We start from the raw sequence: 56201 nt of genomic DNA on the forward strand, positions 1-56201 counted from the left end.
TCACCTGCAGGAGGTACCGATGACCACCGACGGCTTCACCACGTGCCTGTGGTTCGACGGGCAGGCCGAAGAGGCGGCGAACTACTACACCTCGATCTTCAAGAACTCCAAGCTCGGAAGGGTCGGCCGCTACACCGAAGCCGGACCGGGGCCCGCCGGCTCGGTTCTGGCCGTCGACTTCGAGCTCAACGGCCAGAAGTTCGTCGCCCTGAACGGCGGGCCGGAGTTCACGTTCAACGAGGCCATCTCGTTCCAGATCTTCTGCGGCGACCAGGAAGAGCTGGACTACTACTGGAACAAGCTGACCGAAGGTGGCCATGGAGTCGCCTGCGGCTGGCTGAAGGACAAGTACGGCGTGTCCTGGCAGGTCATCCCCTCCGGGCTCATCGACATGATCAGCGACCCGGACCCGGTGAAGGCGACGCGAACCACCAAGGCGATGCTCTCGATGGTCAAGTTCGACATCGCCGCACTCCAGAAGGCCCACGCCGGCGAGTAAGCGCGCTCGGCACCGCCTGCAGGTGCCCCCGGATGCCAGGTGGCGCGGGCGCCGAACGAATCCCCGGTGACCGCGCCGCCCTGCGTCGCGGCCGCGGTCGGCGGTGCGACTCGCACTCTGCCCGGATTCTTCACGCTGGATGAGCGGACGGGCCTAGCCTTCATCCAAGCCGTGCTCGATGGCGTACCGGACCAGCTCCATGCGGCTGTCCAGCTGCAGCTTGCTCATGATGCGGTGCACAACGTTCTGTACGGTGCGGATCGAGACGTACAAGTGCTCCGCGACCTGCTTATAGGTCAGGCCATTGGCGACCAGGCGCAGGATCTCGGTCTCGCGATAGGAGAGTTGTGGCGGGTCGCCCGGGTTCGCCGGGCCGTCCGCGCCGGGTTGCGGTGCGGCGGGCGGGCGGCCGTGCTCGCCGGGCACCAGGCCCGCCAGCCCTGGGGTGAACACCGGCTCACCCGCGGCCGTCCTGCGTACGGCTTCCACCAGCTCGTCGACCGTTGCCGACTTCAGCAGATAGCCGGAGGCGCCGGACGTCACGGCTTCCTGCACATCCGTCGGTTCGCCGCTGGCCGAGAAGATCAGGACGTGCGGCGCGAGCTGACCGGCCGTCAGTTCATGGCACAGCCGGGCACCTGGCATATCCGGCAGCAGGAGCCCCATGACGACCACGTCAGGCTCCGCCGTGCGCGCCTGGCGCAAGGCCTCGGCTCCGTCGCCGACCGTGGCGACGACGTCGTAACCCGCGCCTGCCAGTTCGGCGGTGACCTCTCGGCGCCACAGCGGATGGCTGTCAACGACCATCACGCGCACAGCGCCCGGCGCACCGGTGGCGGGCGACGGAGCGGCGTCCTGCACCGGCACCGCCGCCGGGCCGTGGCCATCGGTACGAGTCGGGGGCAGAGGGGCGACGCGTCCGGCGTGACCGGGTGCGGAGGCAGGGGACGGGGGCTCTGCCCCGCGGGGCGCGCTGCGCACGTCCTCCTCGGCGAGGCGGGCCGCCACCCAGAGGTCGCGGAATCGCTCGACGTCCCCGCCGAGTGCCGTCACCACCGGCTCCAGGGAGTTCCATCGCGGCACCTCGGGACGGGTGAGCACGCGATGGACCGTGTCATGGCTCAGCAGACGCGTCCTGTTGGCGATCTCCCTCATGCTGGGCTCGCCGCCGCGCAGATGCAGGGAGCGCAGAGCCGCCAGGAGGTCGGCCAGGGGCCCGGGTGTCACGTCGGGTCTGCGTATGCGGGCCATCCGAATCTCCAGAACGACCGAGGACCTGCCGCCCTCGAGGCACTGCCTGACAGCACCGTCTGACACTTTCTGACAGTGCTCGAAAAACCTACGGCCAAGTCCCCCTGCACGCCGTGAAGTTGAGGACTGGCGTCCTATGTTGTCAGATTTCGTCGAACGCCGTGTACAAGATACTCAGACATCGGTAAGCATTCATGGAAGGCGAGGAAGACAGGGAAGACGGTTCCGAGGAGCATCGGTGGATCAACGTCAGACCGGGTCGGGGCCGGAGCCGCTGCTGTCCCTGCGAGCCGCCGTGATCCTGCTCTCCGGGGTCGTCGGCGCGGGAGCGGCCGGCGCCCTGGCCGTGCTGGCCGGGGCTCCGTGGGCTCAGGCCGTACTCACCGGTGCCGGCGCCTTCCTCGCCCTGGTCGTCTTCCTCAACACCATCATCGGTTAGCGCCCGCCGGCGCCCGGGCACGGGCGCCGGGCGGCTCTCGGGCGCCTCTTCTGGATCATCTGCGGGCCGGATGGAGATGCATGCGATGTGGAGTCCGCGAGGTAGATGGTGACGGTCTTGCATCAGGCCGGCATCGGCGGACGGGTCAGCCGGGGACGGAGCCGTTGGTGCCCCGTGTTCTCTTCGGCCGGCGACCGAAGTCTCATCCGCGCTCGCGGAGGTATGCCTCCAGCTCGGCGGCCCCGGTCAGCATCGCCCTCCCGCGGGCGGACAGCCGGCGGCGCCAGTCGCCCAGTGCGGCCTCCAGCGGCTCCAGTCCGCCCGCTGCCCGCACTTGGGCGATCAGCGGGGCGATCTGCCGCAGCAGGTAGCCGCCCCGCCTGAGCTGGTGGGCCAGCCGGGCGTCTCGTACGTCGGCCTCGTCGTAGACGCGGTACCCGGTTCGTGGGTCGCGGCGCGGGCGCACCAGCCCGGCGCGCTCCCATTTGCGCAGCGTCGCGGGCCGGATCCCGAGCTGCCCCGCCAGCGTCCCGATGAACGTGCCGCTGGGCCCGGACACCGCCGCGTCGGGTTCGGACGCGGTGGTGGGCGCCAGGTCCCGGAGGGCGCTCTCCACGGCCTGGAGGGTCCGGCGGTCGTCGAGGAGCTGGAAATGGCTCTCGTCGATGAGGCGGAACGCCTCCTCGGCCACGCCCTGGTTCACCGCCCGCATGATCGCCGTCGCCGTCTGGTGGCCGTGGCCGGGCACCAGGGCAAGGAACGCGCGCAGGGCCCGTGCGTGGAGCGGGGTGTAGGTGCGGTAGCCGTGGGGTGTGCGATCGGCGGCCGGAAGGATGCCGGCTTCCTCGTAGTTCCTGATCGCCTGCGTGGACAGGCCATGCCCGCGCGCCAGGTCAATCGGCCTGAGCCGCTCCCCGCTTTGAAGGTTTCGTCCCATGGTCCTGCCGATATCCCGCCGGAAGTTTCAATCGTGAGTTCAACGATACCGTTGAAGGCATGGCTACTGACATCCAGGAAACCGCCCATGCCGTTGAGGCCGCCACCGTCATGAAGCTGCTCCCGGCCCGGCCGCGGCTGCTCGCCCTGGGCGAGCCCACCCACGGCGAGGACACTCTGCTCGAGGTGCGCAACGAGCTCTTCCGGCAGTTCGTCGAGCAGGAGGGCTACCGGACGATCGCGATCGAGAGCGACTGCATGATGGGCCTGGTCGTGGACGACTACGTCACCTCGGGCACGGGCACTCTCGACGAGGTCATGGACCGCGGATTCAGCCACGGGTTCGGCGCGTCCGCGGCCAACCGCGAACTCGTGCGCTGGATAAGGGCGTACAACGACGGCCGGCCAACATCCGAGCAGGTTCGCTTCGCCGGTTTCGACGGCCCGCTGGAGATCGCCGGAGCCGCGAGCCCCCGGCAGGCCCTCACCGCACTCCACGGCTACCTCGCGGCCCGGGTGGACGCCGATCTGCTTCCCTGTACCGCGGACACGCTCGACCGCCTGCTCGGTGCCGACGACCAGTGGACCAATCCCGCCTCGATGATGGACCCGGCCCAGTCCGCGGGGCAGTCGGCCGAAGCCAGGGAGCTGCGGCTGCTCGCCGACGATCTGGTGGCGCTGCTCGACGCTCAGACGCCGCACCTGATCACTGCGACCTCGCGGGACGACTGGGACCGGGCGCGCCTGTACGGGCGCACCGCCACCGGCCTGCTGCGCTACCACTTCTGGATGGCCGACACCTCACCGGCCCGCATGACGCGGCTGATCGGGCTGCGGGACTCGATGATGGCCGACAACCTCCTCGCCGTCGCCGAACGGAACCCGACCCTGGTCCACGCCCACAACAGCCATCTCCAGCGCGACAAGAGCACGATGCGCATGTGGGACCAGCCACTGCTGGAGTGGTGGAGCGCCGGCGCACTCGTGAACGCCCGCGTGGGGAAGGAGTACGCCTTCCTGGCCACGGCCCTCGGCACAATTCGGCACCAGGGAGTCGACACCCCGCCACCGGACACCGTCGAAGGACTCCTGTACGCGCTCCCGGAGGACCGCTACGTCGTCGACGCCCCCCGGCTGGCCGCCGCCCTCGGCGCCGCGCGACCCGCCGCCCGCGTGTCGCCCTGGTTCGGCTACTCCGCGCTGGACCCGGCCCACTTGGCAGGAAACGACGTGATCGTGTTCGTCAAGGACGTCCCGCAGAGCTAGGGCGTTTCCGCCTACTCCTCCCGCGCCATCCGCGATCACCTGCATTCTCTCGACCGCACGATGATCCGAAGGAAACGCCCTAACTCCCCGCGCCGGTCGGCCGTACCACCATCGCCGAACCGCCGCCACGCCGGACCTTCTCCGCCGCCGCGAGCCAGCGGCCGTCCGGGAGGCGCTGGATGCCGGTCGCCGCGCCGATCTCCGGGTTCTGCTTGAAGACGTGGCCGAGCGCTTCGAGTTCGGCGCGCAGCGGGCTGTTCCAGAGGCCGGGCTCCAGCTCCGTCGTCGCCGCGTTGCGCTGGCTGGCGCGTGGGGCGGCGATGGCCTCCACGAGGGGCAGGCCGCGGTCCAGGTGGCCCGTCAGGGTCTGGAGCACGGTCGTGATGATCGTCGAGCCGCCCGGGGAGCCCAGGGCCACCACCGGGCGGCCGTGCTCCAGAACGATCGTCGGTGACATCGACGAGCGCGGGCGCTTGCCCGGGCCCGGCAGGTTCGGGTCGTGGACTTCAGGACTCGCGGGGGCGAAGGAGAAGTCGGTCAGCTCGTTGTTGAGCAGGAAGCCGCGCCCCGGCACGGTGATGCCGCTGCCGCCCGTCTGCTCGATGGTGAGGGTGTACGCGACGACGTTGCCCCACTTGTCGGCGGCGGTCAGATGCGTGGTGTTCTCGCCCTCGTACGTCGTGGGCGCGGCTCCACCGCCCGCGTCGCAGGCGGTGGGGTTGCGCGGGTCGCCGGGGGCGACGGGGCTGGTCAGGACCGCGTCGTCGCGGATCAGGCACTCCCGCGAGTCGGCGAAGCGCTGCGACAACAGGCCCTTCACCGGCACGTCCTCGAACGCCGGGTCCCCGACCCACCGCCCCCGGTCCGCGAAGGCGATCCGGCTCGCCTCGATATAGCGGTGGAGGTAGTCGCGGTCGCTGAGCTTCGAAAGGTCCGTCTTCTCCAGGATGTTGAGCGCTTCGGCCACCGTCGTGCCGCCCGACGACGAGGGCGCCATGCCGTACACGTCGAGGCCGCGGTAGGAGGTCCGCGTCGGCGCCTGGCGCTTCACCGCGTACGACCGCAGGTCATCGGCCCGCACATCGCCCGGCCGTACAACCCGCTCCGCACCCGGGTCCACCGGCGGCTTGCGGACCGTGTCGACGATGTCCCGGCCCAGCTGGCCCTCGTAAACCGCGTCGGAGCCGTGCTCGCGCAGCTGCGCGTACGTCCGGGCCAGATCCGGGTTCTTGAAGGTCGAGCCGACCACCGGCAGCCGCCCACCCGGAAGGAAGAGTTCCGAGGAGGCCGGGAAGTCCCGGAAGCGGGCCTCGTTGTCCGCGGTCTGCTTCCGGAAGGTCTCGTCGACCGTGAAGCCGTCGCGGGCGAGCCGCTCCGCCGGGCCGAGCACCTGGCCGAGGGACTTGCTGCCCCACGCGTCGAGCGCCGCGTCCCAGGTGGCGGGCGTGCCGGGGGTGCCGACGCCCAGGCCGCTGGTGACCGCCTCCGCAAAGGGGATCGGCTTGCCATCCTCGACGAAGAGGTCCTTGTCCGCGCTGAGCGGCGCCGTCTCGCGCCCGTCGATCGTACGGACGGTGCGCTGCTTCGCGTCGTAGTAGACGAAGTAGCCTCCGCCGCCGACACCCGCCGAGTACGGCTCGGTGACGCCGAGCGCCGCCGCGGTGGCGACGGCCGCGTCCACCGCGTTGCCGCCGCGCCGCAGCACCTCTATGCCCGCGGCCGAGGCGTCCGGGTCCACGCTCGCCACCGCACCGCCGTAGCCCACCGCCACGGGCGACTTGGCGGGCGTACGGGCCTCCGCCGCGGCATCGCCGGGCCGCGTCGGCGGCGCGGCAGCGGCGGCCATGGAGACCACGGCCGCGCCCGCGGCCAGCAGTGACAGACTCCGGACGGCGGAACGGCGCATACGTGACCTCCACTGGGCGGCTGTGGCCCGCAGCCTAACCGCGGCGCGGGTCCACCGTCAGCAGCATGGTCGCTCACCTCGAACACGGGTGCGCGCACCGCTACGATCGCGGCCCATGAACGACGACGTGCGCAACATCCTCCTCGGCGTGATAGCCGCCGGTATCAGCGCCGCCATCGGCTGGTTCGCCCGCACCTACCTGTGGCGGCGCAGACTCCGGCGCAAGCAGCGCTTCTTCGGGCTGCCCGCGAACTCCGAATGCCTGCTGGTGGTCCACCGGGCTGCCGGCGGCACCGGCTGGACCGTCGCCCGGCGCGATGTCTTCGCCCTCCTGGAGCTGTCCGCCATCATCAAGGACTGCGGCGCGAACGCCCAGATCGTCGCGCACGATGCGGCGGAGCAGGGCTTCGGTGAGCGTACGGAGTTCTGCATCGGCGGCCCGGTGTCGAACCAGCGGATGGCGGCGCATCTGCGCTCGCTGCTCCCCGGCATCGAGGTCAACACGGACAGCGAACCGGGGCCTGACCGCGGTGCCTTCAGGGTCGGCAGCGAGCGCTACCGGATGCAGCAGGGCACGGTCGAGCACGTGCTGCTCGCCCGGCTGACCGCCAGGCAGGAGGGGCGCCCGGTCTTCCTCGCCTCCGGGCAGCACTCCAACGCCAATCACGCCGCGGTGCGCTATCTGGCCCGCCACCACACCAGGCTGGCGCGCAAGTACGGCAACAACTCCTTCTGCCTGCTGCTCAAGGTCGTCAACTCCGACGCGTACGGGCCGGATGTCGTCGAGCTGGTCGCGGACGTCACCCGCGCCGCCACGTCACCGGCGCCCGCACCCAAGAACCCCCACAGGGCGGCGAGTTGACAGAGTCAGGATTGTTACTGACGCGTAACTCGCTTTTTTGTTACCAGCAGTAGCCCCTAGAGGTTACCGTCGGGTCACTTTGCAGCGTGTGTGCTGACACCCCCACGTCAGCACCGACGTCAGGAGCCGACCCATGGGACACCCTCACCCGCGCACGGCTTTCCGCACCTCCGCCGTAGGTGCCGTCTCGGCCGCCGTACTCGCCGGGACCACCTTCGGTCTCGCACCGGCGGCCGGAGCCACCGCACCTGCCCGAACGCCGACGATCGCGACCGCGACCGGGACGGCGACGACCACCGCGACCGCGACGTCCACCGCGACGGCGACCACCACCACCAAGGCCCCGAACGTACGGTTCGTCGACATCCCGGGCGACGGCGGAACCGTCCTCAAGGCCAATGTGGTCATGCCGAGCGGCGAGGACGGCGGCCGGGGCGGCGCCACCACGCGCCGCCACCCCCTCGTCGTACTGCCCACCAGCTGGGCCATCCCGCAGGTGCAGTACCTCGCCCAGGCCCAGAAGCTCGCCGACTCCGGCTACATCGTGCTCAGTTACAACGTGCGCGGCTTCTGGCAGTCCGGCGGCTACATAGAGGTCGCGGGGCCGCCGGACATCGCCGACGTCTCCAAGGTCATCGACTGGGCGCTGGCCAACACGCCGGCCGACCCCGAGCGGATCGGCATGGCCGGCATGTCGTACGCCGCGGGAATCAGCCTGCTCGCCGCCGGATTCGACAAGCGCATCAAGGCCGTCGTCGCGATGAGCGGCTGGGCCGACCTGGTCGACTCCATCTACAGCGGCCGCACGCAGCACGTCCAGGCCGCCGGGTTCCTCGCCGGCACGGGTTATCTCACCGGCCGGCCGAGTCCGGAGTTCCAGCGCCTGCTGCGCCAGTTCCTCGACTCCGACATCGACGACGAGGCCGAGCTGATCGCGTGGGGACGCAAGCGCTCCCCCGCCACCTACATCGACCGGATCAACGCCAACGGCGCCGCGATCATGCTGGGCAACGCGTGGGGCGACACCATCTTCCCGCCCAACCAGTACGCGGACTTCTACGAGAAGCTGACCGTTCCCAAGCGCCTGGAGTTCCGGCCCGGCGACCACGCGACCCCCGAGATCGGCGGCCTGCTCGGCCTGCCGAACGACACCTGGAACAACGCCCGCCGCTGGCTCGACCACCACCTCAAGGGCACGGCCAACGGCGTCGACGACGAGCCCCCGGTACAGCTCAAGTCCCGCTCCAACGGCGGCTACGAGGGCTACGAGAGCTGGGCGGCCGTACCGTCGCGGACCCGGCGGATACCCCTCGACGGCACGAAGCAGATCTTCGCGAACGTCGACTCCGGTGCCAACGGCGGCGTCGTCATCCTCTCCAGCGCGCTCGACCAGTTCCTCAAGCTGCCGCCCGTCGCCGCCGTCCCGCTGCTCCCCCGCGCCTTCGCCGCCGTCTGGCAGTCCGAGCGGTACGACTCCGAGCAGCGCGTCCGCGGCACCGTGAAGCTGCACACCAACATCACGACCACGCACGCGAGCGGCACCGCCGTCGCGTACCTCTACGACGTGGGCCCGCTCGGTTTCGGCAAACTGGTCACCACCGCCCCGATCACCTTCCACGGCCGGACACCGGGCCGGCCGTTCCCCGTCGACCTGGAGCTGTTCTCGACGGCGTACGACGTCCCGGCCGGGCACCGCCTCGCGCTCGTCGTCGACACCGTCGACCCGCTCTACTCCGAACACAACCCCGACTGGTCGCGGCTCACGTTCTCGTCGCCCGCCGACGACCCGTCGTACGTGTCAGTGCCACTGGGCGCTGAGCAGCCGACCCCCTAGGGCTCCCCCAGCGGAGATCTTTCCTTGACCCGCCCTCCCCAGCGGCCGCTGGGGAGGGCGGATGCGGTCAGCCCTCGGACGCCTCCGCGTAGACCTGCGACAGCTCGGGGGCGCCGCTGATGGCCCAGTCGAGGCCCGCCTCGACGACGTTGATCTCGCGGCCCGTGGCGAGTTTCACCACCGGCTGACCGTTCGGCCACACCTGCCACACCGCCCCCGGGACCGTCCGGACGATCACGGTCCCCAGGTAGAGACCCGCGTCGTTGCCGAGCCACGGCAGCTCCTCCGGGTCGTCGCGCCAGCGCGGCAGCAACTGGTCCAGGGCCTCCAACGAGCGAGCGGAGTCGTCGAGTTCGAGCCCTGCACTCGCCGCCTGGCTGCGCAGCAGCTCGCACTCGGAGAGGAGCTCGGCCACCCCTTCGGGGTCCACCTCGGGCGGGACCGTCACGGACGCGCCCCGCTCCGCGTCATCGTGCCGCCTGCGCCAGCCGGCCAGGAAAGGGATGTTCATACCACTCAGGTTCGCATCCAGCCCCCGGTGTGCACCACAGGCGCGCCTGTCCACCACCCGGGCCGCGCACGAGGGCGGCCGACGGCGGGAATTCAACCGTAGTTCAGACCGGGATCATTGACGGTCTCCAGCTGCCTCCCTACGTTCATCCCGCACCTGTCGGATCACTGCGGATGCGGGAGGGGACGGCCATGCTGCTCGTGGCAAGACGATGGACCATCGGGATCGTCGCGGGAGGTGCGGCCGTCGCCATCGCCGCAGCGGGTACCCCCGCACTCGCGCAGACCCCGCTCGCACAGGCATCTGCACCAGCCACCCGCACGGAGCCGCTCCCCTTGGAGCGGCTCTTCGACAACACGGCGGTCAGCGACGACGCCCGCCCCTCGGAGGCCGACTTCGACGGCTCCGGCCAGTCCCTGTCCGCCCAGGACCTGTCCGCCGCAGGCTGGACCCCGGGCCGTACGCTCGCCCTCGACGGAGCCCGGCTGACCTGGCCCCGCTCCGCCGCCGGGAAGCCCGACAACGTACGGGCGGACGGCCAGGCGGTACGGCTGGGCGGCCGGGGCGACGCGCTGTCGTTCCTCGTCGCGGGCACCGGGGCGGGCGGGGATGTGACCGGCACCGGCACCGTGCGCTACCGGGACGGCGGCAGCACCTCGTACACCCTCACCGCCCCGGACTGGCGCAGCGGGCCGCTGAGCACCAAGGCCGTCGCACTCCCCCACATCAACGCCCCGGGCGGGCAGCGCACCGAGAAGGTCCGGCTGTACGCGGTGACCGTGCCGGTCGAGCGCGGCCGCGAGATCGCGTCCGTGGTGCTGCCGCGGGACCCGTGGCCCGCCGCGGATCTGCACGTCTTCGCGGCCGCGGTGCGCACTCCGGCGCACGGCTGGACCGGGACATGGTCGGCGAGCACCTCCGGATACCCGGCGGTCGGGCCGTGGACCGACCAGACGCTGCGGCTCGTCGTCCACACCAGCGCGGGCGGCCGCGGCATCCGCATCCGGCTCGCCAACACCTTCGCGGCCGCGCCGGTACGGATCGGGCACGCCTCGGTCGCCGTCCAGGCCTCCGGGGCCGCGGCCGACGGGGCACCGCGGCGGCTGGCGTTCGGCGGACGGCCGGGGACCCGGATCCCCGCGGGGGCCGAGGCGTTCACGGACCCGCTGGACCTGCCCGTGCCCGCGGATACGAACCTGCTGGTCAGCCTGCACCTGCCGGAGAGGATCACGGCCGCTCCCGTGCACAGCAGGACCAACCAGGTCTCGTACCTGAGCGCGGCGGGCAGCGGGGACCGTACCGGCGACAGCGGGGCGGAGGCGTTCACCGGATCGCTGGCGAGCTGGCCGTTCCTCACCGGGGTCGACACCGGTGGCGGCCCGGGGTCCGTGGTGGCGCTCGGCGACTCGATCACCGACGGGGACAAGTCGACGGTCGACGCGAACCGGCGGTGGCCGGACGTGCTGGCGCGGCGGCTCCAGGGGCAGAGCGAGGTGCCGCGCTACGGCGTGCTCAACCACGGGATCTCCGCGAACCGGATCGTCACCGACCGCTACCCGGGCGACGGCGTGAGCACGGACACGGGAGGCGTGAGCGCCCAGCACCGGCTGGACCGCGACGTGCTGGCCCAGACGGGTGCCCGTACGGTCGTGGTCTTCGAGGGCGTCAACGACGTGCGCTGGGGCGCCTCGCCGGACCAGGTGATCGCGGGGCTGCGGGCCATCGCGGAGCGGTCACGGGCGCGGGGGCTGAGGGTGGTCGGGGCGACCATCGCGCCCTGCGAGGGCTTCCCGGACTGCACGCCGGAAGTCGACGCACGGCGGACCGCCGTCAACGCGTTCATCCGGGAGAACGGCGGGGCGTTCGACGCCGTGCTGGACTTCGACGTGGTCATCCGGGATCCGGAGCGGCCGCAGCGGATGCTGCCGGAGTACGACAGCGGCGACCACCTGCACCCCGGCGACGCGGGGCTGCGGGCGCTCGCGGAGTCGATCGACCTGCGGAAGCTGATGCCGTAACGGCGTTGGGGGCATTCGTTCCGCTGGGCGATGGGGGGTCCCCCCATCGCCCAGCGGAACAAATGCCCCCAAAACCGGATATGAGACGTCCAGATCCACCACGACCGGGGCGTGGTCGGAGGCGCCCTTGCCCTTGCGCTCCTCGCGGTCCACGTAACTGTCCTTGACCGCGCCCGCGAAGGCCTTGTTGCCGTAGACGAGATCGATCCGCATGCCCCGGTTCTTCGGGAAGCAGAGCTGGCGGTAGTCCCAGTACGTGTACGGGTGGTCGTACTTGAGCGGGCGCGGGACCACATCGGAGAGTCCGAGCCCGCGCAGCCCCTCCAGGGCGGCGCGTTCGACCGGCGTGACGTGGGTCAGGCCCTCGAATGCCGATCGGTCGTATACGTCCTCGTCCGTCGGCGCGATATTGAAATCGCCGAGCACCGCGAAGGGGCGCTCGGCGGCCACGTCGCCCGCCACGGCGCCGCTCAGCGCGTCGAGCCACTGCAGCTTGTAGGCGAAGTGGGCGTGGTCCACCTCACGGCCGTTCGGCACGTACACCGACCAGACCCGGACGCCGTCGCAGGTCGCCGCGATGGCGCGCGGCTCCTGCGCACCGTCGTACTCAGGGCCGCCGGGCAGGCCGCGCGCCACGTCGTCGAGGCCGACCCTGGAGACCACCGCAACGCCGTTCCACCGGCCGTCCGCGTTGACCGCCGAGTCGTACCCGAGCTCCCGCAGCTGCTCGCGCGGGAACTGCTCGTCGGTGCACTTGGTCTCCTGGATGCACAGCACGTCGGTGCCGCTGCTCTCCAGCCAGGCCAGCAGCCGCGGCAGCCGCGCGGTGATCGAATTGACGTTCCAGGTGGCGATGCGCATGGAGACGAATGTACCGCCCGCCTCCGACAGTCAGAGGGCGAGCGACTCCCCCGGAGCCATGCGGCCGTGGTGCGCCCCGCCCACGCCCGGGCCGTCTGGGCCCAGCAACCGGTCGTACACCGTCCGCGCGATGTCGGTCAGCAGCGCATCGTGGATGTCGATGGCGCGCTGCGGCTTGACTTCCCTGAGGTAGTCGATGACTTCGGCGACCTTGTTCCAGGGGGCGTGCACCGGCAGCATCAGGGTCTCGATCGGGCGGCCGGGGACGGTGAGCGCGTCGCCCGGGTGGAAGACCGAACCGTCCACCAGGTAGCCGACGTTGGTGATGCGCGGGATGTCGGGGTGGATCACGGCGTGCAGCTCGCCGTGCACCTCGACCTCGAAGCCGGCGGCGGTGAAGGTGTCACCGTGGCCGACGGTGTGCACCCGCCCGGGGAAGGCCGCGGCGATCTGGTCCGCGACGCTGCGCAGGGTCCAGATCTCCGCGGCCGGGTTGGCGTCCAGAGCGGTCCGCAGCCGGTCCTCGTTGAAGTGGTCCAGGTGCTCGTGGGTCACCAGCACCGCGTCCGCGCCGACCGCCGCGTCCTCCTCGCTGAAGGCGCCCGGGTCGATGACCAGCACCCGCCCGTCCTTCTCCAGCCGGATGCAGGCGTGGCCCTTCTTCGTCAGCTGCACGGGGTGTCCTTCCGACGGGTCCTGTGGCGTGGCGTGTCCCGCCAGGGAATCTACTCCTGGGGCGTCGTCTCCTGACGTATGACCTCCTGCGCCACCCGGAACGCCGAGTTCGCCGCCGGTACGCCGCAGTAGACGGCCGTGTGCAGCAGCACCTCCCGGATCTCGGCGGGGGTCAGGCCGTTGCGCAGCGCGGCGCGGGTGTGGAAAGCCAGCTCGTCGAGGTGACCGCCGGACACGAGGGCAGTGAGGGTGATGACGCTGCGGGTGCGGCGGTCGATCCCGGGTCTGGTCCACACCTCGCCCCAGGCGTAGCGGGTGATGAACTCCTGGAACTCGGCCGCGAAATCGTCCGCGGCCGCGGAGGCCCGGTCGACATGGGCGTCGCCGAGCACCTCGCGGCGTACCTTCATGCCCTGCTCGTACGGGTCCTGGCGGCCGGTCACGACCTCCGCGGGCGCTTCGGCGGAGCCGATCTCGGCAAGCGGGCGGCCGGCGGACCGGACCGCGGCGCCGGTCCGGGTCCCAGTGCGGAGACCGGTCAGGGTTCCGGTCTGGTGACTGGTCTGGTGAGCAGGCTGGTGAGCGGCCTCGGTCCCGGTCTGCGGCCCGCTGTGCGGGGCGACGGGGGCCAGGACCGGCTTGAGCGGTGGGGCGGCGATCGCCGCCGTGCCCTCCTGCCAGGCCATGCCGAAGTGACGGACGAGCAGGTCGGTGACGGCTGCGGGCTGCTCGACGGGCGCCAGGTGAGAGGTGCCGGGGACGAGCGCGAGGCGGGCGTCCGGTATCCCGGCGACCAGCACGCGCGCGTCCGCGGGTGTGGTGACCTGGTCCTCGGATCCGGCGAGGACGAGCGTCGGCACGCCGATCCGCTCCAGCGCGGTGCGGATGTCGAGGGAGGCGAGGGCCTCGCAGGCCGCGATGTAACAGCCGGGGTCGGTGGTGCGCACCATCTGCACGGACCACTCGGCGATGGCCTGCTGAGCGGCCGTGAAGCCGGGCGTGAACCAGCGCTCGGGGACGGAGCGGGCGATCGGCTCCAGCCCGTTCGTACGGACGATCACGCCGCGCTGGCGGTACTCGTCGGCGGTGCCGAAGCGGGCGGAGGCCGAGACCAGGGCGAGAGAGGCGACCTGCTGCGGCTCTCGCAGGGCCAGGTCGGCGCCGACCGCGCCGCCGATGCCGCAGCCCGCGTAGCCGAAGCGCTCGATGCCGAGTTCCTCGAGCGTGGCGAGGAGGCGGTCGGCGAGTTCGGTGACCGAGGTGGCGGGGTGGGCGGGCGCGCCGCCGTGGCCCGGCAGGTCGTAGCGCAGCACCCGCCAGCGGCGGGCCAGTTCGGGTACCTGCCGGTCCCACATGTGCCAGGTCGTGCCCAGGGCTGGGCCGAGGACGAGGACGGGGGCGTCGTCCGGGCCGTCGATCCGGTGCTGAAGGGTCTTCGTCTCGCTCACGCCTGTCACGCTATCCGCCGGTCCCGGCGGAACGGGTCAGGGGGTCACGGTGGAGACGACGTAGACCTTGGGGTGGGCCTTGTTGCTGAGATCGACGGTGATGTCCTGCAGGGGCTGGGGCTCGGGGTGCTTGTGGACCGTGCCGGCCCAGTCGGCCGCGCCGCTCGGGCCGAGGTTCCAGCCCACGGCCGCCGCCTCCCTGGCGCTGATGGTGACCCTGCCCGGATCGAGCGCGGCCCGGCTCGTGCCGATCCGGCCGAGGAACCTGTCGAGACCCTCATCGGATGTGACGAACTGCACGTACAGCTTGCTGATCTTCCAGGAGTTGGTCTCGTAGTACGCGACCTCGGCGGAGTACGGCGGGATGGGCACGTCGTAGATGCGGCGCGTCACCTTGGACGGCCAGCCCTCGGTGAGGCCGGTGGCGGCGGCCTTGCCCTCCTTGTCCCGGCCGCTGTCCCGGCTCTGCTCCGCGGAGATCGCCAGATAGCCCGCCGGGATGCCGATCAGCAGGACGACGATGAGCAGGGTGAGAATGCGGCGGCGGGTGCTGGGGCGGTTCGGCGGCTGCCCGCCCTCTCCAGCGTCTCCGGGGTCGGACGGGGTCTGGCGGGGGACGGCCGGGCGGTCGTCCATGGTCATCGTCGGCTCCCTCGGAGGCCTTGCGCGTAACGCTCGTAGCGTTCGTACCGCTCGACGCGCCGCCGGGTGGCGCGGCGGAAGCGGCGGGCGACGAGCCTGGCGAGGTCCGCGGCGCCGACGAGTCCTGCTTCGTTGCCGAGCTGAGCCTTGATGATACGGGCCTCGGGCCGGTAGCCGCGGCCGGTGAGGTGGCGGCGGAAGGAGTCCCTGGCCGGGCCGATGAGCAGGTCGTCGGCCGCGCTGACGCCGCCGCCGATGACGAAGCAGGAAGGGTCGAGAGCTGCGGCGAGGTTGGCGATGCCCACGCCGAGCCACTGGCCGATGTCCTGGAGCAGCTCGACGCACATGGCGTCGCCCTCGCGCGCCAGCTCGGTGATGAGGGGCCCGGTGATGTCGGGGATGTGGCCGCCGACACGGTCGATGATGTTGTACGCGACCGGCGAGTCGGCGGCGGCGAGCTCGCGGGCCTCGCGGACCAGGGCGTTGCCGGAGCTGTACTGCTCCCAGCAGCCGCGGTTGCCGCACGGGCAGCGGTGGCCGCCGGGCACGACCTGCATATGGCCGAACTCGCCGGCGACGCCGTACCGGCCGCGCTTGACCTGGCCGTCCTCGAGGATCGCACCGCCGATGCCGGTGCCGAGCGTGATCATGACGAGGTGGTCCTCGCCGCGGCCCGCGCCGAACCGCCACTCCGCCCAGGCGGCCGTGTTGGCGTCGTTGTCGACCATGACGGGAACGGCGAGGCGGGCGGCGAGCGCGTCGCGCAGCGGCTCGTCGCGCCAGGACAGGTGGGGCGCGAAGAGCACCCGGGAGCGGTCGGCGTCGACCCAGCCCGCCGCACCGATGCCGACCGCGTGTACGTCGTGCCGGTCGGAGAGGTCCAGGACCAGCTCGACGATGGTGTCCTCGACGACCTTCGGGCTCTTGGACTTGTCCGGGGTCTCGGTGCGCGCCTTCTCGAGAATGTTGCCGTCCGCGTCGACGACTCCGGCCATGACCTTGGTGCCGCCGATGTCGATGCCGACCGTGGGGACGCGAGGGGCGGAGAGGTGCGAGCGGCGCTCGCGGGTGCCGACGGTGCGGAGGACGGTCGCCCTGGCCGAGCCGCGGTGCGCGAGCTCGCGGTACGTGCTCATCTCGTCCCTAGGTGGTTGCGGGCATTCGGTGCTTTCCGTGCTGGTGGCGATTGTGCCAAATGGGCAGGGGAGCGGCTTCCTCACTCCCCTTCGGCGGCTTCGCCCGCGGCCCTGAGATGGTCGGGGACCGGGGCGCGCTTCAGCTCGTGGCTGAGCTCTTCCAGCTCCGAGCCGCCCGCCATCTGGCGCGTCAGCTCGTCGAGGGCGATCTCCTCCTTGGGGTAGCTGCCGGACATGGTGCCGCGCTTGAGGAGGACGAAGTGGTCGCCCACGAGGTACGCGTGGTGGGGGTTGTGCGTGATCAGCACCACGCCGAGACCGGCGTCCCGGGCCGCGGCCACGTACTTCAGGACCACCCCGGACTGCTTGACGCCCAGGGCCGCGGTCGGCTCGTCGAGGACGAGGACCTTGGCGCCGAAGTAGACGGCGCGGGCGATGGCCACGCACTGGCGCTCGCCGCCGGACAGGGTCCCGATGGGCTGGTCGACGTCGCGCAGGTCGATGCCCATACGGAGCAGCTCGCTGCGCGTCGTCTCGCGCATCCGCTGCACATCGAGGCGGCGGAACGGGCCCTTGCCGCGGGTGGGCTCGGAGCCGAGGAAGAAGTTCCGCCAGACCGGCATGAGCGGGACGACGGCGAGGTCCTGGTAGACGGTGGCGATGCCGCGGTCGAGGGCCTCGCGCGGGGAGCCGAGGGCCGTCTCCTCGCCCTCGACGGTGAAGGAGCCGGCGTCATGCCGGTGCAGCCCTGCGATGATCTTGATGAGGGTGGACTTGCCCGCGCCGTTGTCGCCGAGGACACAGGTGATCTCGCCCGCGTGGACCTCGAGGGAGACGCCCTGGAGGGCCTTGATGCTGCCGTAGAACTTGCTCACGCCCGCGAGCCGGACCAGGGGGGCGGGGGTCGTTGCCGCTGCCGTCTTCGGTGTCGTCACCGTGTCTCCTTGTTCTCCCCCAGAGCTGCCGCCTGGGAGGTACCCCCATCTCCGCCCGCTCGGCGCAGAGGTGCGGGCGTCGCTGTCGGGTGCGGCCCGGCGGCCTCGCGTGCGTCGCTCACGAACGCGCCTCCGCCCGCTTGCGGACCCATGCGTTGAGCAGGGTGGCCAGGAGCAGCATCGCTCCGAGGAAGAACTTGAACCAGTCGGGGTTCCACTGCGCGTAGACGATGCCCTTGCTGGTCATGCCGAAGATGAAGGCGCCGACGGCCGAGCCGATCGCGGAGCCGTAGCCGCCGGTCATCAGACAGCCGCCGATGACGGCCGCGATGATGTAGAGGAACTCGTTGCCGACGCCCTCGCCGGACTGGACGACGTCGTACGAGAAAAGCAGGTGTTGTCCGGAGATCCAGGCGCAGAAGGCGACGGCCATGTAGAGGCCGATCTTCGTCCTGGACACCGGGACGCCGACGGCGCGGGCGGCGTGCGGGCCGCCGCCCGCCGCGAAGATCCAGTTGCCGGCGCGGGTGCGCAGCAGGACCCAGGTGGCCACCGCCACCAGACCGGCCCACCAGAGGATGGTGACCTGGAGGTCGACGTCGCCGACGCTGAGGCGGGAGGCGAAGAGGGCCTTCGCCGACTCGAAGCCCTCCATGTCGCCGATCGACTTCGTCGAGACCGTGCCGCTGATCAGCTTGGTGAAGCCGAGGTTGAGGCCGGTCAGCATGAGGAACGTGCCGAGCGTGATGATGAAGCTCGGCAGCTTCGTGCGGACCAGCATGATGCCGTTGAAGAAGCCGATGGCGAGGGTGACGAGGAGCGAGACCCCGACGCCGACCCAGACGTTCGCCGTCATCTGGTAGCTGAATATCGAGGAGACCAGCGCCGAGGACGTCACCATGACGCCCGTCGAGAGGTCGAACTCGCCGCCGATCATCAGCAGGGCGACCGGTACGGCCATGATGCCGATCGTCGACGAGGCGTACAGGACCGTACTGAGGCTCTGCGCGCGCAGGAAGCTGTCGGCGACGAGCGCGAAGAAGACGAAGACGGCCGCGGCGCCGACGACAGCGCCCAGTTCGGGCCGGCCCATGAGGCGGCGCAGCAGCGAGGTCTCCAGCAGCCTGTCGTCGGTGGTCGGTGCGGGTGCCGGTGTCTTGGCCGGGGCCGTCATCGCGTCCCCCGCTTCGTGTACTCCTGCAGGGCGGCCGCGTCCTTCTCGGTGATGATCTGCGGTCCGGTGAGCACGGGGCGGCCGCCGCCGAGGACGTCGGCGTTGTAGCGGTGGAGCCAGAGGAGGTCCACGGCCTCGTAGCCCTGGAGGTAGGGCTGCTGATCGACGGCGAAGCCGAGGGCGCCGTCCTTCAGGGACCGGGCGACCTCGGCGTTGAGGTCGAAGGTGTCGATCTCGGCCTCGCTGCCCGCCTGTTCCTTCGCCTTGACGGCGGTGGCCGCGAAGGGTGCGCCGAGCGTGATCACGGAGTCGATGCTTGGGTCGGCCTGCAGCTTGGCCTCGATGGAGGACTGGACCTCGGGCATGTTGGTGCCCTCGACGTAGAGGTTCGCCAGCTCGCCGTCGAAGGTCTTACGGGCACCGTCGCAGCGCTGCTCGTGGCCGACATTGCCCTGCTCGTGCAGTACGCACAGGGCCTTCTTCCTGCCGCGCTTGTTCAGCTCCTCGCCGACCGCCTCGCCCGCGACGGCCTCGTCCTGGCCGATATGGGCGAGGGCGCCGAAGTCCTCGGACTGCTCGGAGCCGGAGTTCACGGTGACCACGGGGATGCCGGCCTTGACGGCCTTGGCGACGACGTCCTTCATCGCGTCCGGCTTGGCGAGCGTGACGATCAGGCCGTCGACGCGTCGGTCGATCGCGGTCTGCACGAGCTGGGCCTGCTGCTGGGCCTCGTCGTGGTGCGAGTAGAGGAACGTGATGTTGTCCTTGGCGGCCGCCTGCTCGGCGCCGCTCTGGACGATGTCCCAGAAGGTGTCCCCGTCACCGGAGTGGGTGACCATCGCGAAGGTCCAGCGGGGGGTGTTCACCGCGGCCCGGCCCCCGGCGGCCTGCGCCGCCGCCCGCTCCTCGGCGCGCTTGCCACCCGTACTGCTGCACCCCGCAAGGGACGCACCGAGTACGACCGCCAGCACGGCACCCATCGCGCGTACGCCTGTCCGAACCCTTGCCACGAAGACGTGCCCCTCTCCCTGTGCTGCCTGCTGCTTCTCCTGGTGCGGCGGGTGCCGGAAGGACCGGCCCCGGCCGGCGCCCAAGTATCCGTTACGGGTGCTCGCCGATCGGGCTCCCCCCCATGCCGTTCAGGCCATGGGGGATCATCGGGTGCCGCGCGCGGTGTACTTCTCCAGCCGCGGGACGTCCTTCTCCGTGACGATCGCGGGCCCGGTGAGCACCGGCTCCCCGCCGCCGAGGACGTTGGCGTTGGTCGTGTAGAGCCACAGCTCGTCGACGGCGAGGTAGCCCTGGAGGTACGGCTGCTGGTCGACGGCGAAGCCGATCTCCTTGGCCTTGAGCGACTTCACGACCTGCGCGTTGAGGTCGAAGGTGTCGATCTCCGCCTCGCTGCCCGCCTGTTCCCTGGCCTTGACGGAGGCCGCGGCGAAGGGCGCGCCGAGGGTGACGATCGTGTCGATGTCCTTGTCGGACTGCAGCTTCGCCTCGATGGAGGACTGGGTGGCGGGCATGTTGGTGCCCTCGACGTTGAGGGTCTCCAGCGACCCCTCGAACACCTTCTTCGCACCCGCGCAGCGCTCCTCGAGCGAGACGTTGCCCTGCTCGTGGATGACGCAGAGGGCCTTCTTCCTGCCCCGCTTGTTCAGCTCCTCTCCGACCGCCTCGCCCGCGACGGCCTCGTCCTGGCCGATGTGCGAGAGGGCGCCGAGGCCTTCCGAGAACTGGGCGCCGGAGTTGATGGTGACCACGGGGATCCCGGCCTCGACGGCCTTCTCGACCTCGGCCTTGAGGGCGTCGGGCTTGGCGAGGGTGACGATGAGGCCGTCGACGCGTCGGTCGATCGCGGTCCTGACGAGCTGGGCCTGCTCGTCGCCCTCCTTGTTCGCGGAATAGAGGAACTCCACGTTGTCCTTGGCCGCCGCCTGCTTGGCGCCGCTCTGGACGATGTCCCAGAAGGTGTCGCCCTCGCCCGAGTGCGTCACCATCGCGATCTTCAGTCGCGGGGTGTGCACGCCCTTGCCGGTGCCGCCGCCCGCGGACTCGTCCTCGGCCTGCTTGCCGCCGGAGCTGCTGCACCCGGTGACCGCGAGCGCGAGCGTGATCGCCGCGGTGAGTACCGCAGCCGTACGACGTCGGGGTGTGCCCGCCATGGTGGGTCCGCCTTCCTCCTGGGCCGCGTCATTGCGGCTGGAGGAGTTCTAGCTGCGGGCGACGCGCTCCGTCCATATGGCGAGCGGGAAAAGCGCAGGGCGGGGTCGGGGGCGGGCGCGGTGCGGGCGCCGGGGCGGCGGGGAGGCGGGCCGGGCTCAGGGCCGTACGAGCAGCGCGGGGCGAGCGGGGCCGGGCTCAGGGCCGTACGAGCAGCACGGGGCGAGCGGGGCCCGGCTCAGGGCCGTACGAGCAGCTGGAACTCGAAGGCGTAACGGGAGGCGCGGTAGATGTGGGACCCGAACTCGACCGCGCGGCCGGTGTCGTCGAAGGTCGTCCGCTCCATCGTCAGCAGCGGCGCCCCTTCCGGCTCGCCCAGCTGCTCCCCCTCGTCCGCGGTCGCGGCACGCGCGCCGACCGCCTGGCGGGCGCTGTGCAGGGTGATGCCCGCCTCGCGCATGAGGCGGTAGAGGCCGGTGGCCTCGAGGCGCGCAGTGTTCAGGTCGAGGAGGCCGACGGGCAGGTGGTTGCGCAGATGCGCCATGGGCTCGCCGTGCGCGAGCCGCAGCCGCTCGACCATGACCACGTCGGTCCCCTCGGGGACCCCGAGCGCCGCCGCGACCTCGGCGGACGCGGGCTCCGTGGTATTCCGCAGCACCTGGGTGGCAGGCCGCTGACCTGCGGCTTCGAGGTCGTCGTAGAGGCTGCTCAGCTCCAGCGGCCGCTTGACCTGGCTGTGCACGACCTGGGTTCCAACCCCCCGGCGCCGCACCAGGAGCCCCTTGTCGACCAGCGACTGGATGGCCTGCCGCACGGTGGGCCTGGACAGGCCGAGCCGGCCGGCGAGCTCGATCTCGTTGCCGAGCAGACTGCCCGGCGCGAGCTTGCCGTTCTCGATCGCCGCTTCGAGCTGCTGGGACAGCTGGAAGTAGAGCGGGACCGGGCTGCTGCGATCCACGCTGAGCTGGAGAGACCCGGTGGGGCCTGCCGCTTGCTGCTTCACCACGCAGGCGAGACTAGCCGCAAGGACAGATGACGGGAAGTCGTGAAGTTCGGTTGTCCGGACAAAAGGTGCAGCGTGCGATCCCGGCGGCATCTGCGGCGGTGTCGGCCGTGCGGTGTGGCCCCCGCCGTTGGTCAGCTGTTCGTGGCGGCCGGGGCCGCGTCCGCGAGGCGGGCGAGGAGATCCGCGACCCGCTTGGCCACCGCGTCGCGGTCACCCTCCGCAAGCGCAGCACCCATCCCGCACGCGACCGCCCCCGCCGCGATCCAGTCCGGGGCGTCCTCGACCGTCACACCACCGGTGGGCAGCAGCGGCGCCTGCGGCAGCGCGGCCCGTATGTCCTTGATCCAGCGCGGGCTGTGGTCGGAGGCCGGGAAGACCTTGAGCGCGTCCGCGCCGAGCTCCATGGCCCGCACGATCTCGGTGGGGGAGGCGACGCCCGGGAAGACGGGGACGCCGTAGCGGTGGCCCGTGCGTATCACCTCGGCGTCCAGGGCGGGCGAGACGAGGAAGCGCGCGCCGGCGTCGATCGCCATCCGCGCGGACGGGACGTCCAGCACCGTTCCGGCGCCGATCAGCGCTTCCTGGCCGACCTCGCGGGTGAGGGTCGTGACGGCCTCCAGCGCGAAGGGGGTCGTCAGCGAGATCTCGAGGCTCCTGATCCCCGCGGAAATCAGGGTGTCGGCCGTGGCGGCGGCCTGGTCGTAGCTCTCGGTGCGGATGATGGCGAAGACCCGCTGTGCCAGCGCGGCACGGGTGATCTCCCAGCGGTACACGGCAGTCGGCCGCCTTTCTCGGTCGGGCGCGGGTGGGGGTCGTACGGGGTGCGGGGTACGGGGCGTGGGGTGCGGGCGTGGGGTGCATTGCGCGTGATGCGTGTGCGTGGTGCGTCGTACGGGGCCGGGCCTGGCCGGGGCCTGGGTCTGCGGGCTGGTTGCCGCGCCGACCGCTGGGCCCTCGGGTCAGCGGTGGACGGAATCGCCGCCGCCGGTGAAGGCGGCGAGCGCGCGGTCCCGGGCGGCGGCGGTCGGCAGACCGTCGGTGTCCGCCGGGGCCTGGACGACGAGCGCCGCGACGCAGGCCGCCTCGGCCAGCGCCCGCGGCTCCGGCAGCCCGCGCAACCGGCCGGACAGGTAGCCCGCGGCGAAGGCGTCGCCCGCGCCGACCGGATCGGCGAGCGGCACGTCGAAGGGCTGCCGTGTCCACTGCGCGCCGTCGGTGACAGCGGTCGCGCTGCGGTCAGCGCGCTTGATCACGATCGTACGGGCGCGGCCGCCGTGCAGCAGCTCGGCCGCGGCCTTGTCGGCGGTCATGGCGGTGAGCAGCTCCAGCTCGTCCTCCCCCGCCAGGACGAGATCGGCTTCGCGGAGCAGCGGGCCGACGGTCTGCGCCCACTGCGCGGCGCCGCCCAGCTTGCGCCGCACGTTCGGATCGAACGAGACGGCGGCACCGGCCTCCCGGGCCAGCTCGACCAGCCGGGTGGTCGCCTCCGCGGCGGTCGGCGACAGCATGGGCGTGATCCCGGAGACATGGAGCAGCCGGGCGCCCTCCAGCGCCTCGGGGCGTATGTGCTCGGGCGCGAGGTGGGAGGCGGCGGAGCCTGCTCGGTAGTACTGGACGTCGATGGCGCGCCGGGGGTGGCTGTCACGCAGCAACAGGCCGGTGGGGGCGTCCTGGTCCACGTCCGCGTACGACACGTCGACGCCGTCGGCCCGCAGCTCGCGCAGCACGGCCTCGCCCGCCGGGTCCGCGCCCACCCGGCCGATCCAGCGCGTGCGGTGGCCGAGCCGGGCGAGTCCGGCGGCGACGTTGGACTCGGCGCCGGCGACGGAGCGGCGGAAGTGCACGGCGCGGTCGAGCGGGACGCCTGGCTCGGCGAGCATGAGCAGCATCGCCTCACCGCAGGTGACCACCTCGGGTCCGTTTCCCACCGTTGCCTCCGCCGCTCTCCCGTACGCCTCGTACGACGTCTACGCCCCGAACGCTCGCATCTGCCGGAAACCGTACCGGCCGCCACTGACAACGGGCGCGCCGGGGCACGGGGTTCCCGGCCCAGCGCGCGGTATGCCATACGGGGCGGGCGGGGCGCGCGCCGCACCGTTCGCGCCCGCCATGCCTGCTACCCGCCACGCCCGCGTACGAACGGACGACGACGCCCCGGCAGCCCACAACACGCCGAACGCCGGCGCTCCTGCTGGCGGCGCTTCACGCCGCGTTTCCCACCCACCCGCCCTTGAAAGGGCGGGTGGGTGAAACTCCGCACCGCAAACGCAGCCACCGCGGCCCTCACCCGCCTCGCCGCGCAGCGTCCCCCAGCAACCCATCAGCCGCGACCGCGGCGGGCCACCCACCCGCCCTCATAGGGGACGGCGGGTGGGAACCCCCCGCGCCGGAGGCGCGGGACTGCGCATCCCGCCCCTCAAGGGCGGGGCGGCGGGCGGGGTCAGGGGGTGAGGTTGGCGGAGGCCACCGGGATGCGTTCGGGGGCCGGGGTGCCGCCCGTGTCCAGGAAGCGGCCCACCGGCAGGGTCGCCGCGCCGACCGTCACCGCGTCCGGGCCGAGCCGCCCCAGCTCGATGGAGGTCTGCGCGTACGGGTGGCGCAGCGCGTACGCCGCGGCCGCCGTCCGTACCGCGGGAAGCAGCCGCGGCCCCAGCAGCAGCCCCGCCCACCCGCCGAGCACTATCCGCTCCGGGTTGAAGAGATTGACGAGGTCGGCGATGCCGGCGCCGAGGAATTCCGCGGTCTCGTCGAGGATTGCGACCGCCGTACGGTCGCCCCCGTCGGCCGTGTCGAGCAGCTCGGCGAGCGCGGACTCCTCGTCGCGCCCGCGCGGGTCGCCGCCCGCCTCGCGCCAGCGGTCCAGTACGCCCGCCGCGCCGACGTACGCCTCGAGGCAGCCGCGGGCCCCGCAGCGGCAGCGGCGGCCGCCGACCCGGAGGGTGGTGTGGCCCCACTCGCCGGCGCTGCTGCACGCGCCCTGGTACGGCCTGCCGTCGGCGACCACGCAGGCGCCGACGCCCGAGCCGAGCAGGGCGATGACGGCGTTGCGCGCGCCACGCCCGGCGCCGAACCAGGTCTCCGCGCGCCCAAGGGTCTTGGCGCCGTTGTCGATGTGCAGCTGCAGGTCGGTGGAGCGGCGCAGCAGCGCTTCGAGGGGTACGGCGTCCCAGCCGATCGTCTGCCCGTGCACGACCGCCCCGTCCGGCCCGGCGGCGTCGACGATGCCGGGCACCCCGACGCCGACGCCGAGAATGGCCCCGGCCGGGAGGCAGGCTTCGCGGAGGACCGTGGCGAGGCCGTCGAGGATGAGGTGGACGACGAGGTCCACGTCGTGGCCCTGCCCGGCCAGCGGGAGGTCGGCGCCGGAGATCTCGGAGAACGCGAGGTCGAACAACTCGACGCGGACCCGGGTCTCGCCGACGTCGACACCGATGAGATGGCCGCTGGACGGCGCGACGCGCAGCAGCGTGCGGGGGCGGCCGCCGTCGGAGGCGGTGGAGCCGACCGCCTCAACCAGGCCGTCGGCGACGAGCTCACCGACGACGTTGCTCACCGAGCCGGAGCTGAGCCCGGTGGCCGGGCCCAACTCCTGTCTGCTGAGCGGTCCTTCGAAGTACAGATGCCGCAGCAGGGCGGCTCGGTTGGTGCGCCGCAGATCGCGTACCGTCCGTCGGTTCCCTTCGCCCATGGTGTTCTCCCTCCCGCAGAGAACCTAGCCTGCGGGAGAGGTGGGGGGACTTTGGACCGACCGCTTAACTCAGGTTGCGCATTAAGCCGTGACCCGTACGTAGTCCACGATCAGCTGCTGCGGGAAGACCGTGCTCCCGTCCGGGTCGCCCGGCCAGTAGCCGCCCACCGCGAAGTTCATGATCAGGAAGAACGGGTGGTCGAACACCCACTTCTTGCCGTTCAGGTCCGCCGGGGTACGGGTCTGGTAGACGTTGCCGTCCACGGACCAGGTGATGGAGTCGGGGGACCAGTCGACGGCGAAGGTGTGGAAGTCGTCCGAGAACTTCTGCCCGTTCGGCAGGGTGTACCCGGCGCCGATGCCGCCCTCGCCCGAGTAGCCGGGACCGTGCAGGGTGCCGTGGACGGTGCCGGGCTCCTTGCCGATGTTCTCCATGATGTCCAGCTCGCCGCAGGCGGGCCAGCCGGCACTGCCGATGTCCTCGCCCAGCGCCCAGAAGGCGGGCCACACGCCCTGCCCGCTCGGCAGCTTCATCCGGGCCTCGAAGTGCCCGTACGTCTGCGTGAACTTCTGGGCCGTGTTGAGCCGGGCCGAGGTGTACTCACACCGGCCGTACCAGCACTGGTAGTTGCCCGGGTTCTCCTTCTTCGCCGTGATGACCAGGTGGCCCTGGCCGTCGAGCGCGGCGTTGTCCGTCCCGCTCGTGTAGTACTGCCGCTCGTGGTTGTTGACGTTGTCGCCCGTCTCCAGCTGCCACTTGCTGCCGTCCACCGCGCTCCCGGCCGGGCCGTCGAAGTCGTCGCTGAAGGTGACGGCTGCGGGGGACGCGGCGGGGCCCGCCTGCGCGGACGGCGCGAGGAGGGACGCGGTCAGAGCGGTCGCACCCGCCGCGCAGGCGGCGGCCAGCGCCAGCCGCGTACGCCTGCGCGTACGGCCGAGTCGGTGCTGCGGCGGACTCGCGGTCGTGGTCGTGGCCGGGCTCGTGGATGGCGTTGTGGTCATGGGGGGTTGCTCCTTCTTCACCGGCCCGTCACTTCAGTCGTCCGGCGTCACTGGTCGCCGGTCCAGGTGAACGTGGCGGAGGTGTGTGGGGGGATGCTGTACGTGAAGTGCCGGCCGCCCCAGTTGACGGCGAGCGACCGGGCGCTGTCCGCGTCGTTGTATGCGATCAGCGCCTTGGAGCCGTCCGGGTTCCGCCAGGCGACATTGGGCAGCCGGTCGCCGGCGGTGGACGAGATGCGATGGGCTCCCGGCCGTACGAACTTCGTGAGATGGCCCATCGTGTAGTACTCGATCGTGTAGTCGACCCGGCCGTGCCGCCCGTCGCCGTTGTGCACGGTGAGCAGGCCGGTGCAGGTCCCGCAGCCGCCGTTGTGCGGGCCGTGGTTCTGGTCGACGGCGAGGCTCCACTTGACCCAGCTGCGGCCCCAGTTGCGCGTGTAGTCGATGAGGTTCCGCATGTCCTCGCGGTGCTGGTCGGCGATCCAGGTGCCGCCGGAGTGCTCGGTGTCGAAGGCGTCGACGGACGGGTACGTGTCGTGCAGACGCGTCCGGGCGGTGACGTCGCCGGCGCCGTAGCCGTGCCAGGCCAAGCCGCCGAAGAGTGGGTCGTCGCGGATGGCGGCGTCGCGAACGACAGGGGCGCCGTAGCCGTCGTACTGGTCCCAGTTCCAGTCCAGGGCCAGCACTTTGGTCGAAAGACCTGCCCTGTGCAGCGCCGGCAGCAGGTTGTTCTTGGTGAAGTAGTGCAGGCCGGAGCCGTTCCACTGCATCGACGGGTAACCGGCGCAGCAGGTGGGCTCGTTCTGCACGGACACGTAGTCCACGGGGACGCCGCGCGCCGCGTATTCCTTGATGTATTTGACGAAGTACGTGGCGTAAGTGCCGTAGTAGCGCGCTTGCAACCACCCCTGATCGAGGCTGTCGTTGTCCTTCATCCAGCCGGGGGCGCTCCAGGGAGAGGCCATGACGGTGAGGTCGGGGTTGAGCCCGATGGCCTGCCTGGTGAGGGGCAGGATGTCGGCGAGGTCATGCTCGACGGAGAAGCGCTCGAGGCGGGGGTCGGTCCGCCCCGCGGGCATGTCGTCGTACGTGTAGTCGCCGCGGGCGAGATCGGAGGCGCCCATGGGGTTGCGGACGAAGCTCAGGCCGATACCGGACTGCGGGTCGAACAGCTTGCGCATGGTCGCATCGCGGGTGGTGTCACTGAGTGCTCCGCTGCTGTTCATGAGCCAGGCGGCAGTGTCGGTGAAGGAGGCACCCCCGCCGGAGAACCGCTGATAGCGCGTCGATTCGTCGACGGTGACGGACCGGCCGTCGCTCCTGGAGCCGGAAGTGAAGGCGGTCGGCTTCTGCCGCTCCAGGCCGCGGACGACGTGCCGGCCGCCCGAGTCGTCCGTAGTGGTGAGCCAGACGTTCACGGTCTCTTCCACGGCACCGGCGGGCCAGGACACCGCGAGCCCGGCCATCGGCAGCAGTCCTGCGAGCCCGAGGATGAGGCTGCCGCGCAGCCAGGGTCTGCTGCGGGGGCGCGAACAGGAGCGGTGAGAGCGATGGTTGATCACTGCGCTCTGCCTCTCAGCTCTGTTGGTGGGGGAGGCGTCGCGGCCCCTCGTGGAGAACCTGGCAGGAGTGGGGTCGGGTGGCATGCCCCTGCCAAGTCAAGGATCGCGACGATGAGGGCTGAGGTGTTGCAGGCCGGCCCTTGGCCCGCCCTTAATTCATGTCTTGATTTAACTGATGCGGCGAAGGGTCGTCAAGGCTTCGAACAATGAAGGAACTTCAGGCGACGGCCACGAGATCTACGCCGGCGTCGTGGCGGCGGTGCCGGGCCTCGCGCCCCTCATGACCTCGGACGCAGCGAAGGTCAGAGCTCGCGGTTGACGCAGGGCGGACGGCGAATGCCGGGAGATAGCACCAGGCGGCGGCCGCTGGTGGGGGGGGCGGCCGCCGCGGTCGGTGGACGTGCTGCGAGTCTGCGGATCTGCCGATCCGCAGATCAGCAGCTGTAGTCGACGAGGTCGAACGAGTCGTAGTGGTCGGCGGTGTAGTAGTCCTCCTCGGCCGCCTCACCGGTGACGATGCGCCGCGCACCGCGGTCCGGCGACCCGGGGGTCTTCACCGTGTATTCGTGGTAGTAACCGGTGTCCTGGTCGGGCAGGATGCCTTCCCTGTTCTGGAAGACGGTGCCGTCCTGCGGGTACGGGTACGGGCCACCGGCCTCGATCAGGTCGAGGGTGTCGTGCGCCTCGGACGGCAGAGCCGTGTAGCAGATGTCGCCGACCGCGGCCGCGGACGGGGCGACCTGCGTGTGCGCGACCGAGGGGCCGGGGGCGGCCGAGGCGAGGGCCGGGCCGCCGATGAGAAGGGTCGATGCGAGGGCGCCGAGGGCGCCGATCCTGGCGATTCGTGGGGGGATTCGCATGTCCTCCAGCATGACGCGCGTAGAGCATGTCATGTCAACGCCAAGTCAATGAAGTTTCCAAGGAGTTCACAGGAAAGCTGCACCTGTGAACGTCGCAGCGGGCGGCCCGCGCAGCAGGGCCCCATGCGGTCGCGGTCGCGGTGTCGTGGCGGTCAGAGCCGGCCGGTGACCTTGACCGGGGTGACGCGCACGACGACGCGCTCTCCGTCGTCCTTCGAGGCCGGGCTGAACGTGGCGTAGTCCTGGCCCGTGTACTTGACCGCCAAGTCGTTCAGCAACTGCTTCGTGCTGTCCGGGGTGACGGTGGCGGTCCCGCGGACCTCGGCGCACGTGTACGGGTTCTCGGGCGGGTTGATCATCACGGTGACACGGGGGTCACGAGCGACGTTCTTCCCCTGCTGCCGGTCCACGGTCGTGGAGAACAGCAGATCGTCGCCGTCGCGCTTGATCCAGACGACCGTCAAGTGCGGCCGCCCGTCCGGCAATACGGTTGCCACGGTCGCGAAGGCCCGTGAGTCGTCGAGGTACTTCTTCAGGTCGTCCGAGAGGCCCGCTGCCACAGTCAGAGTCCTTATCGTGCGATGTGGATGGGTTCGCAGAGTTGCGACACCCCCTGAGGGGCGCGTGAGTCAGAACGTTCCGCACGGCGACGGAAATTCCAGCGGAAAAGGGAGCTGCGATGGCGCTCGACAACGCCACCGTCGCTCCATCGCTCACCGCAGCGGAACACGTCGCGCTGGACGACATTCGGTTCCGTGGCGCGTAGCAACGGCGCCCCCCAGTGCCGACGGCGACCACCGCGCCCCCCGGCGTGGCTGGGACGGGGCCCGCACCGGCACCGCACGCATTCCGGGTGGAAGGCACCCGCCGCACCCGGGACAATGACCCGATGCGCATTCGAGCAGCCCGCATCGGCGAACTCGCCGTCCTCCAGGACATCGAAAGAGCGGCCGGGCGGTGCTTTCGCGAGATCGGGATGGCGGAGATCGCCGACGATGACCCGCTCCCGCTCGGGGAGTTGGCGCGGTACCAGCGGGCCGGGCTGGCCTGGGTCGCGGCCGCCGCGGCCGCCCCAACGGACCCGACCGATCCAGCCGACCCGACCGATCCAGCCGACCCGGCCGACCGGCCCGTCGCCTATCTCATCGCGGAACCCGTGGACGGCAACCTCCACGTCGAGCAAGTGTCCGTGCATCCGGACTTCGCGCGCCGCGGCGTCGGGCGGTCGCTGCTGGATCATCTCGCCCGCCGTGCCGTGGCCGATGGCGTGCCCGCCCTCACCCTGACCACGTTCGCGTACGTGCCCTGGAACGCGCCCTACTACGTACGCTGCGGCTTCCGGCGCCTTGACGAGAGCGCGCTCACGCCCGGTCTGTACGCGATCCGGGAGCGGGAGGCCGCCCATCGCCTGGACCGCTGGCCGCGCATGTGCATGCGCCGGGACGTGTGACCCGGACACCCGCGCGACCCGGCACGGCACCCGAGCACCGGCCAATCCGGCGGCCGGGGCCGCGCGGCCCCTCGGCGGGCGGGCCCGGCCGATCCGTAGCACGATTGGACACGTAGCGCACTGAAAATCGCGCGTCCGGACAGGCAGCACGCCGCTGCCCCTGCCCTCCGGGCCCGACCGCTCCCCCCGGCCCGGAGATGCGCCGCATCAGAACCGTCCCCTTCCGCGAGGGAAGCGATCACCATGCCTCATCACGCGCGCACAACCCCCGTTCTCGAGCCGGCGGCCGCCGCGTTCGCCCAGGCGACCGCCAACCCGCCGTATCTGTTCGACCTCGGCCCCGACGAGGGCCGCAGGACCGTGGACGACGTACAGGCCGGCGAGATCCCCAAGCTCCCCGTCGACGAGGAGTGGATCACCGTCGAGGGCGGCCCGACCGGAAGCGTCAGGATCCGGATCGTCAAGCCCGCCGGTGCCACCGGCACCCTGCCCGCCGTGCTCTACATCCACGGCGCCGGATGGGTCTTCGGCGACGCCCACACCCACGATCGCCTCGTCCGCGAGCTGGCCGTCGGCTCGAACGCGGCCGTCGTCTTCCCCGAGTACGACCGGTCCCCCGAGTCGCACTACCCCGTCGCCATCGAGGAGTGCTACGCGGTCGCGCAGTGGATATCGCGCGAGGGGGCCGCCAAGGGGCTCGACGCCTCCCGTATCGCCGTGGCCGGCGACTCCGTGGGCGGCAACATGGCCATCGCGCTCACCCTCATGGCCAAGGAACGCGGCGACGTCTCCTTCGCCGAGCAGGTGCTCTTCTACCCCGTCACGGACGCGAACTTCGACACCGAGTCGTACCAGCAGTTCGCCGAGGGCTACTTCCTGCGCCGGGACGGCATGCAGTGGTTCTGGGACCAGTACACGACCGACCCGGACCAGCGGGCCGAGATCACCGCATCGCCGCTGCGCGCCACCACCGAGCAGCTCCGCGACCTGCCGCCCGCCCTGGTCATCACGGGCGAGGCGGACGTCCTGCGCGACGAGGGCGAGGCGTACGCCGCCAAGCTCCGCGAAGCCGGAGTCCCGGTCACGGCGACGCGCTACGCCGGGATCATCCACGACTTCGTCATGCTCAACGACCTGCGCGAGACGCAGGCCGCCGACGCCGCCATCAACCAGGCCACGGCCCTCCTGCGCGCCGCCCTCGGCACGGGCGCGGCAGGCACAGCAGGCGCAGCAAGCAGGGGCTGATCACCGGACGACGCGCTGAACGCGAACGCGTAGTCGCCCGGGGCGAGTTGGGACGTCGTTGCGGTGGGTTGGGGCTGCGGACCGTCGACCCGGAGATCGGGATTCAGGGATTCTTGGCGGGCTTGGCGGGCTTGGCGGCCTTCGCGGCGCGCTTGGCCTCCTGTTTGAAGGCGCGGACCTTGCTCAGCGACTCGGGTCCTGTGATGTCGGCGACCGAGCGGTAGGAGCCCACCTCGCCGTACGCGCCCGCGGCCTCGCGCCAGCCCTCCGGCGTCACGCCGTACTGCTTGCCCAGCAGCGCGAGGAAGATCTGGGACTTCTGCTTGCCGTAACCGGGAAGGGCGTTCAGCCGGTCGAGGAGTTCCTTGCCGGTGGCGGCGTCGCGCCACAGCGCCTCCGGGTCGCCGTCGTAGTGGTCGACCAGGTACTGGCAGAGCTGCTGGACCCGCTTGGCCATGGAGCCGGGGTAGCGGTGCACGGCGGGCTTGGCCGAGAGGAGCTCGGCGAACGCCTCGGGGTCCTGGGCGGCGATCTCGTGCGCGTCGAGGTCCTCGCCGCCCAGGCGCGTGGCGATGGTGTAGGGGCCGGTGAAAGCCCACTCCATGGGGACCTGCTGATCGAGCAGCATGCCGATCAGGGCGGCCAGCGGGCTGCGGCCGAGCAGCTCGTCGGCCTCGGGCTGCTGCGCGAGCCGGACTGTGGTGTTCATGGGGCCATGGTCTCCCTTGGTGCGGTGCCTCCGCGACCCCAGCACACCGAGGGACACCGAGGCCGCACGGCGCGGGGGTCAGCCGTAAGTCCTCACCCGCACGGCGCGGGCGTCAGCCGTAAGACCCCGCAGCGCGGCGTCAGCCGTAGGACCTCACCCGCCCAGCTCCTCGTGCCGCGAGGCCAGCCGCTTCCCGCCTTCCGCCGTCAGCGAGCCGTGCAGCCGCAGCCGGGCGATGCCGCCGTCCGGGAAGATGTCGATACGGACGTGGGTGGCGGCGGGGGCCGGTGCGTCGAGGGCGAAACGGTGCACGGTGTCGGGCTGGAGCCGGGTGCGCGGCAGGATCTCCGTCCAGGCCGGGGAGGCGTGGTCAGACGGGTCGGCGCCCGTCGATGCGTCCAGCGCGTAAAGGGCCGCCCAGCCCGCCGAGTTGCCCTTCAGACAGCCCGTGTCGATCTCGACGGCGCGGATCTCGGCCTGCTCGGTGAGCGCGTAGCGGACCCAGTCGTTGCCCTTGTCGCGGCGGCGTCTGGTCTCCCAGCCGTCGTCCATCTTCCGCGACCGCCCGGGCTGGATGGTGTTCGTGGGCGGCGAGTAGAAGCGGTCGGAGGCGTCCTCGACCGCGCCCCCGTTCTCCAGGGCCACCACATCGAAGGTGCCGAGGGAGGCGAGCCACGCCGGGTCGGGGGCGACCTCGCCGTGCACCCGGAGGCGGGCGATGCCGCCATCGGGGTGCTGGCTGACGCGCAGGTGCGTGTAGCGCTGCGGCGCGTCGACGGCGAAGCCGTTGGCGGCGTGGCCGCCGATGGCCGTACGGGGGACGATCTCGGTCCAGGTCACGTCGGGGGCGAGGAGGTCGTCGGGCGAGGGCGAGCCGTCGACCGCGGTGGCCTCGATGCTCACGGCCCGCGGGTAGTTGCCGCGGAAGTGGGCGGTGTCCACGACGATGCCGCGGATGACGCCCGGAGCGCCGAGCCGTACGAGCGCCCAGTCGTGGTCCTCGTCCACCGGGTGCGGTGTCGCGGCGTCCGTGCCGCGCCTGCGCCGCGTCTCCCAGCCGTCCATGATCTTTCCCTTGTGGCCGAAGGCCTCGGGGTCGAAGTGGGCCGGCCCGGGTTTCAGCAGATTCTCTCGCTCGGCGAAGAACTCGTCGTTCGCGGCGATGACGCCCGCGCCCAGCCTGCGGTCGGCGAGGTCCGCGAGGTGGGTGAAGGGGAAGTCGGCGCTGCGGTAGTCGGCGTACGGGTCGCCGCCGCCGTACGGGCTCGCGTCGCCGGTGAAGCGGGGGATGTCCGCGGTCATGAGTGGTGCTCCCTCTCGAGGAGTCGGCCGGTGGGCTCTGCGGTCGTTCCGTGGTCGGCGATCCGCCGCCCGCGCAGCCAGGTCGACCGTACGACGCCGTGCAGCGTGCGCCCGGCGTAGGCGGTGACCCGGTTGCGGTGGTGCAGGTCCGCGGGATCCACGGTGAAGGTCTCGTCGGTTGCCAGAACGGCGAAGTCGGCGTCGCGGCCCGCCTCGATGGCGCCCTTGTTCCGGAGCCCGGCGAGCTCGGCAGGGGCGGTGGACATCCAGCGCACGACGTCCTCGAGTCCGCGGCCGCGCCTGCGGGCCTCAGTCCAGATGGCGGGCAGGCCGAGCTGGAGGGAGGAGATGCCGCCCCAGGCCTGGGCGAAGTCGCCGGTGTCGAAGCGCTTGAGGTCGGGGGTGGAGGGCGAGTGGTCGGAGACGATGCAGTCGATCGTGCCGTCGGCCAGGCCCTGCCACAGCGCGTCCTGGTTGCCCGCCTCGCGGATGGGTGGGCAGCACTTGAACTCGGTGGCGCCGTCGGGGACTTCCTCGGCGGTCAGGGTCAGGTAGTGCGGGCAGGTCTCGACGGTCAGCCGTACGCCCTCGCGCTTGGCGGCGGCGATCAGCGGCAGGGCGTCGGAGGAGGAGAGATGCAGGATGTGCACGCGCGCGTGGAGGCGCCGCGCGAGGGCGATCAGCCCCTCGATGGCGGTGATCTCCGCGGCGCGCGGGCGGGAGGCGAGGAAGTCGGCGTAGCGGGGCCCGGGAGTCTGCGGCGCGCCCTCGATGAGGTGCGGGTCCTCGGCGTGGACGATCAGCAGCCCGCCGAAGCTCGCGATCTCGCCCATGGCCTCCTCCAGCTCCGCCGGGGTGAGCTGGGGGAACTCGTCCACGCCGGAGTGCAGCAGGAAGCACTTGAAGCCGAAGACGCCCGCGTCGTGCAGAGGCTTGAGGTCCTTGACGTTGCCGGGGACGGCGCCGCCCCAGAAGCCGACGTCGATATGGGACTTGGCGCGGGCGACGTCCCGCTTGAGGCCGAGATGCTGGACGGTGGTGGTGGGCGGGATGCTGTTGAGCGGCATGTCGATGAGGGTGGTGACGCCGCTGGCCGCGGCGGCGCGGGTGGCGGAGGAGAAGCCCTCCCACTCGGTGCGGCCGGGGTCGTTGACGTGCACGTGGGTGTCGACGAGGCCGGGGAGCAGGACGTCGTCGCCGAAGTCCTCGAACCAGGCGCCGGCCGGCGGCTCGGCGTCGTACGGCAGCACCGCCTCGATGCTGCCGCCGGTGACGGCGACCGCCGCCGCGCGCCTGCCCTCGGGGGTGATCACGCGCCGCGAGCGCAGTACCAGGTCCACCTCTGACACCCGGGCCCCTCTCCACCCATTTTCAACGTTCTGTTGAAGGGAAGTCTTTTACGCGGGCCCAGCGCCCGTCAAGGCCTGCCCGCGATGCAGAGGTTTCCACGAAATGGGAGAGGGATTTCGCTCATCGAAACATGGTGACGTCCCATGGACGTGTCCCCGACCGCGCCACCGACCGGCCCGGCTGGCCGGAAAACAGCCCGTGACCGGCGCGAACGCTGGGTCAAGGCCCATGTGGAGATCGCCGGTCCCCGGTAAGCTGCCCTTCTGCCGGTCATGCCGCGTGCTACCCCCACGCGGTGACCGGTGACTCTCCCCCAGAGCTTCGCCTGGGCGGGACCCGAGCCCCGAAAGGAACGCGACGTGCCGCCGTCCAGCGACAGCACCTCCGCCTCTGCCAAGCCCGCCGCCACGGGCGGCGTGCAGTCCCTCGAGCGCGCCTTCGACCTGCTCGAGCGGATGGCCGACGCGGGCGGCGAGGTCGGGCTGAGCGAGCTCTCCACCAGCAGCGGGCTCCCGTTGCCCACCATCCACCGGCTGATGCGCACCCTGGTGGCCTGCGGTTACGTACGCCAGCAGCCGAACCGCCGCTACGCGCTGGGCCCGCGGCTGATCCGCCTCGGCGAGAGCGCGTCCCGGCTGCTCGGCACCTGGGCCCGGCCGTACCTGGCGCGGCTGGTCGAGGAGACCGGCGAGACGGCCAACATGGCGCTGCTCGACGGCGACGAGGTGGTGTACGTCGCACAGGTTCCGTCGCGGCACTCGATGCGGATGTTCACCGAGGTCGGCCGCCGCGTGCTGCCGCACTCCACGGGTGTGGGCAAGGCGCTGCTGGCGAACACGCCGGACGAGGAGGTGCGGGCGCTGCTCGCACGCACGGGCATGCCTGCCGCCACCGAGAAGACGATCACCACGCCCGAGGGCTTCCTGCAGGCGCTGGAGCGCGTCCGCGAGGTCGGCTACGCGGTGGACGACAACGAGCAGGAGATCGGGGTCCGGTGCCTCGCGGTCTCCGTACCGGACTCGCCGACGGCGGCCGCCATCTCGATCTCGGGTCCTGCCGGGCGGGTGACCGAGGTGGCCACGGAGAAGATCGTGCCACTGCTGCAGGAGGTCGCGGCCGACCTGTCGGTCGCACTGGCCAGCACGGGCAGCGGGAACGGGAACGGCAACGGCAACGGCGGCGCGCTCTGAGGCCGTGGCGTGCTGCGCCACCGACCGGTGCCGTCGGTCCGCAGCCCCGGGTAGCGGCCCGCCCGACTGCCGGTGCGGCCCCGGCGATTCAGTCGCCGGGGCGCGGGTTCAGTCACCGGGGCGCGGGTTCAGTCACCGGGGCGCGGGTTCAGTCGCCGGGGCGCGGGCAGGGCAGCTCGCTGAAGCTGTCGATCACCCGGCGCATGTCGGAGAGGGCCGGTGCCAGCGCGCTCACCGAGCCCAGCGCACCGGTGACCAGCAGCAGGGAGCGGCGCAGCCGGGGCACCTCGGGCGCACCGGAGCGGGCCATCGCGTCCAGGGCCGCGAGCTCGTCCTCGGCAACCCCACGGTCCGGCAAGTCCGCAGGATGACTCGCCAGTTCCCGGCGCAGCCGGGACACGGCCGCGCACAGCTCCATCACCCGTGGGTCCACCTCCGTCCCCGGGTCGCGGCCGGTGTCGGCCGTCTGCCTCTGCTCCACTGCTACGGCGCCCTCCGCCGCCGCGGTGCCCGTCGGCCTGCCGCGGACCATCTGGTTGCTCAGCCCCACGCTGCCCTCCCCTCCCGGACTCCCTCCGGCCTCACGGCGCGCTGCGCCTGCGCGAGAGGCCGCGGATCAGTTAACGCCACTCTCCGCACCGAGCGCCACACGGAGGGCGAAATTCAGCCCATGAGACTGATGCGGTATATGCAGGGCGCATGAGACCTTCCGCGAGCGGCGCGTCCGATTCCGCTGCGTACGACCCCCGGATCGCCGGACTGCTGCTGGCCGCGGGCGGCGGCCGGCGGCTGGGCGGACGGCCCAAGGCCCTGCTGGATTTCCGGGGACGGCCGCTGGTCGAGCACGCGGCGCGCGTGCTGCGCGAGGGCGGCTGCTCCCCCGTGCACGTGGTGCTGGGCGCCTCCGCCGACGCCGTACGAGCCAGGGCCCGGCTGCCGGGCTGCGTGCTCGTCGACAACCCCGACTGGGCGGCGGGGATGGGCTCTTCGCTGCGCGCCGGCCTGGCGTCCCTCGCCGGTACGGGCGCGCGGGCGGTGGTCGTCGCGCTCGTGGACCAGCCGGGCATCGGCGCGGACGCGGTGGCACGCGTGCGGGCGTCGTACGAGTCGCCGTCGAGCCTGGCCGCAGCGTCGTACGGGGGGCGGCGCGGCCACCCGGTGCTGTTCGGCGCCGACCGCTGGCCCGGGATCACGGCGGTCGCGGCGGGCGACCAGGGCGCGCGGGCGTATCTGCGGCAGCACGAGGCGGAGATCGCACTCGTCGACTGCTCGGACATCGCGGCGCCCGACGACATCGACACTCCGGAGGACTTGAGGCTCCTCGACTAGGACCTGTCCGGCGGACCAGGACGCCCGCGGCGGGCTTCTCCCCTGATCCGCCGGACCTTCCTAACCGGGTCCCGTCCGTCCGCGCCGGACGCGGGTGCCTCCGCCTCCCCTCCGCGGCTGCCCCTGCCGGGGTTGCCCCTGCCGCACTCGCTCCTGCCGCGTTCGCCGCTCCCGCGCTCGCCCCTCCCCCGCCTCGAGCTGGACCACGTATGGCCGGGCGCCGGAGAGCCGGACCTGCTGGATGTGAACCGGCGTCAGCTGGTGCCGGATGGCGGTCGGGAGTTCGGCCGTGTCCGGGAGCAGGACCACGGCTCGGCCACCGGGAGCGAGTACCCTTCGCAGCTCCGCCCACCAGCGCGACAGGCCCCCGGCGAGCAGGCCCTGTGCGCCGACCTGGGCGCCCCAGGGCGGGTTGGACACCATACGGTCGGCACTGCCGTCGGGCAGCGGCAGTTCGCCCGCATCGGCCCGGCGGACCGCGATGTCCCGGCAGTCCGCCGCGTTCGCCCGCGCCGCCCGCACCGCCTCCGGATCCACGTCGAAACCGTTGAACCGGGCCCCCGGCTGCAGCTGTTCCGCCTCGATGAGCAGCGTGCCCGCCCCGCAGCACGGATCGAGCACCCGGTGCCCGGCCCGTAAGTCGGCCATCCGGGCCATGGCCGCGGCCAGCGGAGGATGCAGGGTGCCCGGGAGCGCGTAGCGCTTGTAGGCCCGCCGGTGCAGGGGCCGGTCGGCGATCCGCAGCATGAGCGTTGCCCGTTCACCGTCCAGGGTCAGCCGCCATCCGCTGTGATCCGCGGGGGGCGCGACGCCCCCGCGCCGCGCGTGGTAACCGACCCCCAGCCGCCTCGCCAGGACCCGGCCGACGACGTCCTCGGCGTCGTACCGGTTGAAGTTGCGCTTCCCCAGGAAGGAAGCCGACACCTCGACACCGGTGGGCACACCCGCTCGCTCGCCGTCCCGTCGCTGCCGCAGGAGCGCGGCCGTATCGGTCAGGGCGACGAGCTCGGCGAGGCCCTCGACAGCCGCCTTGCCCGGCCCGATGTCCGGGAGCTGGGCGGCGAGCAGGAACACGTCGTCCGCGGTCCGCAGTGCAACCCAACAACGCGCAGGCCGGTACGTGCGGAAGTGCACCTCCCGGTGTCCCAGATGGGTGATCACGCCGAGTCCGCGCTCGAGGATCTCGGCTGCCACGGCCGTCTCGAGACCGCGTACGCACCGCGCCACCAGGCGCGCCGCCGTCACGAGACGGAGGCGGTGCCGGGACGCGGGGCGGTGAGAAGGAGCGCGCGCTTGCGCATGGTGTCGTTCTTCTCCCACGTCAGGACTCGGGACGGCGCTGCGCCGTCCCGCCTCGTCGGCGACGGGGATTCCTCGCTTCGCCGACGGCACTCAGCGCAGGTGGAAGAAGAAGATCACGGGTCGGAGGCTAGCAGCGGCGCAGCCGCGCGGTCGCGTCAATTACGGCCGCCCGCGGCCCAACGAGGCCTGGCGGCAGGGGTTCAGCGAGGACAGTCTTGAAGAGTGGCACTCAGAGCCACCCGAGGTCCCGTGGATCACCGAAAAAATTATCTCGACGTCAACAGACCTTGAACTTCCACCATGAGGAAACTATTCTCCACTGGTCAGAAGCGCCCTGAACCTCAGGCGGCGCCCGCGACCGCATCCGGAGCCGACGGCACCCCGTGCCGCCCGCCGGTGATCCCGCGGCCCTCCGGGCACCGACCGCTGAATGGAGTGACAGCTCATGCCCGCACCAGCGCCGTCGCAGCCGGCCGTCGTCGACGTCGATCCCGGCCGGGCACCGGCACGGCAGGGCGAGGTCCTCAACCACGCGGCCCTCGCCTTCATCGCCGCACTCCACCAGCGGTTCACCCCCCGCCGTGACGAGCTCCTCGCGCTCCGCAAGGAGCGCCGTGCCGAGATCGCCAGGACCAGCGCCCTGGACTTCCTGCCCGAGACCGCGCACATCCGCGAGGGCGAGTGGAAGGTCGGCCCGGCGCCCGCCGCGCTCGACGACCGGCGCGTGGAGATCACCGGCCCCACGGACCGCAAGATGACCATCAACGCGCTCAATTCGGGCGCCAAGGTCTGGCTCGCCGACTTCGAGGACGCCTCGGCTCCCACCTGGGAGAACGTCGTCCTCGGCCAGCTCAACCTGATCGACGCCTACGAGCGCCGGATCGACTTCACCGGCCCCGAGGGCAAGACGTACGCCCTGAAGCCCGCCGAGGAGCTCGCGACCGTCGTGATGCGGCCGCGCGGCTGGCACCTGGACGAGCGGCACGTACGCGTAGGCGACCGTGCGGTCCCCGGCGCCCTCGTCGACTTCGGGCTCTACTTCTTCCACAACGCGCAGCGCCTGATCGACCTCGGCAAAGGCCCGTACTTCTACCTCCCGAAGCTCGAGTCGCACCTCGAGGCGCGCCTGTGGAACGACGTCTTCGTCTTCGCGCAGGACTACGTGGGCCTTCCGCAGGGCACCATCCGCGCCACCGTGCTGATCGAGACGATCACCGCCGCGTACGAGATGGAGGAGATCCTCTACGAGCTGCGCGACCACGCCTCCGGGCTCAACGCGGGCCGCTGGGACTACCTGTTCTCCATCGTCAAGAACTTCCGTGACGGCGGACCCAGGTTCGTCCTGCCGGACCGCAACGCGGTGACCATGACCGCCCCGTTCATGCGCGCCTACACCGAACTCCTGGTCCGTACGTGCCACAAGCGCGGCGCCCACGCCATCGGCGGCATGGCCGCGTTCATCCCCTCCCGCCGCGACCCCGAGGTCAACGCCAGGGCGCTGGAGAAGGTGAAGGCCGACAAGGACCGCGAGGCCGGGGACGGCTTCGACGGATCGTGGGTGGCGCACCCGGACCTGGTGCCGGTGGCCCGCGCCTCCTTCGACGCGGTCCTCGGCGAGAAGCCGAACCAGAAGGACCGGCTGCGCGAGGACGTCCACGTGACGGCGGAGCAGCTGACCGACATCGCGTCGCTGGACGCCAGGCCCACGTACGAGGGGCTGCGCAACGCCGTGCAGGTGGGCACCCGTTACATCGAAGCGTGGCTGCGCGGGCTCGGCGCCGTCGCCATCTTCAACCTGATGGAGGACGCGGCGACCGCGGAGATCTCCCGCTCCCAGATCTGGCAGTGGATCAACGCGGGCGTCGCCTTCGAGAACGGCGAGAAGGCCACGCCGGAGCTGGTCCGCAGGGTCGCGGACGGGGAACTGGCCGCGATCCGCGAGGAGATCGGCGAGGAGGCGTTCGCGGCGGGCATGTGGCGCCAGGCGCACGACCTGCTGCTCAGGGTCGCGCTCGATGAGGACTATGCGGACTTCCTCACCCTGCCCGCGTACGAGCTGCTGACCTGACTCGCCCCCTCTCAGGGCCTGTCAGACCCTTGTCAGGCCTCTCTGTCAAGCCGTCTGCCGGGCGGCGCCGGTGGCCAGCCAGGCGGCGACGGCTTCGGCGATGGGCTGCTCGGTCTCCAGCTGGATGAAGCCGAACTGCCCGCCCTGGTTGCACTCGAGAAACCACCAGGTGCCGTCCTCGTCCTCGGCGAAGTCGAAAGCGCCGTAGGCGAGCCGCGCGGTGTGCATGTAGGCGCGGACGGCAGGACCGATGCGGGCGGGCAGTTCGGTGGGCTCCCAGGGGTGGCCGTTCTCGGTGAACCGCCCGTCCACCTGGTCGGGGTCGGCCGCCTTCCGGGCCGCGAACAGCGCGTCGCCCACACAGGTCAGCCGGATGTCCGCGCGCTTGGGTACGAGTTGCTGAAGAAGGGTGGGGCCGGCCGCGACTTCCGCGAAGTCCGCGTCCGGCTCGATACGGGTGGTGGGCAGCGCCAACGGCGGGTCGCTGGGGTGTGCTCCGGAGACCGACTTGACGACGAGGTCCGGGTACCGGCCGGCGAACTCGCGCGCCACCTGCGGAAACGTGGTGATCAGGGTCGGGGGCACGGCGAAGGCGCTGTGCCGGGCGACATGCAGCTGCCACGGCTTGTAGCGGGCCTGCGCGGCCGCGTTGGGGTGATTCATCCAGCGCGCCGCGGTGCAACTCAGCGTTCCGTACAGCGCCTGTGTGGACTCGGCCGTGAGCCAGGCGGACTGCTCGACGGCGTGCGCTCCGGGCGCGCCGGGTCTTCGGATCCATATCGAGCGCAGGCCGTTCATGCTCACGACGCGCCCGCCGCTCGACAGGTGCCCGTGGAAGTCGCCCTGGACGTACTCGGCCGACAGGGCGACGTCGCCGGGGAGGTCGGCGGGATCGAGGCGTACGACCGGGACTCCGGATGCGTTCAGCGCGGACACCACCATGTCCGCGGTCACGTCCTCTTCGCAGGTCAGGACCAGCACGGTCATGGGCGGGTCGGTCAGTCGTCGAAGTGCGTCTTGGAACCCGCGGTGGAGGTGGTGGTGCCGGCCGCGAGCAGCACCGCGGGGTCCTCGATGGCAGGGCGCCCGTCGGACAGGACGTTCAACTGCCGCGTGGATTCGTAGGCGTAGGGGGTCACGGCGGGTGGGTGCACGGCCGGACGGGCGTAATTCAACGCGAACGGTCGCATGACTTTCTCCTCCTTGTGCCCGGGAGGGGCGCCGGCGTCTCTCCACGACCCTCCCTTCAGACGCGACGGCGCGCGTCCGGGTTCATCGGGCCGGCAGCTGAAGTCCGCCGACCCCCCCGCACGTAATAGAACGTACGGGTAAACGTAGTTGTTTCACGGCTCTGGGTAGTTTTTCCGGCTTCCTCGCGAAGCCGCTCGCCCTCAAAGAGGGGCGAGAGGCGGTACGGGTTTCACCCACAGGTCGAACGCTCCGGGACTTGACGGGTATACGTCCGCGGCGGAGCCTGATAGGAAAGGTTCCTAACGATTCGTTCGCCGGCCACAACAACCCCCCACCGGAGGACTTATGCGAACCCGCTCGACCGGCAAGGGACTTCGGTCCGCCTCGCGTCTCCTGCTCGGCCTGGCCCTGCTCGCGATCCCGGCCACGGCAGTGGCCACGACGGCCGCGACCGAGGAACGGAAGCCCGCGGCCCAGTCCCGGGCGCAGGAGCAGGAGCAGACCGCCCAGGCGGCTTCCGGGCTCGACGACCCGGAGAAGAAGGAAATAGCGATGAAGCTGGTGTCCAGCGCGGAGAACTCCTCGCTGGACTGGAAGGCGCAGTACAAGTACATCGAGGACATCGGCGACGGCCGCGGCTACACGGCGGGCATCATCGGCTTCTGCTCCGGCACCGGCGACATGCTGGACCTGGTGGAGCTCTACACCCAGCGGAAGCCGGACAACGTCCTCGCCAAGTACCTGCCCGCGCTGCGCGAGGTGAACGGCAGCGACTCGCACGAGGGCCTCGACCCGACGTTCACCGGCGACTGGGAGAAGGCCGCGCAGGACCCGGAGTTCACGAAGGCGCAGGACGACGAGCGCGACCGGGTCTACTTCAACCCGGCGGTCAGCCGGGGGAAGGAGGACGGCATCGGGACGCTCGGCCAGTTCGCGTACTACGACGCGATCGTGATGCACGGCGACGGCGACGACGAGACGAGCTTCGGCTCGATCCGCGAGAAGGCCCTCGCCGAGGCGAAGCCCCCGTCCGAGGGCGGCGACGAGGTGAAGTACCTGCACGCCTTCCTCGACGCGCGGGTGTGGGCCATGAAGCAGGAGGAGGCCCACAGCGACACCAGCCGGGTGGACACGGCCCAGCGGGTCTTCCTCAACGACGGCAACCTCAATCTGGACACCCCGCTGGACTGGAAGGTCTACGGCGACAGCTACCACATCGACTGACCGCCCGGCCGGCCGAGCCGACCGCGCCGGCCCGCTCAGCGCGCCACCGCCGCGGTGCCAGGGGCGGCGATCGGGATCAGTGTGCTGAACCGGCCCCGGGGGCATGGACCTTGGGTCGCGCCCCCGGGGCCCGGCAGCTGCCGCGGACCCCGCTCGGGTCCGCAGCCGCCGGCCGGGAGCCGTCCCTCCCGGCCGGAGCTCTTACGGCAGTCGCCTACTCACGCCGGTTGCCTGCTTGCGTCAGATTGCCTGCTCGCGCCCGTTGCCTCCTCGCGCCGTTTGCCTCCTTGCGCCGTTTGCCTCCTTGCGCCGGGTGCCTACTCACGCCAGTTACCTGCTCGCGCCAGTCGCCTACCGGCCGTCAGCCGCCGTCGGCGATCCGCGCCAGCCGCCGCGCCTGCTCCCGCGCGCTGCGGGCGATGGCGTCCTCGTCGGCGGTCGTCAGGCGGCCCGCCTCGACGACCGGCCTGCCGTTGATCAGCGAGAGCGTGACCGGGGCGGCCGCGCCGAAGACGAGGGCCGCGACCGGGTCGGCGATGGAGGAGTGCCCGATGCCGTCCAGCTTCCACAGCACCAGGTCGGCCAGCTTGCCCGCCTCGAGCGAGCCGATCTCGCCCGCCCGGCCCAGCACTTGCGCGCCGCCGTATGTGCCCAGGCGCAGCGCCTGACGGGCGTTCAGTGCGTGCTCGCGCCTGTCCCCGAGGCGGTTGATGAGCAGCGCGTTGCGCAGCTCGGTGTGCAGTTCGCCCGACTCGTTGGACGCCGTGCCGTCGACGCCGAGGCCGACCGGGATCCCGGCGGCCAGCATGTCCGGCACGCGCGCGATGCCCGCGGCGAGCCGCGCGTTGGAGGACGGGCAGTGCGCGACGCCGGTCTTCGTACGGGCGAAGGCGGCGATGTCGGAGTCGTTCATGTGGACGCAGTGCGCCATCCACACGTCCTCGCCGAGCCAGCCGGTCGACTCGAAGTAGTCGGTCGGGCCCATGCCGAAGAGCTCGTCGCAGAACTTCTCCTCCTCCACGGTCTCCGAGCCGTGGGTGTGCAGCCGTACGCGCTTGCGCCGGGCCAGCACGGCGGCCTCGCGCAGCAGGTCCGTGGAGACCGAGAAGGGCGAGCAGGGCGCGGCGGCGATCTGCAGCATCGAGCCGGACGAGGCGTCGTGGTACGTGTCGATCGCCTCCTCGGTGGCGATCAGCGCGGCCTCGGTGGCCTCGACGGCGAAGTCCGGCGGCAGGCCGCCGTCCGACTGGCCGCGGTCCATGGAACCGCGGGCAGCGGTGAAGCGGACGCCCATCTCGCGGGCAGCGCGGATCTCCGCGCCGAGCAGGTCGCCCGCACCCTGCGGGAAGACGTAGTGGTGGTCGAACGCCGTCGTCACGCCGCCGCGGACCATCATCGCGAGCGAGCCCCGGGCGGCCGCGTGGACCATGGGCTCGTCGATACGCGCCCAGACCGGGTAGAGGGCGACCAGCCAGTTGAAGAGGCTGGAGTCCTGGGCGAGGCCCCGGGTGATCCACTGGTAGAAGTGGTGGTGGGTGTTGACCAGGCCGGGGGTCACCAGGTGCCCGGTGCCGTCGACACGCCGTAGGACGTCTTCGAGCCCCTCGGGGGCCTTGCCCGGACCCACCGACTCGATGCGGTTGTCCGCTACGACGACATGGCCCGAGGCGTACTCGGTGTCATCCGCGTCCACGGTGGCGATCGCGCAGTTCTCGATCACGATGCGCTGGGCTGCCATCACGGTTCCTCTTTTTCCTTCGGTGGCGCGGGCCCGGGGTCGAGCGGGGTGACGACCGGGTCCGCGGTGCTGCTCGGTTGCGCAGATGCCCCCGCTCTCCCTCAGGCCCCTGGGGCCGATGACGCCGGCGCCGCGCGTCGGAGGGTGGGTGGTGACGGGTCAGAGGTTGGTGAGGTCGACCGGGATCCGCGGCTCGACGCCGTCCCGCAGCACGGTGGCCTCGATGAGCCCGTACAGGCGGTCGGCGGCGAAGTAGACCTCGTTGTCGTTCTTCAGCCCGAACGGTTCCAGGTCCACCAGGAAGTGGTGCTTGTTCGGCAGCGAGAGGCGGACCTCGTCGATCTCCGAGCGGCTGTTGATCATCCGCGAGCCCATCTGGTACAGCGTCTGCTGCAGCGACAGGCTGTAGGTCTCGGCGAAGGCCTGCAACAGGTGCTTGCGCGCCTGCGCGTACGACTTCTCCCAGTCCGGCATCCGCTCCTCGTCACTGGTCCAGTTGTAGCGCCAGCGGGCGTGCACCTGGGTGGCGAGGATGCGGTCGTACGCCTCCTTGAGGGTCGTGTACTTGTCCTTCACATAGCCCCAGAACTCCGAGTTGGTGGAGTTCATGACGGTGAGGTCCTTCAGGCCGGTGACGACCTCCCAGCTCTCGCCGTCGAAGGTGATCTGGGCAGTGCGGATCTCCTGGCCCTTGCGGACGAAGGAGTGCTTGATCTCGTCGGCTCCGATGAACTGAGCGTCGGCGTCGGAGGTCTCGATCCGCTCCCAGGCGTACTCCTCGATGCGGATGCGCGCCCGGTGGATCGGCTCCTGGCTGGTCACGAAGTGGCGGGCCAGGTGGATGCCGAACTGCTCGGCCGACTCGATCCCGTACTGCTTGGCGAAGGCGTAGACGGTGTTCTTGGTCGTGTCGGTCGGCAGGACGCTGGCGTTGCTGCCGCTGTAGTGCACCTCGTCCATGTCGCCGGAGAGGGCGACGGAGACGTTGAGGTCCTTGATGTGGTGGGTGTCGCCGTCCCGCGTGATCCTGACGACGCGGTTCTCTGCTTTCCCGTACTGGTTCTGGCCGAGAACCACCGGGCGGGTGGGCGGGAGAGAAGGTGACATGTCGGTGCTAGCTCCCTCGGTAAACGGAGTAGCCGAACGGGTTGAGCAGCAGCGGCACGTGGTAGTGCTCGCCCGGCTTGACGGCGAAGGTGATCGCCACCTCCGGGAAGAAGGCTCCGCTGTCCCTTACGCGGGGGGCGTCCTGCTGTTCCTCGGCTTGCTGGTGCGCGAAGTACGGCTCGGTCTCGAAAAGGAGCCGTACGTGGGTGGTGCCCTCCGGCAGGGCCGGGAGGTCCTTGCAGCGCCCGTCCGCGTCGGTCCTGGAGGCGCCGTGCGCGGTCCACGCAGCCCGGCCGCCGCTGCGTACGGACAGCTCGACGGCGACCCCTTCCGCGGGGCGGCCGATGCTGGTGTCCAGGACGTGCGTGGACACCGAGGCGGCGGCTTGCGTGCTCATGCGGCTGCTCCTTCTTCCACGAGGCGGGTCAGCCGGATGCGGTTGATCTTCCCCAGCTCGGTGCGGACGATCTCGCGCTCGGTGTCCTGGTCGTTGCGGAGCCGCTCCTTGAGTGCGGCCAGCATCTGGTCTCCGGTCCGGCCGGTCGCACAGATCAGGAAGACGTGACCGAACCTCTCCTGGTAGGCCAGGTTGAGCTCGAGCAGTTCCTCGCGCAGGGACTCCTGCACTCCGCTCTGCTCGCGCCGCGATGTGGGGTCGCCCGGCTTCGGCCGCCCGATCGGCGGGTGCCCGGCCATGGCCTCGGCCAGGTCGTCCGCCGTGAGCTCGGCCATGGCGGCGTCGCCCGCGGCGAGCAGGGCGTCGGTCGTGGCGTACGGGCGCTGGGCGAGCAGCTTGCTCCCCCACGCCGAACTGGCGCACACCTCGTGCAATGCGGCGCGGGCCGCGCCGTCGTCGGAGGTGTTGAACCGGACCAGGCCCGGTGTGGGGCTCGACGTCACGGGAAAAGCCTTCCGTGGCTGATGCTGACGGGCTGCGCCTAGCTAAAGCCCTCGCAGGACACCACGTCAACACTTTGTTGAAAGTCCGGCAACCTCGGCGGGGTGTTCCGTCGACGGGTTGCGGCTGGTTCGGCACGGCCGGACTGCGTCGTAACGGTAGCTCGCCGTCGCGGCGGGACTTACTGCCCCTTCGCCGCGTTTTCCCTGTTCAGGTAGTTGTAGACGGTGAAGCGGCTGACCCCCAGGGCGGAGGCCACCGTCTCCACGCCATGCCGTACGGAGAAGGCACCACGTGCCTCCAATATCCGGACGACCGACTGCTTCTCCTTGCGCTCCAGTTCGGAGAGCGGCACGCCGTGCCGCCGCTCCAGCTCGGCGAGGATGTGGTCCAGCGAGTCGGACAGATGGGGCAGCCGTACGGCCACCAGGTCCCGCCCCTCCCAGGCCAGGACGACATCGTCGCCCCGGGCGAGCTCCGGGGCGATCATGTCACCGCCCATGGCGTCGACCAGCGGCTTCACGGCCGCGATGAACGGGTGGTCGGCGGGCCCGGTCATCCCTCACCCTCCCCGATCACATTGACCTGGAGCGACACCCGGGTCGCACCGGCCTCCAGGGACTTGCGCAGCAGCTCGTCCACGGCGGTCAGTACCGCCCCGGCCGGGCCCTCCGCGGTATTGCCGAACGGGCCGACGTCGACGGCGTCCAGCTCGGCGGCCTGAACGACCTCGCGGGCGACGACCGCGTGCTGTGGCGGCTCGTCGAGATCGAACGGCTCGGTCGTGAATTCCACCCTCAGTCTCACGCCCTCAACCTAGCGCCCCCTGCGACAGATCCGGCAGCCCCACTTGACAGCCCTCCCGGACCACAGGCACGCTTTCCATCAAGCAGAAATAAACTTCCGCAATACGGAAGGAGTGGCAGCCCCTCATGGGACCCACGGACCAGCGCTTCGATGTGAATCTCTCGATCCTCCTCACCGAGCTCCCGCTCCTGGAGCGCCCGGCGGCCGCCGCCGCGGCCGGCTTCACCGCGGTCGAGCTGTGGTGGCCCTGGGTCGACTCCCCCACCCCCGAACAGTCCGAGCTCGACGCCCTGCGGGACGCTCTGAACGACGCCGGCACGCAGCTGGTGGGCCTGAACTTCTACGCCGGGGAGCTCCCGGGCCCCGACCGCGGCGCGCTGTCGGTCCCCGGTGAGGAGTCGGACCGCTTCCGGGCGAACATCGACGTCGCCGCGGACTTCGCGCAGTCCGTGGGCTGCGAGGCACTGAACGCGCTCTACGGCAACCGCGTTGCGGACGTGGACCCGCAGGTCCAGGACGCGCTCGCGCTGGAGAATCTGGTCCTGGCCGCCCGCGCGGCCGACCGGGTGGGCGCGATCCTGCTGATCGAGGCGCTCAACCAGCCGGAGTCGCCGCAGTACCCGCTGGTGAGCGCGGAGTCCGCGATCGAAGTCGTGGACCGGGTGAACGCCGCCACCGGGCTCGGCAACGCCAGGTTCCTGATGGACCTTTACCACCTGGCGATGAACGGCGAGGACCTGTACGGGGTCATCGACCGCCACACCGCCAGGACCGGGCACGTACAGATCGCGGACAACCCGGGCCGCGGCGCCCCCGGCTCCGGCGACCTCGACTTCACCGGCCTGTTCGACCGCCTGGACAAGGCGGGTTACGAGGGCTGGATCGGCCTCGAGTACAAGTCCCCCGCCGCGGGCGCCTTCGACTGGCTCCCCGCCGAGCACCGCGCCGCGTAAGAGCGCTGCGCGCACGCGAACACGCACGATCTGGCCGCCGCGGCCGCCGCAAGCGGCTGCTCCCTCCGGCGGCGCAGCCGCCGGAGGAGAGCCGGCGGCCCCGAAGGCGCCACGCAAGTACCACCTCAGTGAGAGGACGTCATGAGCACCACCGCACTCCCCAAGGTCGCCTGGATAGGCCTCGGCATCATGGGCTCCCCCATGGCCGAGAACCTCATCAAGGCCGGCTACTCCGTCACCGGTTACACCCTCGAACAGGAGAAGCTCGACCCGCTCACGGCGAGCGGCGGCACCGCCGCCGCCTCCATCGCCGAGGCGGTCGGGGAGGCCGATGTCGTGATCACCATGGTCCCGGCCTCCCCTCAGGTCGAGGCCATCGCCTACGGCGAGGACGGCATCCTCGAGAACGCGAAGTCCGGCGCGCTGCTGATCGACATGTCCTCGATCACCCCGCAGACCTCCATCGATCTCGCCAAGTCCGCGGCCGGGAAGGGCATTCGCGTCCTGGACGCCCCGGTCTCGGGCGGCGAGGCCGGGGCCATCGAGGCCGTGCTGTCCATCATGGTCGGCGGCGAGCAGGCCGACTTCGAGGAGGCCAGGCCGGTCTTCGAGGCGCTGGGCAGGACCGTCGTCCTGTGCGGCCGGCACGGCTCCGGCCAGACGGTCAAGGCCGCCAACCAGCTGATCGTCGCCGTCAACATCCAGGCCTGCGCCGAGGCCGTGGTCTTCCTGGAGAAGTCCGGCGTGGACCTCACCGCCGCGCTGGACGTCCTGAACGGCGGCCTGGCCGGTTCGACGGTCCTGACCCGCAAGAAGGACAACTTCCTCAAGCGCGACTTCAAGCCGGGCTTCCGCATCGACCTGCACCACAAGGACATGGGCATCGTGACCGACGCGGCCCGCACCGTCGGCGCGGCACTGCCCGTCGGGGCCGTCGTCGCCCAGCTCGTCGCCTCCCTGCGCGCCCAGGGCGACGGCGGCCTCGACCACTCCGCCCTGCTGCGCGCCGTCGAGCGCCTCTCCGGGCAGCAGGTCGAGGCCTGACCCGGGGGCCGGGTCTCCGAGTTTCCGGGCGGCGGCGCTGACAACTGTCCTGTCGCGCCCAAGGCGCCGCCGCCCGGAGCCCCACATTCACGCAACAGCTGCACGGAAGGTCACCATGTCGAAGCGCGCGCTGACGACCGAGTCCGGCGCACCGGTCGCCGGCAACCAGAATTCCGCCACCGCAGGCGTCGGTGGCCCGCTCCTCCTCCAGGACCAGCACCTTCTGGAGAACCTCGCCCGGTTCAACCGGGAGCGCATCCCGGGGCGCGTGGTGCACGCCCGCGGCTCCGGCGCGTACGGCTACTTCGAGGTGACCGACGACGTCACCGGCTTCACCCGCGCCGACTTCCTGAGCACTGCGGGCAACGGTGCAGACGAACGAGGCGCTCTCCGCGCCGCTCGCGATCTCCGGCTGGATCGGCACCACGAGGCCCCGGCCACACCAAGGACGACGACTTCTTCCAGGCCGCTGAGCTCTACCGGCTGATGTCGGAGGAGGAGAAGCAGCGTCTGGTGGCCAACCTGGCCGCCGGACTCTCGCGGGTCAGCCGCGACGACGTGATCGAGAAGAACCTCGCTCACTTCCGCGCCGCCGGCCCGGGCTACGGCAAGCGCGTCGAGGCCGCGGTCCACGAGCTGCGCGACGACTGAACGACGCGCAACAAAGCCGCGCGAGGGCTGACGGAAGGTCAGCACTTGCGCTCCCGTACCGGCCGGCCCGATGAGGGGTGGCCGGCCGGTACGGGCCGGCAGCGGCTGCGACCTGACGGCCGGCCGCTTCGGATCCGGGCCCGCCGCGGCGGCAGCGTGCCAGTGCGGTGGCAGAACTCCCCCGACAGGGAGGGGTGAGTTGACCGCGGCCGCCGCGGCGCCCGGCACCACCACCCCTCTGCGCGGAACCCCGCCCCCGTACGGTCCGGGCACCGCACCCGGTCGAATCAGGAGAACTCGATGCCTCGAATGACGGCCGCACGCACGGCAGTTGAAATCCTCAAGCGCGAAGGCGTGGACACCGCGTTCGGCGTTCCGGGCGCGGCGATCAACCCGTTCTACGCGGCGCTCAAGGCCTCCGGTGGGGTCCATCACACGCTCGCCCGTCACGTCGAGGGCGCGTCCCACATGGCCGAGGGCTACACGCGGGCCAACCCCGGCAACATCGGCGTGTGCATCGGCACATCGGGCCCGGCCGGCACGGACATGATCACCGGTCTCTACTCGGCGACCGGCGACTCGATCCCGATTCTGTGTATCACCGGCCAGGCCCCGACCTCCGTGATCCACAAGGAGGACTTCCAGGCCGTCGACATCGCCTCGATCGCGGCTCCGGTCACCAAGAAGGCCACCACGGTCCTCGAGGCCGCGCAGGTCCCGGGCGTCTTCCAGCAGGCGTTCCACCTGATGCGCTCCGGCCGTCCGGGCCCGGTCCTGATCGACCTGCCGATCGACGTCCAGCTGACGGAGATCGAGTTCGACCCCGAGACGTACGAGCCGCTGCCGGTCTACAAGCCCGCGGCCACCCGCGCCCAGATCGAGAAGGCGATCTCCTTCCTCCTGGAGTCGGAGCGCCCGCTGATCGTCGCAGGGGGCGGCATCATCAACGCCGACGCCTCCGACCTGCTCGTCGAGTTCGCCCAGCTGACCGGCACCCCGGTCATCCCCACCATGATGGGCTGGGGCGCGATCCCGGACGACCACGAGCTGAATGCCGGCATGGTCGGACTGCAGACCTCGCACCGCTACGGCAACGCGACCTTCCTGGAGTCGGACTTCGTCCTCGGTATCGGCAACCGCTGGGCCAACCGCCACACCGGCTACAAGCTGGACGTCTACACCCGGGGCCGGAAGTTCGTCCACGTGGACATCGAGCCCACCCAGATCGGCAGGATCTTCGCCCCCGACTACGGCATCACCTCGGACGCCAGGGCGGCCCTGGAGCTCTTCGTCGAGGTGGCCAGGGATCTGAAGGCGGCCGGCGGACTGCCCGACCGCTCCGAGTGGATCGCCTCCACCCACGAGCGCAGGTCCACGCTGCTGCGGCGTACGCACTTCGACGACATCCCCATGAAGCCGCAGCGCGTCTACGAGGAGATGAACAAAGCCTTCGGCCCGGAGACCCGCTACGTCACCACCATCGGCCTCTCCCAGATCGCCGGCGCGCAGATGCTGCACGTCTACCGGCCGCGCCACTGGATCAACTGCGGCCAGGCGGGCCCGCTCGGCTGGACCGTCCCGGCCGCGCTGGGCGTCGCCACCGCCGACCCGGACGCCCAGGTCGTCGCGCTCTCCGGCGACTACGACTTCCAGTTCATGATCGAAGAGCTGGCCGTCGGCGCCCAGCACCGCATCCCCTACGTCCACGTCCTGGTGAACAACTCCTACCTCGGCCTGATCCGCCAGGCGCAGATCGGTCTGGACATCAACTTCCAGGTCAATCTGGAGTTCGAGAACATCAACTCGCCCGAGCTGGGCGTCTACGGCGTGGACCACGTCAAGGTCGCGGAGGGCCTGGGCTGCAAGGCGATCCGGGTCACCGACCCGAACGAGCTGGGCGCCGCCTTCGAGCAGGCCAAGAAGCTCGCCGCCGAGCACCGCGTGCCGGTCGTCGTCGAGGCGATCCTGGAGCGGATCACCAACATCTCGATGAGCACCACCGCCGACATCAGCAACGTCGTCGAGTTCGAGGAACTGGCCACCGAGCCGGGCCACGCGCCGACCTCGGTCGCGCCCCTGCGCTGAGGCCGGGGGCGGCGGTCGAGGGAGGGGCGCGGTGCCCGGACGGTCCCGGGCGCCACGTCCCTCCTGCGAGCTCGGACCCGGGCACGGTGTTACGGGTGCGGGTCATGAGTGCGAACGAATGGCGCAGCTCCCTCCACAAGGGGGCGCGCTTCGTGGACGATGGGATCAACACCCCTTCTACGGAACCGTGCTGGAGCCGAACATGGCAGAGAGCGTGCCGGTACGGTGCCCGGCGTGCCGCCGCGAGCACTCCTTCTCCCCCCTCACTTTTCCCTGCGCCTGCGGGGCTCCGCTCACCGTGCCCGTCCAGCAGGGAGCGAAGCCGGAGCCGCTGCGCCACCACACCTGGGAGGAGACCTGGGTCACGGTCCGCTGCCCGTCCTGTGAACGGGAGGACCAGTGGCCGCAGCCGGAGCTCGGCTGCCCGTGCGGCGCGCTCCTGCGCCTCCCGGTGGCGCAGCCGCCGAAGGCGCAGGTGACGAGCCCGACCACGCAGGGCTCCGGCGGCTTCGGCTCCGGGTCCGGTTCCGGCTCCGGGGCCGGGGCCGGGGCGGGGGCGGGGTCCGGCTCCTCGTCCGCCGGCTCGGGCGCCCGTACGCAGGCGCCCTCCTCGGCCGTGCTGCGCCCGGCGTTCCGGCCGGTGACGATCCGTACGAGCCGGGACGCGGTCATCGCGGCCGCGCAGTACCTGAAGTGGCTGGGCTTCCAGGACGTCGCGTGCGCCGACGACCGGGCGATCTCGGGGGTGGACCTGCGCGGCCGGGGCGTCGTCGCCCAGGTGGACCCCACCACCCGGCCCTCCACGCTCCGCGACGTCGAGTGCCTGTGGCTCAACGGGCTGGCCGCGTCCGCGGAGAGCGTGTTCTTCTCGCTCGCCGGATACGCCCGCGAAGCCCGCTCCCGCGCCGACGACCTACGCGTACCGCTCTTCGTCATGGACCTGACGGGCACGCCGCAGCCGGTGAACGACGCGGCGGACGACCTCATCCGCATGGGGGCCTGAAGCGGCGGCCGCAGGGCTGCCGGACTACCGTCGAACCATGGAAATCGACCTCACCAGCGAGGAGCGGTCGCTCCTCTCCTACCTCGGCGAGCGGCTGGCAGCCGGTGACAACCCGACCGAGGACGACCTCGCCGAGCAGCTCGGCGAGGACGTCAGGCAGCGGCTCAGGTCGCTGGCCGACAAGGAGCTGGTGTCCCTCGGAGTCCTCCCGGAGGGCGGACCCGACGTCGTCTTCGGCCTCTCCCCCGAGGCCCAGGAGGCCCTGGGCATCCACCGCGACGCGACCGAATAGGCAGGCGCTCCGCCGCTGGCCCCCATGGACCCGGCGTCTGGAGCAGAGCCCTCACGCGGCGCAGCCGCGTCACGGCGACGTCGGCGCGAGCCGGTCGGACGGCGGGCCGGACGGGTGCCCGTCCTCCTGCGCGGAGGGCATCCGCATGCCCTCCGCGAACCGCTCCCGCAGCTCCACCTTCCGCACCTTCCCGCTGACCGTCATCGGGAAGGAGTCCATGACCTGCAGATAGCGCGGCACCTTGTAGTGCGCGAGCCGCCCCCGGCAGTAGCGGGCGAGTTCATCACGGCTGAGCGACTGGCCCGGGTCGCGGAGGATCACGCAGGCCAGGATCTCCTCGCCGTACTGCTCGTCCGGCACGCCCACCACCTGCACGTCGGCGATCTTCGGGTGGCGGTGCAGGAACTCCTCGATCTCGCGCGGGTAGACGTTCTCCCCGCCCCGGATGATCATGTCCTTGATCCGGCCGACGATCTGCACATAACCGTCGTCCCGCATGACCGCGAGGTCGCCCGTGTGCATCCAGCGGCCCGCGTCGACCGCCTCCGCCGTCCGCTCCGGCTCCTCCCAGTAGCCGAGCATGACGCTGTAGCCGCGGGTGCACAGCTCGCCCGGCTCGCCGCGCTCCACCGTCAGCCCGGTCGCCGGGTCGATGACCTTCACCTCGATGTGCGGCAGCACCCGCCCGACCGTCCCCGTGCGCCGCTCCAGGTCGTCGTCGCGCCGGGTCTGCGTCGAGACAGGCGAGGTCTCGGTCATGCCGTAGCAGATGGACACCTCGGCCATGTGCATCTCGGCCACGACCCGCTTCATCACCTCCACCGGGCACGGCGATCCGGCCATGATCCCGGTGCGCAGCGAGGACAGGTCGTACGTGGCGAAGTCCGGCAGATTGAGCTCGGCGATGAACATCGTCGGCACGCCGTAGAGCGAGGTGCACTGCTCGCGCTCGACGGCGCTCAGCGTCGCCTCCGGGTCGAAGCTCGGGGCCGGGATGACGATGCACGCGCCGTGGCTGGTGGCGCCGAGGTTACCCATGACCATGCCGAAGCAGTGGTAGAAGGGCACCGGCAGGCACACCCGGTCCCGCTCGGTGTAGCCGATCATCTCCCCCACCCAGTAGCCGTTGTTGAGGATGTTGTGGTGGGAGAGGGTGGCGCCCTTGGGGAAGCCGGTCGTGCCCGAGGTGTACTGGATGTTGACCGGGTCGTCGCAGCTCAGCTCCGCCGCCCGGGCCGCGAGCCGCTCGCGCGGGACCTTCGCGCCCGCCGCGATGAGCCCGTGCCAGGTCGGGTCGCCGATGTAGACGACGTCGCGCAGCGCAGGGCACTGGGCGCGGACCTGCTCGACCATCCGCCGGTAGTCACTGGTCTTGTGGGCCACGGACGAGATCAGCACCTCGATGCCGGCCTGCTTCAGCACGTACTCCAGCTCGTGCACGCGGTAGGCCGGGTTGATGTTGACCATGATGGCGCCGATCCGCGCCGTCGCGTACTGGACGAGGACCCACTCGGCGCAGTTGACCGCCCAGATCCCGACCCTGACGCCCTTCCGGACGCCCTTGGCGAGCAGCCCGAGCGCCACGTCGTCCACGGCGCGGCCGAACTCGGCGTACGTCCAGCGCCGCCCCGTCGGGATGTCGACGAGCGCCTCGCGGTCGGGGTACGCCGCGATCGCCCGGTCCAGGTTGGCCCCGATGGTGTCGCCGAGCAGCGGGGCGGTGCCGGTGCCGCTGGTGTAGGAGAGCTCGGTCATGTGTAGTCCCCTTCGCGGTATTCGGCGGCGCTTCCCTCAGGAGTACGGGCGGTGCGCTCGCGCAGTTCGACCCTGCGGATCTTCCCCGACACGGTCTTGGGCAGGTCGGCGAACTCGATACGGCGGACGCGCTTGTAAGGCGCCAGGGTCTCCCTGGAGTGCGCGAACAGGGCCTTCGCGGTCTCCGGGCCCGGCTCCCACCCCGAGGCGAGCACGATGTACGCCTTGGGCACGGCCAGCCGTACGGGGTCCGGGGCCGGCACGACGGCGGCTTCGGCGACCGCCTCGTGCTCCAGCAGCGCGCTCTCCAGCTCGAACGGCGAGATCTTGTAATCGGACGCCTTGAAGACGTCGTCGGAGCGCCCGACATAGGTGATATAGCCGTCGGCGTCGCGCGAGCCGATGTCGCCGGTGCGGTAGTAGCCGCCCGCCATGGCCTCGGCCGTGCGCTCCGGGTCGCCGTGATACCCCGTCATCAGGCCGACCGGCGCTCCCCCGCCGGCGTCCGGGTCGAGGTCGAGGCAGATCTCGCCCTCGTCGCCGGGCTCGCCGGTGACCGGGTCGAGCAGCGCGACCGCGAAGCCGGGCGTCGGCCGCCCCATGGAGCCGGTCTTCAGGGGCCGGCCGGGGGTGTTGGCGACCTGCACGGCCGTCTCGGTCTGGCCGAAGCCGTCCCGGATGGTGACGCCCCAGGTCTCCCGAACGCGCTCGATGACCTCCGGGTTGAGCGGCTCGCCCGCGGCGACGGCCTCGCGCGGGGGCGTGCGGAGCTGGGTGAGGTCGGCCTGGATGAGCATCCGCCAGACGGTAGGCGGTGCGCAGAAGCTCGTCACCCCG

53 protein-coding genes and 2 pseudogenes (1 of these 55 only partly in view) are annotated in these 56201 nt (G+C 71.3%); 19 read left to right on the forward strand and 36 right to left on the reverse strand.

Annotated elements, in window-relative coordinates; all coding sequences use genetic code 11:
- Positions 1-19 precede the first annotated feature (19 nt).
- Positions 20-499: a VOC family protein gene (locus ACTWQC_RS19915; protein ID WP_443317076.1), complete on the forward strand. Its 480-nt coding sequence runs from the start codon at positions 20-22 to the stop codon at positions 497-499.
- Positions 500-652: 153 nt separating this feature from the next.
- On the opposite strand, the gene ACTWQC_RS19920 is transcribed toward ACTWQC_RS19915, so the two are convergent.
- On the reverse strand, positions 653-1306 hold the full coding sequence (locus ACTWQC_RS19920) for a response regulator (RefSeq protein ID WP_443317134.1): 654 nt from the start codon (positions 1304-1306) through the stop codon (positions 653-655).
- Between the two features lie 682 nt (positions 1307-1988).
- Here ACTWQC_RS19920 and ACTWQC_RS19925 point away from each other — a divergent pair.
- Positions 1989-2189, forward strand: a complete 201-nt coding sequence (locus tag ACTWQC_RS19925; RefSeq protein WP_443317077.1) for a hypothetical protein — start codon at positions 1989-1991, stop codon at positions 2187-2189.
- A gap of 202 nt (positions 2190-2391) precedes the next feature.
- Here ACTWQC_RS19925 and ACTWQC_RS19930 read toward each other — a convergent pair whose 3' ends face one another.
- Positions 2392-3126: a TioE family transcriptional regulator gene (locus tag ACTWQC_RS19930; protein ID WP_443317078.1), complete on the reverse strand. Its 735-nt coding sequence runs from the start codon at positions 3124-3126 to the stop codon at positions 2392-2394.
- Positions 3127-3185: 59 nt separating this feature from the next.
- Here ACTWQC_RS19930 and ACTWQC_RS19935 point away from each other — a divergent pair, with 59 nt between their 5' ends.
- Positions 3186-4391: an erythromycin esterase family protein gene (locus tag ACTWQC_RS19935; RefSeq protein ID WP_443317079.1), complete on the forward strand. Its 1206-nt coding sequence runs from the start codon at positions 3186-3188 to the stop codon at positions 4389-4391.
- 79 nt (positions 4392-4470) lie between these two features.
- On the opposite strand, the gene ggt is transcribed toward ACTWQC_RS19935, so the two are convergent.
- Positions 4471-6297, reverse strand: a complete 1827-nt coding sequence (gene ggt / locus ACTWQC_RS19940; protein WP_443317080.1) for a gamma-glutamyltransferase — start codon at positions 6295-6297, stop codon at positions 4471-4473.
- 115 nt (positions 6298-6412) lie between these two features.
- On the opposite strand from ggt, the gene ACTWQC_RS19945 reads away from it, so the two are divergent.
- Both ACTWQC_RS19945 and ACTWQC_RS19950 read left to right on the forward strand, forming a co-directional pair.
- Positions 6413-7159 (forward strand): hypothetical protein, encoded by a 747-nt coding sequence (locus tag ACTWQC_RS19945; protein ID WP_443317081.1) that lies wholly within the window; start codon positions 6413-6415, stop codon positions 7157-7159.
- Positions 7160-7292: 133 nt separating this feature from the next.
- Positions 7293-8993 (forward strand): CocE/NonD family hydrolase, encoded by a 1701-nt coding sequence (locus ACTWQC_RS19950; protein WP_443317082.1) that lies wholly within the window; start codon positions 7293-7295, stop codon positions 8991-8993.
- A 67-nt stretch (positions 8994-9060) separates the two neighbouring features.
- Here the strand turns inward: ACTWQC_RS19950 and ACTWQC_RS19955 are convergent, their stop codons facing one another.
- Positions 9061-9504, reverse strand: a complete 444-nt coding sequence (locus ACTWQC_RS19955; protein WP_443317083.1) for a DUF6278 family protein — start codon at positions 9502-9504, stop codon at positions 9061-9063.
- A 191-nt stretch (positions 9505-9695) separates the two neighbouring features.
- On the opposite strand from ACTWQC_RS19955, the gene ACTWQC_RS19960 reads away from it, so the two are divergent.
- On the forward strand, positions 9696-11522 hold the full coding sequence (locus ACTWQC_RS19960; RefSeq protein WP_443317084.1) for a GDSL-type esterase/lipase family protein: 1827 nt from the start codon (positions 9696-9698) through the stop codon (positions 11520-11522).
- Between the two features lie 84 nt (positions 11523-11606).
- Here ACTWQC_RS19960 and ACTWQC_RS19965 read toward each other — a convergent pair.
- The 17 genes and pseudogenes from ACTWQC_RS19965 to ACTWQC_RS20045 form a co-directional block, all read right to left on the reverse strand.
- A pseudogene (locus tag ACTWQC_RS19965) lies at positions 11607-12383 on the reverse strand (exodeoxyribonuclease III); the annotation flags it as partial.
- Between the two features lie 30 nt (positions 12384-12413).
- Entirely contained in the window at positions 12414-13058 is a 645-nt protein-coding gene (locus ACTWQC_RS19970; RefSeq protein ID WP_443317085.1) for an MBL fold metallo-hydrolase, read from the reverse strand.
- Between the two features lie 50 nt (positions 13059-13108).
- Positions 13109-14506, reverse strand: coding sequence for a bifunctional 3-oxoadipate enol-lactonase/4-carboxymuconolactone decarboxylase PcaDC (gene pcaDC / locus ACTWQC_RS19975; RefSeq protein WP_443317086.1), 1398 nt, complete (start codon positions 14504-14506; stop codon positions 13109-13111).
- Between the two features lie 36 nt (positions 14507-14542).
- The gene (locus ACTWQC_RS19980; RefSeq protein WP_443317087.1) at positions 14543-15148 is read right to left on the reverse strand and encodes a hypothetical protein; all 606 of its coding nucleotides are present in this window, start codon (positions 15146-15148) and stop codon (positions 14543-14545) included.
- Entirely contained in the window at positions 15145-16284 is a 1140-nt protein-coding gene (locus ACTWQC_RS19985; RefSeq protein ID WP_443317088.1) for an ROK family glucokinase, read from the reverse strand. The genes ACTWQC_RS19980 and ACTWQC_RS19985 overlap by 4 nt, the downstream gene beginning before the upstream one ends.
- An 80-nt stretch (positions 16285-16364) precedes the next feature.
- Positions 16365-17219, reverse strand: coding sequence for an ATP-binding cassette domain-containing protein (locus tag ACTWQC_RS19990; protein ID WP_443317089.1), 855 nt, complete (start codon positions 17217-17219; stop codon positions 16365-16367).
- Between the two features lie 118 nt (positions 17220-17337).
- Positions 17338-18393, reverse strand: coding sequence for an ABC transporter permease (locus ACTWQC_RS19995; protein WP_443317090.1), 1056 nt, complete (start codon positions 18391-18393; stop codon positions 17338-17340).
- Complete coding sequence (locus ACTWQC_RS20000; RefSeq protein WP_443317091.1) at positions 18390-19403, reverse strand: sugar ABC transporter substrate-binding protein; 1014 nt, start codon at positions 19401-19403, stop codon at positions 18390-18392. Before ACTWQC_RS20000 ends, ACTWQC_RS19995 begins: the two co-directional genes overlap by 4 nt.
- Before the next feature lie 144 nt (positions 19404-19547).
- Positions 19548-20555 carry a substrate-binding domain-containing protein gene (locus ACTWQC_RS20005; protein WP_443317092.1) on the reverse strand — a complete coding sequence of 336 codons (1008 nt, stop codon included), beginning with the start codon at positions 20553-20555 and terminating at the stop codon, positions 19548-19550.
- A gap of 236 nt (positions 20556-20791) precedes the next feature.
- Positions 20792-21511: a GntR family transcriptional regulator gene (locus ACTWQC_RS20010; protein ID WP_443317135.1), complete on the reverse strand. Its 720-nt coding sequence runs from the start codon at positions 21509-21511 to the stop codon at positions 20792-20794.
- 179 nt (positions 21512-21690) lie between these two features.
- Positions 21691-22332 (reverse strand): bifunctional 4-hydroxy-2-oxoglutarate aldolase/2-dehydro-3-deoxy-phosphogluconate aldolase, encoded by a 642-nt coding sequence (locus tag ACTWQC_RS20015; RefSeq protein ID WP_443317093.1) that lies wholly within the window; start codon positions 22330-22332, stop codon positions 21691-21693.
- 186 nt (positions 22333-22518) lie between these two features.
- Positions 22519-23487, reverse strand: coding sequence for a sugar kinase (locus ACTWQC_RS20020; protein ID WP_443317094.1), 969 nt, complete (start codon positions 23485-23487; stop codon positions 22519-22521).
- A gap of 512 nt (positions 23488-23999) precedes the next feature.
- The gene (locus ACTWQC_RS20025; RefSeq protein WP_443317095.1) at positions 24000-25247 is read right to left on the reverse strand and encodes an ROK family transcriptional regulator; all 1248 of its coding nucleotides are present in this window, start codon (positions 25245-25247) and stop codon (positions 24000-24002) included.
- An 81-nt stretch (positions 25248-25328) separates the two neighbouring features.
- Positions 25329-26249 carry a glycoside hydrolase family 16 protein gene (locus ACTWQC_RS20030; RefSeq protein WP_443317096.1) on the reverse strand — a complete coding sequence of 307 codons (921 nt, stop codon included), beginning with the start codon at positions 26247-26249 and terminating at the stop codon, positions 25329-25331.
- Positions 26250-26296: 47 nt separating this feature from the next.
- Entirely contained in the window at positions 26297-27715 is a 1419-nt protein-coding gene (locus tag ACTWQC_RS20035) for a glycoside hydrolase family 30 protein (protein WP_443317136.1), read from the reverse strand.
- Between the two features lie 530 nt (positions 27716-28245).
- Positions 28246-28671, reverse strand: a complete 426-nt coding sequence (locus tag ACTWQC_RS20040) for a ribonuclease domain-containing protein (RefSeq protein WP_443317097.1) — start codon at positions 28669-28671, stop codon at positions 28246-28248.
- A gap of 152 nt (positions 28672-28823) precedes the next feature.
- Positions 28824-29231, reverse strand: coding sequence for a PPOX class F420-dependent oxidoreductase (locus ACTWQC_RS20045; protein WP_443317098.1), 408 nt, complete (start codon positions 29229-29231; stop codon positions 28824-28826).
- A gap of 329 nt (positions 29232-29560) precedes the next feature.
- On the opposite strand from ACTWQC_RS20045, the gene ACTWQC_RS20050 reads away from it, so the two are divergent.
- Together ACTWQC_RS20050 and ACTWQC_RS20055 are read left to right on the forward strand one after the other, a co-directional pair.
- Entirely contained in the window at positions 29561-30121 is a 561-nt protein-coding gene (locus ACTWQC_RS20050) for a GNAT family N-acetyltransferase (RefSeq protein ID WP_443317099.1), read from the forward strand.
- A gap of 243 nt (positions 30122-30364) precedes the next feature.
- Entirely contained in the window at positions 30365-31366 is a 1002-nt protein-coding gene (locus tag ACTWQC_RS20055; protein ID WP_443317100.1) for an alpha/beta hydrolase, read from the forward strand.
- 103 nt (positions 31367-31469) lie between these two features.
- On the opposite strand, the gene ACTWQC_RS20060 is transcribed toward ACTWQC_RS20055, so the two are convergent.
- The 3 genes from ACTWQC_RS20060 to allB all read right to left on the reverse strand — a co-directional run bounded on the left by ACTWQC_RS20060 (position 31470) and on the right by allB (position 34726).
- Entirely contained in the window at positions 31470-32075 is a 606-nt protein-coding gene (locus tag ACTWQC_RS20060) for an HhH-GPD-type base excision DNA repair protein (protein WP_443317101.1), read from the reverse strand.
- A 153-nt stretch (positions 32076-32228) separates the two neighbouring features.
- Entirely contained in the window at positions 32229-33377 is a 1149-nt protein-coding gene (gene alc, locus ACTWQC_RS20065) for an allantoicase (protein WP_443317102.1), read from the reverse strand.
- A complete protein-coding gene (gene allB / locus ACTWQC_RS20070; protein WP_443317103.1) occupies positions 33374-34726 on the reverse strand; it encodes an allantoinase AllB in 1353 nt (450 codons plus the stop codon). The genes alc and allB overlap by 4 nt, the downstream gene beginning before the upstream one ends.
- Before the next feature lie 360 nt (positions 34727-35086).
- Here allB and ACTWQC_RS20075 point away from each other — a divergent pair, with 360 nt between their 5' ends.
- On the forward strand, positions 35087-35917 hold the full coding sequence (locus ACTWQC_RS20075; RefSeq protein ID WP_443317104.1) for an IclR family transcriptional regulator: 831 nt from the start codon (positions 35087-35089) through the stop codon (positions 35915-35917).
- A gap of 148 nt (positions 35918-36065) precedes the next feature.
- Here ACTWQC_RS20075 and ACTWQC_RS20080 read toward each other — a convergent pair whose 3' ends face one another.
- On the reverse strand, positions 36066-36467 hold the full coding sequence (locus ACTWQC_RS20080) for a DUF5955 family protein (protein WP_443317105.1): 402 nt from the start codon (positions 36465-36467) through the stop codon (positions 36066-36068).
- 149 nt (positions 36468-36616) lie between these two features.
- Here ACTWQC_RS20080 and ACTWQC_RS20085 point away from each other — a divergent pair, with 149 nt between their 5' ends.
- The gene (locus ACTWQC_RS20085; protein ID WP_443317106.1) at positions 36617-37246 is read left to right on the forward strand and encodes a nucleotidyltransferase family protein; all 630 of its coding nucleotides are present in this window, start codon (positions 36617-36619) and stop codon (positions 37244-37246) included.
- 60 nt (positions 37247-37306) lie between these two features.
- On the opposite strand, the gene ACTWQC_RS20090 is transcribed toward ACTWQC_RS20085, so the two are convergent.
- Positions 37307-38491 (reverse strand): methyltransferase domain-containing protein, encoded by a 1185-nt coding sequence (locus tag ACTWQC_RS20090; RefSeq protein ID WP_443317107.1) that lies wholly within the window; start codon positions 38489-38491, stop codon positions 37307-37309.
- Positions 38492-38993: 502 nt separating this feature from the next.
- Between ACTWQC_RS20090 and aceB the strand changes: the two genes are divergently transcribed.
- The gene (gene aceB, locus ACTWQC_RS20095) at positions 38994-40616 is read left to right on the forward strand and encodes a malate synthase A (protein ID WP_443317108.1); all 1623 of its coding nucleotides are present in this window, start codon (positions 38994-38996) and stop codon (positions 40614-40616) included.
- A 45-nt stretch (positions 40617-40661) separates the two neighbouring features.
- On the opposite strand, the gene tgmB is transcribed toward aceB, so the two are convergent.
- Complete coding sequence (tgmB, locus tag ACTWQC_RS20100; protein ID WP_443317109.1) at positions 40662-41603, reverse strand: ATP-grasp ribosomal peptide maturase; 942 nt, start codon at positions 41601-41603, stop codon at positions 40662-40664.
- A gap of 11 nt (positions 41604-41614) precedes the next feature.
- A complete protein-coding gene (gene tgmA / locus ACTWQC_RS20105) occupies positions 41615-41806 on the reverse strand; it encodes a putative ATP-grasp-modified RiPP (RefSeq protein WP_443317110.1) in 192 nt (63 codons plus the stop codon).
- 346 nt (positions 41807-42152) lie between these two features.
- On the opposite strand from tgmA, the gene ACTWQC_RS20110 reads away from it, so the two are divergent.
- On the forward strand, positions 42153-43031 hold the full coding sequence (locus ACTWQC_RS20110) for a chitosanase (RefSeq protein WP_443317111.1): 879 nt from the start codon (positions 42153-42155) through the stop codon (positions 43029-43031).
- Between the two features lie 361 nt (positions 43032-43392).
- Here the strand turns inward: ACTWQC_RS20110 and ACTWQC_RS20115 are convergent, their stop codons facing one another.
- From ACTWQC_RS20115 to ACTWQC_RS20140, 6 genes are all read right to left on the reverse strand, one after another.
- Positions 43393-44769, reverse strand: a complete 1377-nt coding sequence (locus ACTWQC_RS20115; RefSeq protein WP_443317112.1) for an 8-oxoguanine deaminase — start codon at positions 44767-44769, stop codon at positions 43393-43395.
- A 159-nt stretch (positions 44770-44928) separates the two neighbouring features.
- On the reverse strand, positions 44929-45876 hold the full coding sequence (gene pucL / locus ACTWQC_RS20120) for a factor-independent urate hydroxylase (protein ID WP_443317113.1): 948 nt from the start codon (positions 45874-45876) through the stop codon (positions 44929-44931).
- A 7-nt stretch (positions 45877-45883) separates the two neighbouring features.
- Positions 45884-46273: a hydroxyisourate hydrolase gene (gene uraH / locus ACTWQC_RS20125; RefSeq protein ID WP_443317114.1), complete on the reverse strand. Its 390-nt coding sequence runs from the start codon at positions 46271-46273 to the stop codon at positions 45884-45886.
- Positions 46270-46776 carry a 2-oxo-4-hydroxy-4-carboxy-5-ureidoimidazoline decarboxylase gene (uraD, locus tag ACTWQC_RS20130; RefSeq protein ID WP_443317115.1) on the reverse strand — a complete coding sequence of 169 codons (507 nt, stop codon included), beginning with the start codon at positions 46774-46776 and terminating at the stop codon, positions 46270-46272. The genes uraH and uraD overlap by 4 nt, the downstream gene beginning before the upstream one ends.
- Positions 46777-46955: 179 nt before the next feature.
- Entirely contained in the window at positions 46956-47333 is a 378-nt protein-coding gene (locus ACTWQC_RS20135; RefSeq protein ID WP_443317116.1) for a helix-turn-helix domain-containing protein, read from the reverse strand.
- Complete coding sequence (locus ACTWQC_RS20140) at positions 47330-47581, reverse strand: hypothetical protein (protein ID WP_443317117.1); 252 nt, start codon at positions 47579-47581, stop codon at positions 47330-47332. The genes ACTWQC_RS20135 and ACTWQC_RS20140 overlap by 4 nt, the downstream gene beginning before the upstream one ends.
- 125 nt (positions 47582-47706) lie before the next feature.
- Between ACTWQC_RS20140 and ACTWQC_RS20145 the strand changes: the two genes are divergently transcribed.
- From ACTWQC_RS20145 to ACTWQC_RS20175, 7 genes and pseudogenes are all read left to right on the forward strand, one after another.
- Positions 47707-48534, forward strand: coding sequence for a TIM barrel protein (locus ACTWQC_RS20145; protein WP_443317118.1), 828 nt, complete (start codon positions 47707-47709; stop codon positions 48532-48534).
- A gap of 141 nt (positions 48535-48675) precedes the next feature.
- Positions 48676-49578: a 2-hydroxy-3-oxopropionate reductase gene (locus tag ACTWQC_RS20150; protein WP_443317119.1), complete on the forward strand. Its 903-nt coding sequence runs from the start codon at positions 48676-48678 to the stop codon at positions 49576-49578.
- Between the two features lie 115 nt (positions 49579-49693).
- Positions 49694-49990 (forward strand): annotated as a pseudogene (locus tag ACTWQC_RS20155) (catalase); the annotation flags it as partial.
- A 74-nt stretch (positions 49991-50064) separates the two neighbouring features.
- Positions 50065-50229 (forward strand): catalase-related domain-containing protein, encoded by a 165-nt coding sequence (locus ACTWQC_RS20160; protein ID WP_443317120.1) that lies wholly within the window; start codon positions 50065-50067, stop codon positions 50227-50229.
- A 309-nt stretch (positions 50230-50538) separates the two neighbouring features.
- Entirely contained in the window at positions 50539-52314 is a 1776-nt protein-coding gene (gcl, locus tag ACTWQC_RS20165) for a glyoxylate carboligase (RefSeq protein ID WP_443317137.1), read from the forward strand.
- A gap of 202 nt (positions 52315-52516) precedes the next feature.
- A complete protein-coding gene (locus tag ACTWQC_RS20170) occupies positions 52517-53317 on the forward strand; it encodes a hypothetical protein (protein ID WP_443317121.1) in 801 nt (266 codons plus the stop codon).
- 37 nt (positions 53318-53354) lie between these two features.
- Positions 53355-53609, forward strand: coding sequence for a hypothetical protein (locus ACTWQC_RS20175; RefSeq protein WP_443317122.1), 255 nt, complete (start codon positions 53355-53357; stop codon positions 53607-53609).
- A gap of 69 nt (positions 53610-53678) precedes the next feature.
- Here the strand turns inward: ACTWQC_RS20175 and ACTWQC_RS20180 are convergent, their stop codons facing one another.
- On the reverse strand, positions 53679-55364 hold the full coding sequence (locus tag ACTWQC_RS20180; RefSeq protein WP_443317123.1) for an AMP-binding protein: 1686 nt from the start codon (positions 55362-55364) through the stop codon (positions 53679-53681).
- Positions 55361-56201, reverse strand: the 3' portion of a protein-coding gene (locus tag ACTWQC_RS20185) for an AMP-binding protein (RefSeq protein ID WP_443317124.1). Its footprint extends 857 nt past the window's final position; the window shows 841 of its 1698 coding nt (coding positions 858-1698); its start codon lies off the right edge, out of view; it ends in the stop codon at positions 55361-55363. Before ACTWQC_RS20185 ends, ACTWQC_RS20180 begins: the two co-directional genes overlap by 4 nt.

The sequence above is a fragment of the Streptomyces sp. 8N616 genome, from assembly GCF_052246385.1.
GTDB lineage: Bacteria > Actinomycetota > Actinomycetes > Streptomycetales > Streptomycetaceae > Streptomyces.

Coding starts and splice junctions, on each gene's coding strand:
- ACTWQC_RS20050 (WP_443317099.1), top strand. CDS start 29,561: ATGCGCATTCGAGCAGCCCGCATCGGCGAACTCGCCGTCCTCCAGGAC.
- ACTWQC_RS20145 (WP_443317118.1), top strand. CDS start 47,707: ATGGGACCCACGGACCAGCGCTTCGATGTGAATCTCTCGATCCTCCTC.
- ACTWQC_RS20030 (WP_443317096.1), bottom strand. CDS start 26,249: ATGACCACAACGCCATCCACGAGCCCGGCCACGACCACGACCGCGAGT.
- ACTWQC_RS20175 (WP_443317122.1), top strand. CDS start 53,355: ATGGAAATCGACCTCACCAGCGAGGAGCGGTCGCTCCTCTCCTACCTC.
- ACTWQC_RS19935 (WP_443317079.1), top strand. CDS start 3,186: ATGGCTACTGACATCCAGGAAACCGCCCATGCCGTTGAGGCCGCCACC.
- ACTWQC_RS19980 (WP_443317087.1), bottom strand. CDS start 15,148: ATGACCATGGACGACCGCCCGGCCGTCCCCCGCCAGACCCCGTCCGAC.
- ACTWQC_RS19915 (WP_443317076.1), top strand. CDS start 20: ATGACCACCGACGGCTTCACCACGTGCCTGTGGTTCGACGGGCAGGCC.
- ACTWQC_RS20180 (WP_443317123.1), bottom strand. CDS start 55,364: ATGACCGAGCTCTCCTACACCAGCGGCACCGGCACCGCCCCGCTGCTC.
- ACTWQC_RS20135 (WP_443317116.1), bottom strand. CDS start 47,333: ATGACCGGGCCCGCCGACCACCCGTTCATCGCGGCCGTGAAGCCGCTG.
- ACTWQC_RS19995 (WP_443317090.1), bottom strand. CDS start 18,393: ATGACGGCCCCGGCCAAGACACCGGCACCCGCACCGACCACCGACGAC.
- ACTWQC_RS20035 (WP_443317136.1), bottom strand. CDS start 27,715: ATGGCCGGGCTCGCGGTGTCCTGGCCCGCCGGTGCCGTGGAAGAGACC.
- ACTWQC_RS20060 (WP_443317101.1), bottom strand. CDS start 32,075: ATGAACACCACAGTCCGGCTCGCGCAGCAGCCCGAGGCCGACGAGCTG.
- ACTWQC_RS20005 (WP_443317092.1), bottom strand. CDS start 20,555: ATGGCGGGCACACCCCGACGTCGTACGGCTGCGGTACTCACCGCGGCG.
- ACTWQC_RS19955 (WP_443317083.1), bottom strand. CDS start 9,504: ATGAACATCCCTTTCCTGGCCGGCTGGCGCAGGCGGCACGATGACGCG.
- ACTWQC_RS19960 (WP_443317084.1), top strand. CDS start 9,696: ATGCTGCTCGTGGCAAGACGATGGACCATCGGGATCGTCGCGGGAGGT.
- ACTWQC_RS20170 (WP_443317121.1), top strand. CDS start 52,517: ATGGCAGAGAGCGTGCCGGTACGGTGCCCGGCGTGCCGCCGCGAGCAC.
- aceB (WP_443317108.1), top strand. CDS start 38,994: ATGCCCGCACCAGCGCCGTCGCAGCCGGCCGTCGTCGACGTCGATCCC.
- tgmA (WP_443317110.1), bottom strand. CDS start 41,806: ATGCGACCGTTCGCGTTGAATTACGCCCGTCCGGCCGTGCACCCACCC.
- ACTWQC_RS20055 (WP_443317100.1), top strand. CDS start 30,365: ATGCCTCATCACGCGCGCACAACCCCCGTTCTCGAGCCGGCGGCCGCC.
- ACTWQC_RS20115 (WP_443317112.1), bottom strand. CDS start 44,769: ATGGCAGCCCAGCGCATCGTGATCGAGAACTGCGCGATCGCCACCGTG.
- tgmB (WP_443317109.1), bottom strand. CDS start 41,603: ATGACCGTGCTGGTCCTGACCTGCGAAGAGGACGTGACCGCGGACATG.
- ACTWQC_RS20150 (WP_443317119.1), top strand. CDS start 48,676: ATGAGCACCACCGCACTCCCCAAGGTCGCCTGGATAGGCCTCGGCATC.
- ACTWQC_RS19950 (WP_443317082.1), top strand. CDS start 7,293: ATGGGACACCCTCACCCGCGCACGGCTTTCCGCACCTCCGCCGTAGGT.
- ACTWQC_RS19930 (WP_443317078.1), bottom strand. CDS start 3,126: ATGGGACGAAACCTTCAAAGCGGGGAGCGGCTCAGGCCGATTGACCTG.
- ACTWQC_RS20110 (WP_443317111.1), top strand. CDS start 42,153: ATGCGAACCCGCTCGACCGGCAAGGGACTTCGGTCCGCCTCGCGTCTC.
- ACTWQC_RS19985 (WP_443317088.1), bottom strand. CDS start 16,284: ATGAGCACGTACCGCGAGCTCGCGCACCGCGGCTCGGCCAGGGCGACC.
- ACTWQC_RS19920 (WP_443317134.1), bottom strand. CDS start 1,306: ATGGTCGTTGACAGCCATCCGCTGTGGCGCCGAGAGGTCACCGCCGAA.
- alc (WP_443317102.1), bottom strand. CDS start 33,377: ATGACCGCGGACATCCCCCGCTTCACCGGCGACGCGAGCCCGTACGGC.
- ACTWQC_RS20025 (WP_443317095.1), bottom strand. CDS start 25,247: ATGGGCGAAGGGAACCGACGGACGGTACGCGATCTGCGGCGCACCAAC.
- ACTWQC_RS20085 (WP_443317106.1), top strand. CDS start 36,617: ATGAGACCTTCCGCGAGCGGCGCGTCCGATTCCGCTGCGTACGACCCC.
- ACTWQC_RS20160 (WP_443317120.1), top strand. CDS start 50,065: ATGTCGGAGGAGGAGAAGCAGCGTCTGGTGGCCAACCTGGCCGCCGGA.
- uraH (WP_443317114.1), bottom strand. CDS start 46,273: ATGAGCACGCAAGCCGCCGCCTCGGTGTCCACGCACGTCCTGGACACC.
- ggt (WP_443317080.1), bottom strand. CDS start 6,297: ATGCGCCGTTCCGCCGTCCGGAGTCTGTCACTGCTGGCCGCGGGCGCG.
- ACTWQC_RS19945 (WP_443317081.1), top strand. CDS start 6,413: ATGAACGACGACGTGCGCAACATCCTCCTCGGCGTGATAGCCGCCGGT.
- pucL (WP_443317113.1), bottom strand. CDS start 45,876: ATGTCACCTTCTCTCCCGCCCACCCGCCCGGTGGTTCTCGGCCAGAAC.
- ACTWQC_RS20040 (WP_443317097.1), bottom strand. CDS start 28,671: ATGCGAATCCCCCCACGAATCGCCAGGATCGGCGCCCTCGGCGCCCTC.
- gcl (WP_443317137.1), top strand. CDS start 50,539: ATGACGGCCGCACGCACGGCAGTTGAAATCCTCAAGCGCGAAGGCGTG.